General features: G+C 62.9%; 52 protein-coding genes, 2 tRNA genes and 1 pseudogene (2 of these 55 running past the window's edge). 34 read left to right on the top strand and 21 right to left on the bottom strand.

Features of this window, described 5'->3' with window-relative positions; genetic code table 11:
- Positions 1–181, top strand: partial view of a LysR family transcriptional regulator gene (locus tag FS845_RS13895; RefSeq protein ID WP_144636119.1) — the final stretch only. The gene continues 773 nt to the left of window position 1, outside the view; only the last 181 of its 954 coding nucleotides appear in the window; the start codon falls outside the window, past its left edge; it ends in the stop codon at positions 179–181.
- Here the strand turns inward: FS845_RS13895 and FS845_RS13890 are convergent.
- Both FS845_RS13890 and FS845_RS13885 read right to left on the bottom strand, forming a co-directional pair.
- Positions 129–938, bottom strand: coding sequence for an aspartate/glutamate racemase family protein (locus FS845_RS13890; protein ID WP_144636116.1), 810 nt, complete (start codon positions 936–938; stop codon positions 129–131). The genes FS845_RS13895 and FS845_RS13890 overlap by 53 nt on opposite strands.
- Positions 939–967: 29 nt before the next feature.
- Positions 968–1939: a tripartite tricarboxylate transporter substrate binding protein gene (locus FS845_RS13885; protein ID WP_260986283.1), complete on the bottom strand. Its 972-nt coding sequence runs from the start codon at positions 1937–1939 to the stop codon at positions 968–970.
- 238 nt (positions 1940–2177) lie between these two features.
- Here FS845_RS13885 and FS845_RS13880 point away from each other — a divergent pair, with 238 nt between their 5' ends.
- The 4 genes from FS845_RS13880 to FS845_RS13865 all read left to right on the top strand — a co-directional run bounded on the left by FS845_RS13880 (position 2178) and on the right by FS845_RS13865 (position 5252).
- The gene (locus FS845_RS13880; RefSeq protein ID WP_186332280.1) at positions 2178–3179 is read left to right on the top strand and encodes a Bug family tripartite tricarboxylate transporter substrate binding protein; all 1002 of its coding nucleotides are present in this window, start codon (positions 2178–2180) and stop codon (positions 3177–3179) included.
- 49 nt (positions 3180–3228) lie between these two features.
- Positions 3229–3519, top strand: coding sequence for a hypothetical protein (locus tag FS845_RS13875; RefSeq protein WP_144636110.1), 291 nt, complete (start codon positions 3229–3231; stop codon positions 3517–3519).
- Between the two features lie 85 nt (positions 3520–3604).
- Positions 3605–4189, top strand: a complete 585-nt coding sequence (locus tag FS845_RS26545) for a DUF3253 domain-containing protein (RefSeq protein WP_186332279.1) — start codon at positions 3605–3607, stop codon at positions 4187–4189.
- Positions 4190–4226: 37 nt separating this feature from the next.
- Positions 4227–5252: a DnaJ C-terminal domain-containing protein gene (locus FS845_RS13865; protein WP_144636107.1), complete on the top strand. Its 1026-nt coding sequence runs from the start codon at positions 4227–4229 to the stop codon at positions 5250–5252.
- Between the two features lie 86 nt (positions 5253–5338).
- On the opposite strand, the gene FS845_RS13860 is transcribed toward FS845_RS13865, so the two are convergent.
- Positions 5339–6094 carry an aldolase gene (locus tag FS845_RS13860; RefSeq protein WP_144636741.1) on the bottom strand — a complete coding sequence of 252 codons (756 nt, stop codon included), beginning with the start codon at positions 6092–6094 and terminating at the stop codon, positions 5339–5341.
- Between the two features lie 189 nt (positions 6095–6283).
- Here FS845_RS13860 and FS845_RS13855 point away from each other — a divergent pair, with 189 nt between their 5' ends.
- Complete coding sequence (locus FS845_RS13855) at positions 6284–7282, top strand: helix-turn-helix domain-containing protein (RefSeq protein WP_144636104.1); 999 nt, start codon at positions 6284–6286, stop codon at positions 7280–7282.
- 18 nt (positions 7283–7300) lie between these two features.
- On the opposite strand, the gene FS845_RS13850 is transcribed toward FS845_RS13855, so the two are convergent.
- The 4 genes from FS845_RS13850 to FS845_RS26540 form a co-directional block, all read right to left on the bottom strand.
- Positions 7301–8602: an MFS transporter gene (locus FS845_RS13850; RefSeq protein ID WP_144636101.1), complete on the bottom strand. Its 1302-nt coding sequence runs from the start codon at positions 8600–8602 to the stop codon at positions 7301–7303.
- A gap of 49 nt (positions 8603–8651) precedes the next feature.
- Positions 8652–9278, bottom strand: coding sequence for a glutathione S-transferase family protein (locus FS845_RS13845; protein ID WP_144636098.1), 627 nt, complete (start codon positions 9276–9278; stop codon positions 8652–8654).
- 279 nt (positions 9279–9557) lie between these two features.
- Entirely contained in the window at positions 9558–9965 is a 408-nt protein-coding gene (locus FS845_RS13840) for a GFA family protein (protein WP_144636095.1), read from the bottom strand.
- A 636-nt stretch (positions 9966–10601) separates the two neighbouring features.
- Positions 10602–10691: transfer RNA gene (locus FS845_RS26540), tRNA-Ser, on the bottom strand.
- Positions 10692–10902: 211 nt separating this feature from the next.
- On the opposite strand from FS845_RS26540, the gene FS845_RS26950 reads away from it, so the two are divergent.
- Positions 10903–11226: a helix-turn-helix domain-containing protein gene (locus FS845_RS26950; RefSeq protein WP_144636092.1), complete on the top strand. Its 324-nt coding sequence runs from the start codon at positions 10903–10905 to the stop codon at positions 11224–11226.
- The gene (gene repC / locus FS845_RS13830; RefSeq protein ID WP_144636089.1) at positions 11226–12071 is read left to right on the top strand and encodes a replication protein C, IncQ-type; all 846 of its coding nucleotides are present in this window, start codon (positions 11226–11228) and stop codon (positions 12069–12071) included. The genes FS845_RS26950 and repC overlap by 1 nt, the downstream gene beginning before the upstream one ends.
- Before the next feature lie 464 nt (positions 12072–12535).
- Here the strand turns inward: repC and FS845_RS26945 are convergent, their stop codons facing one another.
- Both FS845_RS26945 and FS845_RS13820 read right to left on the bottom strand, forming a co-directional pair.
- Positions 12536–12838: a helix-turn-helix domain-containing protein gene (locus FS845_RS26945; RefSeq protein ID WP_409929302.1), complete on the bottom strand. Its 303-nt coding sequence runs from the start codon at positions 12836–12838 to the stop codon at positions 12536–12538.
- A 90-nt stretch (positions 12839–12928) separates the two neighbouring features.
- Positions 12929–13261: a helix-turn-helix domain-containing protein gene (locus tag FS845_RS13820; protein ID WP_144636083.1), complete on the bottom strand. Its 333-nt coding sequence runs from the start codon at positions 13259–13261 to the stop codon at positions 12929–12931.
- Positions 13262–13414: 153 nt separating this feature from the next.
- On the opposite strand from FS845_RS13820, the gene FS845_RS13815 reads away from it, so the two are divergent.
- The 7 genes from FS845_RS13815 (at position 13415) to FS845_RS13785 (ending at position 24645) form a co-directional block, all read left to right on the top strand.
- Positions 13415–14029 carry a hypothetical protein gene (locus tag FS845_RS13815; protein ID WP_144636079.1) on the top strand — a complete coding sequence of 205 codons (615 nt, stop codon included), beginning with the start codon at positions 13415–13417 and terminating at the stop codon, positions 14027–14029.
- 180 nt (positions 14030–14209) lie between these two features.
- Positions 14210–14572: a hypothetical protein gene (locus FS845_RS13810; RefSeq protein ID WP_144636076.1), complete on the top strand. Its 363-nt coding sequence runs from the start codon at positions 14210–14212 to the stop codon at positions 14570–14572.
- Positions 14569–15066, top strand: coding sequence for a hypothetical protein (locus FS845_RS13805; protein WP_144636073.1), 498 nt, complete (start codon positions 14569–14571; stop codon positions 15064–15066). The genes FS845_RS13810 and FS845_RS13805 overlap by 4 nt, the downstream gene beginning before the upstream one ends.
- Positions 15067–15232: 166 nt before the next feature.
- Complete coding sequence (locus tag FS845_RS13800; protein ID WP_144636070.1) at positions 15233–15493, top strand: helix-turn-helix domain-containing protein; 261 nt, start codon at positions 15233–15235, stop codon at positions 15491–15493.
- Positions 15494–16011: 518 nt separating this feature from the next.
- Positions 16012–18378: an AAA family ATPase gene (locus FS845_RS13795; RefSeq protein WP_144636067.1), complete on the top strand. Its 2367-nt coding sequence runs from the start codon at positions 16012–16014 to the stop codon at positions 18376–18378.
- Positions 18375–20291 (top strand): ATP-dependent helicase, encoded by a 1917-nt coding sequence (locus FS845_RS13790; protein ID WP_144636064.1) that lies wholly within the window; start codon positions 18375–18377, stop codon positions 20289–20291. Before FS845_RS13795 ends, FS845_RS13790 begins: the two co-directional genes overlap by 4 nt.
- A gap of 412 nt (positions 20292–20703) precedes the next feature.
- Complete coding sequence (locus FS845_RS13785; RefSeq protein WP_144636061.1) at positions 20704–24645, top strand: DUF4365 domain-containing protein; 3942 nt, start codon at positions 20704–20706, stop codon at positions 24643–24645.
- A 112-nt stretch (positions 24646–24757) separates the two neighbouring features.
- Here the strand turns inward: FS845_RS13785 and FS845_RS13780 are convergent, their stop codons facing one another.
- Positions 24758–25720 (bottom strand): toll/interleukin-1 receptor domain-containing protein, encoded by a 963-nt coding sequence (locus FS845_RS13780; protein ID WP_144636058.1) that lies wholly within the window; start codon positions 25718–25720, stop codon positions 24758–24760.
- A 1839-nt stretch (positions 25721–27559) separates the two neighbouring features.
- Here FS845_RS13780 and FS845_RS13775 point away from each other — a divergent pair.
- On the top strand, positions 27560–28069 hold the full coding sequence (locus tag FS845_RS13775) for a hypothetical protein (protein ID WP_144636055.1): 510 nt from the start codon (positions 27560–27562) through the stop codon (positions 28067–28069).
- Between the two features lie 53 nt (positions 28070–28122).
- On the opposite strand, the pseudogene istB reads toward FS845_RS13775, so the two are convergent.
- Positions 28123–28907: pseudogene (gene istB / locus FS845_RS13770) on the bottom strand (IS21-like element helper ATPase IstB).
- Complete coding sequence (gene istA / locus FS845_RS13765) at positions 28904–29926, bottom strand: IS21 family transposase (protein WP_144636052.1); 1023 nt, start codon at positions 29924–29926, stop codon at positions 28904–28906. Before istA ends, istB begins: the two are co-directional and overlap by 4 nt.
- A 102-nt stretch (positions 29927–30028) precedes the next feature.
- On the opposite strand from istA, the gene FS845_RS13755 reads away from it, so the two are divergent.
- Together FS845_RS13755 and FS845_RS13750 are read left to right on the top strand one after the other, a co-directional pair.
- Positions 30029–30250: an integrase core domain-containing protein gene (locus FS845_RS13755; RefSeq protein WP_260986281.1), complete on the top strand. Its 222-nt coding sequence runs from the start codon at positions 30029–30031 to the stop codon at positions 30248–30250.
- A 198-nt stretch (positions 30251–30448) separates the two neighbouring features.
- The gene (locus FS845_RS13750) at positions 30449–31090 is read left to right on the top strand and encodes a hypothetical protein (RefSeq protein WP_144636049.1); all 642 of its coding nucleotides are present in this window, start codon (positions 30449–30451) and stop codon (positions 31088–31090) included.
- Between the two features lie 213 nt (positions 31091–31303).
- Here the strand turns inward: FS845_RS13750 and FS845_RS13745 are convergent, their stop codons facing one another.
- The 4 genes from FS845_RS13745 to FS845_RS13730 form a co-directional block, all read right to left on the bottom strand.
- A complete protein-coding gene (locus tag FS845_RS13745; protein WP_222129992.1) occupies positions 31304–31876 on the bottom strand; it encodes a hypothetical protein in 573 nt (190 codons plus the stop codon).
- Positions 31877–33108: 1232 nt separating this feature from the next.
- Positions 33109–34092, bottom strand: coding sequence for a replication initiation protein (locus FS845_RS13740; protein ID WP_144636043.1), 984 nt, complete (start codon positions 34090–34092; stop codon positions 33109–33111).
- 123 nt (positions 34093–34215) lie between these two features.
- The gene (locus FS845_RS13735; RefSeq protein WP_144636040.1) at positions 34216–35400 is read right to left on the bottom strand and encodes a tyrosine-type recombinase/integrase; all 1185 of its coding nucleotides are present in this window, start codon (positions 35398–35400) and stop codon (positions 34216–34218) included.
- Between the two features lie 260 nt (positions 35401–35660).
- Positions 35661–35736: transfer RNA gene (locus FS845_RS13730), tRNA-Lys, on the bottom strand.
- A gap of 317 nt (positions 35737–36053) precedes the next feature.
- Here FS845_RS13730 and FS845_RS13725 point away from each other — a divergent pair.
- Both FS845_RS13725 and FS845_RS13720 read left to right on the top strand, forming a co-directional pair.
- The gene (locus tag FS845_RS13725) at positions 36054–37547 is read left to right on the top strand and encodes an aldehyde dehydrogenase family protein (protein ID WP_144636037.1); all 1494 of its coding nucleotides are present in this window, start codon (positions 36054–36056) and stop codon (positions 37545–37547) included.
- A gap of 5 nt (positions 37548–37552) precedes the next feature.
- Positions 37553–39325, top strand: a complete 1773-nt coding sequence (locus FS845_RS13720; RefSeq protein ID WP_144636034.1) for a thiamine pyrophosphate-binding protein — start codon at positions 37553–37555, stop codon at positions 39323–39325.
- 77 nt (positions 39326–39402) lie between these two features.
- On the opposite strand, the gene FS845_RS13715 is transcribed toward FS845_RS13720, so the two are convergent.
- Positions 39403–40710, bottom strand: coding sequence for a citrate/2-methylcitrate synthase (locus FS845_RS13715; protein ID WP_144636031.1), 1308 nt, complete (start codon positions 40708–40710; stop codon positions 39403–39405).
- A gap of 180 nt (positions 40711–40890) precedes the next feature.
- Here FS845_RS13715 and FS845_RS13710 point away from each other — a divergent pair, with 180 nt between their 5' ends.
- Genes FS845_RS13710 through dapA form a run of 5 tightly spaced genes read left to right on the top strand, consistent with a single transcriptional unit; the run spans position 40891 to position 45589 of the window.
- Positions 40891–41883, top strand: a complete 993-nt coding sequence (locus FS845_RS13710; RefSeq protein WP_186332278.1) for a Bug family tripartite tricarboxylate transporter substrate binding protein — start codon at positions 40891–40893, stop codon at positions 41881–41883.
- A gap of 7 nt (positions 41884–41890) precedes the next feature.
- Entirely contained in the window at positions 41891–42493 is a 603-nt protein-coding gene (locus FS845_RS13705) for a hypothetical protein (RefSeq protein ID WP_144636025.1), read from the top strand.
- Positions 42490–43497 carry an ornithine cyclodeaminase family protein gene (locus tag FS845_RS13700; RefSeq protein WP_144636022.1) on the top strand — a complete coding sequence of 336 codons (1008 nt, stop codon included), beginning with the start codon at positions 42490–42492 and terminating at the stop codon, positions 43495–43497. The genes FS845_RS13705 and FS845_RS13700 overlap by 4 nt, the downstream gene beginning before the upstream one ends.
- 50 nt (positions 43498–43547) lie before the next feature.
- The gene (locus tag FS845_RS13695; RefSeq protein ID WP_144636019.1) at positions 43548–44666 is read left to right on the top strand and encodes a cupin domain-containing protein; all 1119 of its coding nucleotides are present in this window, start codon (positions 43548–43550) and stop codon (positions 44664–44666) included.
- Positions 44667–44683: 17 nt separating this feature from the next.
- On the top strand, positions 44684–45589 hold the full coding sequence (gene dapA, locus FS845_RS13690; protein ID WP_144636016.1) for a 4-hydroxy-tetrahydrodipicolinate synthase: 906 nt from the start codon (positions 44684–44686) through the stop codon (positions 45587–45589).
- A gap of 63 nt (positions 45590–45652) precedes the next feature.
- On the opposite strand, the gene FS845_RS13685 is transcribed toward dapA, so the two are convergent.
- On the bottom strand, positions 45653–47983 hold the full coding sequence (locus FS845_RS13685) for an AsmA family protein (RefSeq protein ID WP_144636013.1): 2331 nt from the start codon (positions 47981–47983) through the stop codon (positions 45653–45655).
- 156 nt (positions 47984–48139) lie between these two features.
- Positions 48140–48751, bottom strand: coding sequence for a DNA-3-methyladenine glycosylase I (locus FS845_RS13680; RefSeq protein ID WP_144636010.1), 612 nt, complete (start codon positions 48749–48751; stop codon positions 48140–48142).
- A 164-nt stretch (positions 48752–48915) separates the two neighbouring features.
- Between FS845_RS13680 and FS845_RS13675 the strand changes: the two genes are divergently transcribed.
- A complete protein-coding gene (locus FS845_RS13675; protein ID WP_144636007.1) occupies positions 48916–49365 on the top strand; it encodes a YkgJ family cysteine cluster protein in 450 nt (149 codons plus the stop codon).
- A 71-nt stretch (positions 49366–49436) separates the two neighbouring features.
- Positions 49437–49871 (top strand): RidA family protein, encoded by a 435-nt coding sequence (locus FS845_RS13670; protein ID WP_144636004.1) that lies wholly within the window; start codon positions 49437–49439, stop codon positions 49869–49871.
- A 13-nt stretch (positions 49872–49884) separates the two neighbouring features.
- Here FS845_RS13670 and FS845_RS13665 read toward each other — a convergent pair whose 3' ends face one another.
- Complete coding sequence (locus FS845_RS13665) at positions 49885–50676, bottom strand: FecR family protein (protein WP_186332277.1); 792 nt, start codon at positions 50674–50676, stop codon at positions 49885–49887.
- 123 nt (positions 50677–50799) lie between these two features.
- On the opposite strand from FS845_RS13665, the gene FS845_RS13660 reads away from it, so the two are divergent.
- Together FS845_RS13660 and FS845_RS13655 are read left to right on the top strand one after the other, a co-directional pair.
- Positions 50800–51108 carry a hypothetical protein gene (locus FS845_RS13660; RefSeq protein ID WP_144635998.1) on the top strand — a complete coding sequence of 103 codons (309 nt, stop codon included), beginning with the start codon at positions 50800–50802 and terminating at the stop codon, positions 51106–51108.
- A gap of 110 nt (positions 51109–51218) precedes the next feature.
- The gene (locus tag FS845_RS13655; protein ID WP_144635995.1) at positions 51219–51950 is read left to right on the top strand and encodes a class I SAM-dependent methyltransferase; all 732 of its coding nucleotides are present in this window, start codon (positions 51219–51221) and stop codon (positions 51948–51950) included.
- Between the two features lie 90 nt (positions 51951–52040).
- On the opposite strand, the gene FS845_RS13650 is transcribed toward FS845_RS13655, so the two are convergent.
- Positions 52041–52946, bottom strand: coding sequence for an AraC family transcriptional regulator (locus tag FS845_RS13650; RefSeq protein ID WP_144635992.1), 906 nt, complete (start codon positions 52944–52946; stop codon positions 52041–52043).
- A 129-nt stretch (positions 52947–53075) separates the two neighbouring features.
- Here FS845_RS13650 and FS845_RS13645 point away from each other — a divergent pair, with 129 nt between their 5' ends.
- The 5 genes from FS845_RS13645 to FS845_RS13625 form a co-directional block, all read left to right on the top strand.
- Positions 53076–53414 carry a carboxymuconolactone decarboxylase family protein gene (locus FS845_RS13645; RefSeq protein WP_144635989.1) on the top strand — a complete coding sequence of 113 codons (339 nt, stop codon included), beginning with the start codon at positions 53076–53078 and terminating at the stop codon, positions 53412–53414.
- A 267-nt stretch (positions 53415–53681) separates the two neighbouring features.
- Positions 53682–54509 (top strand): NAD-dependent epimerase/dehydratase family protein, encoded by an 828-nt coding sequence (locus FS845_RS13640; RefSeq protein WP_144635986.1) that lies wholly within the window; start codon positions 53682–53684, stop codon positions 54507–54509.
- A 69-nt stretch (positions 54510–54578) separates the two neighbouring features.
- Complete coding sequence (locus tag FS845_RS13635) at positions 54579–55346, top strand: amino acid ABC transporter permease (RefSeq protein WP_144635983.1); 768 nt, start codon at positions 54579–54581, stop codon at positions 55344–55346.
- Entirely contained in the window at positions 55343–55996 is a 654-nt protein-coding gene (locus FS845_RS13630; protein ID WP_144635980.1) for an amino acid ABC transporter permease, read from the top strand. Before FS845_RS13635 ends, FS845_RS13630 begins: the two co-directional genes overlap by 4 nt.
- Positions 55980–56090, top strand: the start of a protein-coding gene (locus FS845_RS13625; RefSeq protein ID WP_144635977.1) for an amino acid ABC transporter ATP-binding protein. 618 nt of this gene lie beyond the right edge of the window; the window shows 111 of its 729 coding nt (coding positions 1–111); the start codon lies at positions 55980–55982; the stop codon falls past the right edge of the window. The genes FS845_RS13630 and FS845_RS13625 overlap by 17 nt, the downstream gene beginning before the upstream one ends.

Raw genomic sequence — 56090 nt, 5'->3', positions numbered from 1 at the left:
TCCCGACTGGCAGACCAGCAAGCGAACCTTCCACGCCGTGACCGTGAAGTCGCGGTTCGCGGCGCCCAAGGTGCGCGCCTTCATCGACTTCCTGCTGGAGATCTTCGACGCGCGGCGCCGTCCCAGCGTCACGACGATGGTTGCAATCGGTCCAGACCGTAGAAAGAAAAAACCTCGCTGATGCGATCGGGCTCGGCGGGCCGGTGATAGTAGCCCTTGCGGCAGGTCTTGATGCCGCACACCGTGCGCAGGTCGTGCATGGTCTCGGCCTGCTTCACCCACGCCGCCAGCGAATCCAGGATCGGCACGCCGTCCACCTCGGCGACGCCGCTCTGCGCCAGCAGCACGTTCAGGGGCGCCTCGCCGGGAATGATGACGTCGGCGCCCTGCGCGATCAGCTTGCGCGCCGCGGCCTTGAACCGCTCGATCAGCTCGGACGGGTCGCTGAAACCCTTGAGCACGTCGTTGAACGTGAAGCCCACCGGCATCGCGCCCGCAAAGCGCGATTCGAGCCCGTGGTTGCGGGCGTTCTCGGCGATCAGCTCGTTCATGTCGTCGATGAACAGCAGCACACCGAACTTGCGGCCCAGCATGCACGCCGTCAGCATCGCCGACTCGCCGTATCCCACCACCGGAATGTCCACCAGGCTGCGAATCTCGCGCAGGCCGGGTTCGGGCAGCGTGCTCAGCGCGTACACGTCGTAGCCCTCTTCCTGCGCCCGCACCGCGGTGGTCATGAACTGCAGCGCGTGGACGTACTGGAACGCCACGTGGCGGATGTCGTTGCCGGGGTAGTTGCTGCGATAGGTGCCGACCTGCATGCCATGCATGTCGATCCGCGTGTCGGGCCGCGCCACCTTGGCGAAGTGCCGCTTCAGCGCCTCGCTGTAGGGGCCGAGGTCACTGAGTACGGTAAAGCTCTGATGCCAGATTTTCATGTCGCGTCACTGTAGGAACGGGTTGAGGGTCAATCCACGCGGACGTGGGCGTCTTGCACGACCTTGGCCCACTTCTGCACTTCCGACCGGAAGAAGGCGTCGAACTCCTTGGGGCTGGTGCCCATGGGTTCGCAGCCGACGGCCTCGAGTGCCGCGCGCACTTCGGGCGACTGCGTCGCCTGGGCGGCCGTCTCGCTCAGCTTCTGGACGACCGCGGGCGGCGTGCCGGCGGGCACGAAGATGCCGAACCACGCCGTGGCGTCGAAGCCCGGCACGCCGGACTCGGCCACGGTGGGCAGGTCGGGCGCGGCGTGCGAGCGCGTCTTGGTGGTGACCGCCAGCGCGCGCAGCTTGCCGCTCTTGGCCAGCGGCAGGGTGGTCACGATGTTGTCGAAGGTCAGCGGCACCTGCCCGCCGATGACGTCCGCGATGGCCGGCGCGGCGCCCCGATAGGGCACGTGCTGCATCTTGATGCCGGCCTGGCTGTTGAACAGCTCGGCGAACAGGTGCGCGCCCGAGCCGTTGCCCGCGCTGGCGAAATAGATGGGCTTGTCGGACGGTTTCTTCGCGGCGGCGATGAGATCGGCCACCGACTGGTACGGCGTGTCGGGATTGGCCACCAGCAGGAAGGGCGTGGAGGCGACCTGCGCGACGGGGGCCAGGTCCTTCAAGGGGTCATAGCTGAGCTTCTGGTACAGGCTGGGATTGACCGCCAGCGAGATCGTGCCGAACAGCACGGTGTAGCCATCGGACGGGGCCTTTGCCACGTAGTCGGACCCGATGTTGCTGGCGGCCCCGGCCTTGTTCTCGATGACGACGGGCTGCCCGAGCAGGGCCGCCATCTTGCCGCCGATGGCGCGCGCGGCCACGTCGGACGCTCCGCCCGCGGGAAAGCCCACGACCAGCCGGATCGGCTTCTCGGGATAGGCGGCGTGCGCCGCGCCGGCCACGCACAGCGCGGCGAGCAAGCTGCCGGCCGCCATGGTCTTGAGGTTCTTCACGGTTGTCTCCTGTTCTGTTTTCTCGTGGATATTTCGGTCTCTGCTGCGGGCATTCTGCCCCCCACGCGAGCATCGGAGAATCCGAAGAAGCCGAAGACGCGATTCATAAATCTTGAACACTCGGCGCCGGCTTCCATTTCGGGATTCTTGAACGGCGCATTCGACGCCGATGCCTTCTGCGTGGCGAGCCCACGCGCAAGAATCTCCGCACGACGACACGAACGGTCCGGAGACGAAGATGAAGAAGCCATGCCTGCGCAGCGTCCTATCCGCCGCGGTCCTGTCCGCCGCGGCCCTCTTCCTGTGCGGGTTCGCCATGCCGCGCACGGCCCAGGCCGCGGCGGACTATCCCGCCAAGCCCATCCGGCTGGTGGTGCCCTGGGCCCCTGGCGGCAGCACCGACATCCTGGCCCGCACCACGGCCGAGCGCCTGACCAAGGCGCTGAAGCAGCCGGTGATCGTCGACAACCGGCCCGGCGCCAGCGGCAACATCGGCGCCGACCTCGTGGCGCGGGCCGCGCCCGACGGCTACACGCTGCTGTTCACCAGCACCAACCTCACGCTGAACCCGGCGGTCATCCCCCAGACGCCCTACGACCCCATCAAGAACTTCACGGGCATCTCCATGGTGGCGTTCGCGCCCATGATGCTGGTGACCAAGGCCGGGTTCGCCGGCGACAGCCTGCAAGGGCTCGTCGACTACGGCCGCGCGCATCCCGGCAAGCTCAATTTCTCCAGCAGCGGCGCGGGCGGCGCGCCGCACCTGGCGGGCGAGATGTTCAAGCAGGCGGCCGGGCTGGACATCGTCCACGTGCCCTACACGGGCGCGGCGCCCGCGCTGACGGACGTGCTGTCAGGCCAGGTGCAGATGACCTTCACCACCTACATCTCCGCGCAGGGCCAGCTGTCGGCGGGCCAGTTGAAGGCGCTGGGCGTGGCCAGCAAGGACAGGCTGCCCGTGCTGCCCCAGGTGCCCACCTTCGCGGAACAAGGCGTGGACATCGAGATCGGCACCATGTTCGGCCTGCTGGCCCCGGCCGGCACGCCGCGCGCCGTGGTGGACACGCTGTATGGGGTGATAAGGCAGGCGGCCGCCGACACCGCCTTCCAGGAGAAGATCCTGCAGCAGGGCGGCACGGTCGTGGCCGATGATCCCGACCACTACAACGCCTACCTACGCGAGGACGTGGCCAAGTGGGCGGCGCTGATCAAGCGCATCGGGGGGGTATCGACGAACTGACCTTACACTGGTGGCTGACGCATATCTCCCGCAGGACGAGGAACCGCACATGGACATCAACAGCGCAGCCAAATCGGAAGCGGCACTGGTCGCCGTAGCGATCACCCTGGCCATCGCCGCCACGCCCAGCAAGGGCGACCGCAGCCCGGAAAACATCAATGTGCTGTTCGACGCCTTCAGTCAGAAGCTGCGCGACGAGGCCGGCAAGACCGTCGCCAGCGGCGACACGGTGGCGCAGAACAAGCAGACCCTGGCCAAGGAAACCGCCACTGCGCTGGAAAACGTGCGCGACCTGACTCTCAGCATGCTCGGCCTGATCCGGCAGCCCGGCAAGGCCTGAGCGCCACAGCGGCCGCAAGCGGCCCGGGCAGGCCGCTTGCTGGTGCACTGAAAGCGCCTGCCGCAACCGTTGCCATCCCAATCCCATGCCGTGTACGGACCAACACCTCGCTGCCGCCATTACCCGCCTGCTGAATGAACGCGCGGCCGATTCGACGATCTGCCCCTCGGAAGTCGCCCGGGCGCTGTCGTCGGACGCCTGGCGGCCGTTGATGCCGCGGGTGCGCGAGGTGGCGGTCGGGATGGCGCGGCAAGGCGCGCTGGACATCCGCCAGAAGGGCCGCACGGTGGACCCCGACGGCACGCTGCGCGGACCCATCCGGCTGGGACACAAGACCAGCGAAACCGCCGACACCGCCGGACACCCCACGACCCCGGACGGCCGCTACTTCGTCGTGCGCGGACGGCTGTGGAGAAAGACCAATCCGCATCTGCCGAAAGACGTGCGCGACGACCTCGTCGCGCAGTTGATGGATGCCCGGCGCGCGCTGCGCGGCCAGCTCACCGACGCGCAGCGCAAGGCGGCCCGTGCACGAGTCGATCGGGTAAAACGGGCATTGGGGGAACGGGGCCCCGTGTGGTGGGACGACGGCGCACCGGATTACAACCGCAAGCTGGCCAAGAACACGCCCTATCGCGAATGGTTCAGCCGAACCGCTGAACAGGCCTAGCCGGACGAGCCGGGCCGCCGGGCGTGATGGACGAACGATGACCTGTGATCGCAGCTGCTACAAGGAGACGCTCGGGTTGCCCGCATCGGCCACCCCGCAGGAGGTGCGCAAGGCGTACAAGAAGCTGCGCAGCCAGGCGCATCCCGACAAGAACGGCGGTTCCGCTCAGGCGAAGGAAAGATTCCAGCGCATCCAGGCCGCGTACGAGGTCCTCACCGGCGCAAGACAGCCCGGCCCGGCCAGCTGCACCTGCGGCCGCGCGGCGGCCCAGCCCCGGCAGGATCCGCCATCGCCGTTTCGCGCCAAGCCACCGGAAGACCCAACGGCCGCGCCGGACGCCCAGCCGGACAAGCACGTGCGCATCCACCTGACGCTGGCGGAGATGTTCAAGGGCGGCGTGGTCCCCATGACCGACAACATCTGGGGCCGGTGCGAGAGTTGCGCCGGCAGGGGATACCGCACGTCGAGCCATGCCTCGCACTGCAGGGCATGCGACGGCAGCGGCACGCGCGGCCATGGCCGCGATGCCCATCGCTGCACGGATTGCAACGGCACGGGCAAGACCAACACCACCGAGTGCCCGGGTTGCCGCGGGCTGGGCATGCGCTACACGGCCACCCGGGTCGACGTACCCGTCCCGCCCAGAACCGCCCCAGGCAACGACATCACGATGAAAGGCGCCGGCCACAGGACGAAGGATGCCGCGCGGCCCGGCAACCTGGTCGTCAACGTCATCCACGACCTGACGCCCGACAGCCGCGGCGCCACCCTGCACGGCCTGGACGTGGAGGTGCCCGTCCAGCTGGATTGCCTGGCGGCGGCGCTGGGCGGCACCACGAAGATCGACGTATTGGGCGCCAGCATCGAGGTCAACATCCCATCCCGCGTGTCACCCGGCACCTGGATCACGGTGCGCCAGGAAGGCCTGCGCGCCGCGAACGGGCGCACGGGCGACCTGCACATCTATATCTCGGGCTTCGACGTGATCCATCCGCTGGACGAGAAGACGCGGGCAGCGTTGCGGGCGGTGCTGGCGGAAGAAGGTCAGCGGAAATCAGGCTGACCGCATCGCCATCGAGAACGCATGCGACCACAGGCGCAGGCACCCCAAGACTGGCTTCAAGCATGACCTGGAACGGCCTGCCCGCCTCAACGCCCCTCGCGCTCGATCCGACGCGCGAACATCGCAAAACTCGCCCGCACGATACTCGGCTTGAGCAGGAAATCATGCGACTCGGCCGCCAGCGCATCATCCACCGGCCGAACCTCGCCATACGCCGACGCCGCCAGCAGCTGGTTACGCGCCGCGCGCTCGATCAGCACCGACAGATAAAGCGTCTCCTCCACCGACGACGTCGCGGCCAGGAATCCATGATTCGCCAGCAACACGCTGCGCTTGCTGCCCAACGCGGCCGAGATGATCTCGCCTTCCTGGTCGGCGATGGGCAGGCCCGGCCATTGCGCCAGGTGCGCGCAATCGTTGTGGAATGGCGTAGCGTCCATGTGCGACACCACCAGCGGCCGGCCGGTCATCGACAAGGTCGACACGTAGGGCGGGTGCGTGTGGATGATGCAGCGCACGTCGGGCCGCGCGCGGTACACCCAGAAGTGGAAGCGCACGGCCGGATTGGGCGTGCCCTCGCCCTCCAGCACGTCCATGTTGTCGTTGATGCGGATCAGCTTTTCCGGGCGAACCTCGTCGAAGGCCTGGGCCAGCGCCGTCGTGAAATAGGTGCCGTCCTCGTTGCGCACGGTGATCTGGCCGGCCAGCGTCTCGGAGTGCCCCTCACTGGCCAGGATGCGACAGCTCAGCGCGATCTTTTCCGGTTCGGTCCAGTTGCCGAAATCGAGCTTGTTGGCGGAACGCTGGAAAAACGCGTCGGATTGCAGCTGCTTGTCGTCCACACTCGTCTCCTGATGAAGGACTGGTCTGGCATTACAACGCGCGGCGCGGCCAGCACGATTGACCGCAGGCGCACTGGCCTTGTCCAAGAGTGACACGACCTAAGGGTAAACGGCAGGTGTACGCGGCCATGCGGCCGATACAATGATTTCGCGGGCACTGGGCCCGCGCCGCACGTTCCGTATTACGCAATGCAAGCCCTGTCCTCGCCTGCGGCCGCCGAGCCCGACCTCAATTTCGCCCCGCGCTTCCGGCCCTTCTACGAGGCCGAGCTGTCGGGCTACAAGGCACAGCTGGACAAGCTGGTGCTGCCCGGCGACTTCCGCGCGCTGACCATGCATCCGCGCCTGCATCTGCAGGCCTGCCGCCTGCGCGCCGGCGGCCTGGCGGTGAACCTGGAGTCCACGCCCATCGCCGTGCAGCATCGCGCGGAGCATGCCGCCGATGCCATGCGCGCCGAGTTCCTGGCCAGTTTCATCATCGAAGGCCGGGGCGTGATCACGCAGAACGGCGCCAGCCTGCCGGTGGAAACGGGCGACATCATGTTCCGCACGACGGCGCTGCCATCCGAGGTGCGCATGCTGACCGATTCGCGGCTGGTGGTGATCAAGGGATCGCTGCTGAACCTGCTAGGCATGCATCTGCAGGACAACTCGCAGTTCACCGCGCAGCGGGCCGCGGCCACGCTGCCCATGGTGCGCACCGCGCATCGCTGCCTGGAGCACGTGCTGTTCGACGATGCCGAAACCAGCCCCAGCTCGGGCATGTTCGCCGAGCAGGCGCTGATCTCGCTGTTGGCCGCCATCTACACCAGCCAGGCGCTGGAACAGATTCCCAATGCGCAACGCGGCCCCATCGAAAGCTGGCAGGCGCTGACCAGCTATCTGGATGCCCACATCGCCGATACCGACCTGTCGGTGGCCGGCGTGGCGCGTGCGCTGCGCGCCTCCAGCCGTTGGGTGCACCGCCTGTTCCAGATGCAGGGCACGCAGTACAACCAGTACGTGCGCGAGCGCCGGCTGCAACTGGCGCGCGCCGCGCTGGACGATCCGCGCAAGGCGCACGTGGCCGTCAAGGACATCGCGCTGTCGTGCGGCTTCCAGGATGCCAGCCACTTCAGCCGCCGCTTCCAGCAGCGCTTCGGCTGTCCGCCCAACCGCTACCGCGAGTCGGCGCGCCCCGCCACATAGCGGGCCGCATCGGCAAAATCAACCGCGACTGGTCGGCTTCATCAGGAAGGCCGAGGTGCCCGCGACCACGCCCAACAGGGCCAGGTAAGCGCCCACCGGCACGATGCTGCCGAAGCGCGCCACCAGCATGGCCGACACGATGGGCGCCAGCCCGCCGCCGATGGCCGCCGAGAACTGCACGCCGATCGACAGGCCCGAATAGCGCAACTCGGCCGGGAACTGGGCGGCATACAGGCTGGATTGCGGCGCGATCATCATGGCGTAGTTCAGCGCCATGGCGATGAACACGGCGATGCTGTAGGCCACCAGCGAGCCGCTGCCCACCGCCATGAAGATGGGCACGGCCATCACCGCCAGCAGCATGCCGCCCCAGCCGCAGACGCGGCGCGCGCCGTAGCGGTCGCCCAACAGCCCGAACAGCGGAATCGTGAAGGTCAGCACCGCGGCGCCGTACAGCAAAGCATGCAGCGCGTCGCTGCGCGAGAAGCCCAAGTTCGACACCGCATAAGACACCGAGAACACCAGGAAGGTATAGATCAGCGTCACTTCGGCAAGCTTGCAGCCTATGCACAGCAGCAGGGCCTTGCCATGCTTGCGCAGCAGCTCCGCCACCGGCAGCTTGACCTGGCTGCGCTGCGATTTCACCCGCGCGAAATCGGGGGATTCGTCGATGCCGCGGCGGATCAGGAAGCCCACCACGATCAGCACCGCGCTGCCCACGAACGGCAGGCGCCAGCCCCAGGACAGGAAGTCTTCCTCGGGCAGCCGCGTCACCAGCGCGAAGGCGCCCACCGACAGCAGGATGCCCAGCGGCGCGCCCACCAGCGGCAGGCTGCCGAACAGCGCTTTCCAGCGCGGCGGCGCGTGCTCCACCGCCATCAGCATGGCCCCGCCCATCTCGCCGCCGAACGACAGGCCCTGTCCCACGCGCAGCAGCACCAGCAGGATCGGCGCCCAGACGCCGATCTGCGCATACGTGGGCAGCAGGCCGATGAGCACCGTACAGATGCCCATCATCAGCAGACTCAGCGTCAGCATGGACTTGCGGCCGATGCGGTCGCCGAAATGGCCGAACAGGATGCCCCCAATGGGGCGCGCCAGCATCCCGCTGGCGAATGCCGCGAACGCGGCCAGCGTGCCCGTCAGCGGATCGAACTGCGGGAAGAACAGCTTGTTGAACACCAGCGCGGCCGCCGTGCCGTAGGCCAGGAAGTCGAAGGCCTCCACCGCCGTGCCGACCACGGTGGCCACGGAGACCCGCAACAGGTTGGGTTTGTGGGCAGGCGCCGCCACGGCGCCCGCATTGGGGATCGCGTCCATGTTTTCCTCGATGTGATGTTGTTGTTGGTATGGGTGGCGCGCGGGCGGCTCAGCCGGGGTGGCCCGGCGGGATGTAGCCGGGCAATTGCTCGATGCGCCCGCGCCAGGCGGACAGCGCCGGATAGGCGCGCATATCGATCCCGGCCTCTTCGGCCAGCGACAGGTAGCCATAGCAGGCCAGGTCGGCAACGCTGCGTACGCCGGCCAGCCACTCGTGCGCGGCAAGCCGCTTTTCCAGCTGGTTCAGCAGGCGGTCGGTGCGCCGTTGCAGCCCCGCCAGATCCAGCATGTCTTCGCTCACGCCCAGATGGTGCGCGGCCTCGGCGTGGCTGACCACGCGCGTCAGGCGCAGGGGCTGCAGGCTGTTGGCGATCTCGTTGGACGACACCGACAGCCACGCGTGCATCTGGCCGCTGTGCGGCAGCGGCGCCAGCCATTGCGGCGCGTGCTTCTGGGCCAGGTACAGCAGGATCGCCTGGCTGTCCCACAGCGCCAGGCCATCGTCCTCGATGGCGGGCACCTGCCGCCACGCGCTGATGCGCTCGTACGCCTCAGTCTGGTTCTTGCGCGCCAGCACGTCGACGAACTCGCGCCGACAGGGCACGCCGATCAGCGACAGGAACAGGCGCACCTTGTAGCAGTTGCCGGAACGGGGATGGTCGTGGAGCGTGATCATGGCAGGCCGGACGCGGTGGGGGTGCCGGTATTGTTAGCGGCGCGGGGACCGCTCGCCTTGCCAGGGCGCGCACTGGGATTGACCGCAAGCGACAGGCGGGAGGGTGTGGACGTGCGCATGTGGCGGCGTCGCGGGTTTACCCCGAGCGGAGGAGCGCGCCTTGTGCCCAGGGCCGCACCGTCCCGCTTCAAACCAGGAGCGCCTGGAACGCCGCCCACGGCCGCGGGCCTCGTGCCAGGCCGGCACGACCCTGCTTCAATCAGCAAGCTGGAATGCAGGCTACGGCTGCTCTTCGGTCTCGCCCACGCCGTCCAGCGGCGGCATCCAGCCGACCCGGCGCCGCGTCCAGATCTGCGCCTGCGGACCGCCCACCTCGTCGCGCTGCGCCAGCGTGCCGACCCGCAGCGAATACCGCTTCGGCGTACCGGATTCGGTGGCGTAGAGCTGCGTGCCGCATTCCGCGCAGAACCCGGTGACGCGCTGCGTGCCGCTGTTGGCGGTCTTCACGTAGTGGCGCGGCTCGCCTTGCAGCAGCCGGAACGTCTCGGCGGGCGCGGAGATGTTCGTGCGAAACGCCGAGCCCGACATGACCTGGCAGTCGAGGCAATGGCAGATCCGCATCGAGCCCGGCTGCACCTGCGCCTCGTAGCGGATTGCGCCGCAGTGGCATTGGCCCTGGACTTTCATTGGTGTCCTCCTGGTTTGTCACGACGTGGCCTGTCGATCAACCATACACCATTGGCCGGAACCGGTACGGAGCGGTCCGCGGCAAAAGAGAACGCCCACTGCGTCTCGTTCGGATCGAAGGGAGACCAAGCTCTCGACTTCGATAGCATGGGCCATGACCGCCTGATCCTTGACCATCGAGAGGTGCCGCGTGCCTTCTGTTTCGACCACCGGGGCCGGGTGTGCCACACGATCGGAAAGGCAGAATTCGTTTTCAGGTGATGGCGGCCAAAGTGGCACGCGGAGAGCCGCTACGCGACCCCGCCCACCATCTTCGGCGCTAGCTGGGCTGCAGAAAAGGCGAGGCCCCGTGGAACGGGGCCTCATGAATCGCGGGTGCTCTTGAACCAGCACGGCTGGACCCTGTTGCCAGGGGGCGGCTGGACGCCTTTTCAGGCCCCGTTGCATCTATCTGATCGAAGCTTACTCAAATTTGGGTAAGACATATCAATCCGCCTGCCGCGGATCCTAGCCTGCGATTCCGACCGTTTCAGGCTGAAAACACAAGGCGATAGAAGGGATACGCGAAGAAAGGGCCACGCAAAGAAGAAGCCCCTACGGCAATAATCCGTAAGGGCTTGATCTACGTGCGAATTTTGGTGGGCTGTGAGTGGCTCGAACACTCGACCTACGGATTAAGAGTCCGTTTTAGGGTCCTTTGTTTGGAACCAGTTTTTCAGAAATCCCAGGCAAATCAGCCACTTAACCTACCGACGCTTACCGCTACTGACCGCACTTTACTGCGGTCAGTGCGGTCAAAGTGCGGTCAAACATGAGGAGTGCCGGCGCCGATTCTACGCCTACCGCAGCCTCCCGGGACTGCTGCACGCAAATCATGGTCCTCTGACTTACCTACACTCTATTACTGGCATGTGCCAGTGCCACAGAAGGAACGTCGATGGAACCCCTACTCTCCCCCGTGCAACTGGCAACCTTGCTAGGCATTTCCGTTCAGACCATCTACAACCGCAGAACGCGGGGGGACACATTGCCCCCATGCATGAAGGTCGGCGGGATGGTGCGCTATCACCCTGAGGATGTCCGAACCTGGCTTACATCACAGGCCGAAGCGGCGTCCCCCTGCGTATCCCGAGCGGATATGGCTCGACGAGATGACATCCCCCGGGTAGCGCGACGAGGTCGCCCCACGAAAGCCGAACAGTTGCGACGTAGCCGCCAACTCGGCCTCTCGACCGAAAAAGATGGAAAGCGGAGCACCTGATGCAAACTCCCAAGCATGCAAAGATGGCTCAGTCCATCATCCACGCACACGGACTGTTCCGAAGCCTCGCGCCGGGCGAGCGCAAGCAGACGGTCCTGGATGCCACTTTCGGAACCTCAGCTAGCCTAGTGCGCTTCACTGGCCCCGACCCCTTGGACTCAAGGGACCTACGCGTATTCCAGGGCGTCGTGGCTCTCTCGACCCAAGGACGGGTAGATGTGAAAAGCATGATGAGCGCTGCCATCGCGATAAGACCACAGCTTCGCCTCACGGGACAAGCCGCCACCTCCAAAGTTATCGCGACGACGTTCTCCCTCGGAACACTGGCGGAAACAGCAGGATTTGCGAAGGACTGCGGGTTCAACTATCGCCAGATGACGGAATCGCTGCTTCGACTGTCCAAAGTGGAAGTCGCAGTCGAACGACCTGGCTTTGAAGGCTCCTTCCATCTAATCGCTGAGCGTGGCATAGAGTCCCGAACCGGCCGTATTTCCATCGCCCTGAATCCCCTATCTACGGAAGCGATACTTCAGAAGGGGGGCTTTGTCAGCACACGTATGGACGAGGTCCATCGTCTGAAGTCTGGGGTCGCCCGTCTCCTGCACCACCGGCTACATTGGATAAATCAGGGGGTTGAAAACAGCGTCGGACTGCAGCGTCTTTGCTCATATGCCTATGGCGACGGGGCAGCATCGTCGGCCGCAGCCCAGCGCAAGCGGCAGCGGGCGGTTCAAGACGCCTTGAAGGAACTTCCGACAATCGGTTGGCAAGTCGATGAGCCCAGCCCCGGCATGTTCGACATCCGTAGGCCGCGCAAGCCCGTCAGCAACTCACTCCGACACTAGGGCGGACTGAAGAATTGGTTCGCCCAGGGCTGAAGAATTGGTTCGCAACCCTGTAGAAATGGTTCGCTAGAGGCGAACCTCTCCACAGGAAACACCGCTTGTTTGGGCGCACTTTCTACCGGTACCGCGCTCGGACCTTCAGCCCATCAAATTCTATATATATCTATGTGCTTTTTTAAACAAAGTAGAGCCCCGCTACCTTGCCCCTCTCCTTGTAAGGCAGCTCGGAAACACGAGAATGCATCTTGCTTGCCAGTACCGGAGGGCAACCGACGCGCTGCGACGACAGCCAACCTTGAAAGCTGCGCCTGCGGCGCCCGCATCCAGGGGAGCGGTGTTGACGTAGCGCATCCATAGAGCGCCTCAGCTAAACGCATAGTGATTGACTCAGCGAAGACGACAATACCCCACTCGGCTAACGCCGCTCGGCTCTACTAGGCAAAGCGCATGCCGACGCTGTATCCCTACTCCTTCTCCAGGACGTTGATGAAAGAGGTGAGCCTGCAGTGCACGTCAGGCTCTACTCTCTCCCATTTCATTAGGATTTGAGCGAGTTCATCGTCCGCACAGTAGAAGTAAGCCCTACGGACACCCATCGCATTCGCTAGCGAGATGACGACATCACTTTGCGGCTCAATTACACCGGACTCATAGCGGTCAATCGTAGCGCCAGCCAAGTTCCGGTCAATGCCGATTGCTATCCCAAGGTCTTCTTGAGAAAGACCCGCAGTAAGCCTGCATTCCCGTAGGCGCAGGCCAATGGTCATAGCTAGTTTGCCCATCATCCTACGATTGTCGTAGGTTTTCCATGAGGTGTCTACGGAGGGTTTCAGTCGATGCCCCCCCGCCACGGCCTCTCATCCTTCACTCGCTGAGGGCTCAAGCGACTTTAAGAATGCAGATAGCTTCCGTCTCTTCGTTGCCGACATCCTATGCCAGGCCAGAATGACATCCGCCAGTTCGTCATCTGCACAGTAGATGTACGCGGTGGGCACGTTGAGCGCTTGTGCCAGCAAATCGACGATTTGATGGGCAGGCTCGTGGACCCCTGTCTCGTAGCGACTGATGCGTGCGCTGGCAGCTTCTTCGTCGATTCCAACGGCGACACCCAACTGGTCCTGGGGCACCCCGGCAGCAAGTCGGGCGGCTCTTAGGCGTCGGCCAACCAATGTCAGAGGTTCTTTTTTCATTCTTCGAATATCGTAGTTTCCGGTTGAAAACTCCCTACGTAATTCGTAGAATTTAGGTGCCCTCCCTCGGTAGCAGCTGCCTCACCGCAACGCAATCCGTGCGCTTCACCTGAGCTTGGCACCCTCATCGTCGCTCTGTTCAAGACTGCCCACGTGAAAGAGATACCCTTTTCGTCTCGCCATCCGGACGCGCCGATTCGCGCGGTCGACAATCGCTACCACGCGATTACAAAGCAGGAGGTGCTGGTCGACCAGTATCCGCTGCTCTTCAGGGCCTTGCGGCACAAAGACCTGTACCCCTGCAACTTGGCGTTCATCGGCTTTCAATGCCCTGGGGGTTGGATGAACATCATCGAGGACACGGCCAGCTCGCTAGAAGAGGTGCTCTGGCAGTTATGGGGCCAGCCGGAAGGTCGCCTCGAAGACATCTTGGCGATGGACCGGCTCTTGTTGAAGCATCCTGGAGCACCGAGTAGCGCAAAACCTGTGGTCCCGTTTTGCACTGACGTTCGAGACTCCAATTGTTCACTCATCATCAGCATGGGCTCGGGGTACCTGCAAGACCAGCCGGTCGAAGACTGCATCGAGGGCCTCACCTATATGGCGCGGGAATACTCCACCAATCGATGCCCTGTCTGTGGATGTAAAGGGACAAGCAAAACCTTGAACTATGCGTACTGCGAGCGATGCTTCAACCCCAACGGTGTTGTCAAAAAGGGCGGTCGCACTGTTAGCCCGGCGGATGAATCGCCCAGGCGCCTAAAGTAGCGCAGCACTGCAAGCCAAACCCTTGCCGCATATCCATCCAGAGACTCCAATGCGTCAATCGCAATCTATCCCAGCAGACTTCCCTATTGAACAGGGTAGTGTTCCTGGCAACCAGCCGAAAGTGCTTGTACGTCTAGATGAGCATGGAGACTACGTTGCCGGCCCAGCGTTGACGACAACATGGCGCGCTACCTTGCCTGCCACGATATCGTTGAGCAGCTTGTCGCGTCCTGTCGGCACAAACAGGCCCAGCCCCCTACCCTGGATGCCAACTCGCTGCTATCAGCCGTTGAGTCACACCTCAAATCTGCAGATTGGGGCTTTTCCTACGACGAGACAGCCTGGGTGATGCGCCAGGTTGCACAAGAGCTCGGCATCCCTGATTGGCCATCGACTTGTCATGACAGCATGACACAGCGAGACATTGAAGCCTTGCTCAAGCTAGACCAAGAGCCGCTGCCGCGCGTGAAAAGCCGTGTGCAGGCAGCGCTCGATGGCTTGGCGGCTCGGGCACAGAATTCTCGAGCTGCCGAAACCAAATGAGCCGGCGCTTCCTGAAGGTCGTAGACCAGCTTTACAAGGCGGGACCGCTAGGCCTACGCACCGTCACCGCGCTATCCCGTGCGGATGCAGAGCGGCTCCCGCGGCTGCCTAACATCGCGGTCATCTCCATCACGACCCCCGGTAGTGAGCCAGCGAACCTTGATGGCTTTGGCCCTCTTCTGCGTCTGAGCTTTGCGGACGTCGACTTCCTGAATCCAGACTTGCCGATGAGGGCCCGAGCACGGTTGGCCTACAGCTTCACCAAGGCTGATGCGCAGGCCATATGGCACTTCATGGAGTTACTGCCGAACGAATACATCTCGGTGGTCGTTCATTGCGAAGGCGGATTCTCACGGTCCTGTGCCGTCGCCCTTGCGCTCCATGAGGAATATGGTTTCGCCGCGGACTTGAGCACGCTGAAAGATGCGAACCCATCAATTCTGCAACTAATGAGAACTACCCGACCAGGCAGGCTCAAGCAGGCTTGGCGCTAGATGGAGTGCACCTACTCATTAGGTGCATTCGCGGCTGTCCGCGCGCTTGACACCGGTGATGCCCCCATTTCCCACAAGCTTTGTTTTGTAAAAGAAAAATACAACTCATCAGTTGTATTTTGCTTTACGTATAAAGCATGTAGAACGACGTGCACATAAGGTTTATATGCCCGATTTCACAGTCCGGACGGCGGGACAGCTGCCAACATTGCTTCGAGCTTTCCGCAACCAGAAGGGGTTAACCCAGGGGGATACCGCCTTGCGTCTCGGCATCAGCCAACAGGCTTTCTCCAGTCTTGAGCGCAACGCCGACAAAGTCAGCGCCGACCGTATCCTGGAACTCCTCAGCCTCCTAGGCATCGAGCTGGTGCTACGCCAGCCCATCGAATCGCCGCCTCCCGGGCTATCGGCCGGGCCAAGTTGGTGAGCAAGCGGGGCCTCGAGCCCCGTGTCGGTGAGCGGGGCTGGCGTCGCGCAACCGCTGGCTTATAGGCTTCTAGCAGGACTACATCTAGGGTTTCGTGTCGCCCAGTATCTTGCGAAGAGCATGGTCAAGCCCAACGCCAAACACCGTTTCGGCCACGCTCTTTGCTGGCCGACACTGCGTGTTTCTGACTTCTTCACGAAATGCCAGCTTATGGGAACAGTTCATCGCAAAACGTGCAAATGCCGGGTGCGCCCCTGCGTCAGGGTGGCCTAAGCCAACGTTTGGCGCGGGCCCTATGACTGGGAGAACAGTCTGCGCCGCAGAAATAGTTCAACGTGTTGGCTAATCCCATTTCTGCGCGGTAAGCTCTTGTAACGGTTGGCACTCTATAAAGAGATGGCTTGATTCGCTCCGCATTGGTCTTTGATAGGCGGTCGCCGGCCTGAAATTTCAAAAAATAGTTGCGGCTCGCTTTCTAGCCTTGGGCGTTGAACAGCGAATTACCAGAGGGGATGTCCATGAGGCTCCAAGCCTATCGGCTGCAGAACTACCGCAGGTTGCGCGATGTCGTAATCGAGCTAGACGACAAGATTTCCATTTTTGTTGGCGCGAACAACAGTGGAAAGACTTCCGCAGTCCAGGGATTGTTCTCCCTATTGCGGGGGGATGCGAAGCGATTTGAACTCTTTGATTTCAGCGCCGCGCTTTGGCCTGGCATTGATGAAGCTGGGGAGCCTATTCCAGATGAGGGAGGGGAACAGAAATCGCTTCCAAGTATTTCGCTCGACATGTGGTTCCGCGTGGGTGAACAGGACTTGGTTGCAGCTATGCCGCTGCTTCCTAGTACCGACTGGGATGGGAAATGCGTCGGTGTTCGTGTGGCCTTTGAGCCAAAGAACCAAGACGAACTTTTTCATCGTTTTAGAAACCTGCGCGGGAAGGGCAACGAGGCGGCCAAGGCGTTAGCTGAAAAAGCGGCGAAGGCAAAGGGTGCCGCCGGTGCGGTTGGGACAGACTTTAGTGACTACAAGCCATGGCCAGAAAGCTTGACCAAGTACCTGACCAAGGCATTGGCAACGGAATACACCTTTCGCTACTACGTCTTAGACGAGCGTGAGTTCGAGGGGTATCGAGAGAAAAACGTTGACTACTCTCCGTTGTCCATAGCCGGAGACAAGGACAGGGGAGGTGCAGCGGTCATCAAGTCCTTGCTGAAGGTCGACTTTTTGCGCGCTCAGCGCCACTTGGACGACCCGGACGAAGGAACCAGCTCCCGTTCGGAGAACCTATCCCGCAAGCTCAGCCGCTTCTACCAGCGCCACCTCGAGAAGCGTGGCGACGACCACCAAGCTCTGCAGGCTCTGGATGCCTCCGAGAAGGGTTTGAACTTCCATTTGCAGGAGGTCTTCAAAGACACCCTTGACCGGCTCAAGAAGCTCGGCTACCCCGGCGTTAACAACCCTGACATCGTTATTCGAGCCGCTTTGGAACCGAGCACTGTCCTCGGACAAGATGCCAAAGTCCACTATGTTGTTCCAGGGAACGTCCCGGCACATCTGCCCGATAGCTACAACGGACTTGGTTTCAAGAATCTCGTGTACATGGTCGTCGAGCTTCTCGACCTGCACGAACGGTGGAACCGTGATGAAGCAGAGCGAGCCCCGTTGCATCTCGTGTTCATCGAGGAGCCTGAGGCACATCTGCACGCGCAGATTCAGCAGGTTTTCATCCGCAACGTGCTCAAGCTGCTCGAGGAGGACAAGGAGGACCAAGACTCCTTCTTCCACACGCAGTTGGTGGTGACGACGCACTCTCCCCACATCCTCTATGAAAGAGGGTTCTCGCCAATCCGTTACTTCCGCCGTGTCAGTGCCGAGTTGGAACACCACACCGACGTCCGCAATCTCTCTCGCTTCAAGGCCGGCGACACCGAAAAGGAGGCACGCGAGTTCCTGCAGCGATACCTCAAACTCACGCACTGTGACCTGTTCTTTTCGGATGCCGCCGTGCTGGTGGAGGGAAATGTCGAGCGGCTGCTGATGCCCGCCATGATTGAGACGGCCGCGCCGCGGCTACGCTCATCTGCGCTCACCATTCTGGAGGTCGGTGGGGCGTTCGCACATCGTTTCCAGGAGCTCATCGAGTTCGTCGGACTCACCACGCTGGTCGTCACCGACCTGGACAGCGTAGAGGTCAAGGAGGACGCAACTGCTGACGTGGGCGCCGATGAGGATGAAGATGAGCTCCGGCCCTTCGAGGTCGAAGAGGTCGGTGAGGGCGATGGCGGTGAGAAGGCAACGTCCAAGAAGCGCGGAAGTACATGTCATGCGCACGTTCCGCACGCGGTGACGGCGAACCAGACGCTCATTAGCTGGCTCCCGAAGAAGCATTCCGTAGATGAGCTTTGGAAAGCCACCCCCGAGCAGAAAGTTTTTGCACTTGCCAGCGCGACCGACGCTCATGTCCGCGTTGCCTACCAGACACCAATACCGGTTACGGTCGAGGGTAATACGGTGGAGCGTTGCGGTCGAACCCTGGAAGAAGCGTTCGGCCTTGAGAATGCGGCTTGGTGCCAAGCTGCGGCCAATCGGCGGATTGGGCTCAAGTTGCGCAAAGCAGCCACCACGCCTGAGGAGCTTGCTCTGGGGCTACACAAGCGTGTGGTCAGCCGAAGCTTCGACAAGACTCGATTCGCATTGGAGGTTCTGGCAAGCGGACCGCTCAACCAGTGGAGGGTGCCAACCTACATCTCAGAAGGACTGGTCTGGCTAGAGGAGCGAGTCGCACACGAGCAAGAGGCGGAGGTCGCTGTCGCGGCTGGCGCTGCCGCCATCGAGCCGGTGAACGACGGTGCTTTCCTTGTAGAGGCCGGAGCCGCGCAATGAGCAGACGCACGAACAGTCCCGACACGGATGCAGATAAGGAAATCCATGCTTGTATCAAATCGGTCCCAGCGACGCCTTTCGTAGTTACGGCTGGAGCAGGTTCCGGGAAGACGACTTCGCTTATCAAAGCGATGGACCGCGTCATTGCAGAGCATGGCGCAACGATGCTGATGAAGAAGCAGAAAGTCGCCTGCATCACGTACACGGAAGTTGCTGCCAACGAAATCCGAGAGGATGTCAACGCGGACGCGCTTGTGCACGTCTCGACTATCCACAGTTTCTACTGGGCCATCGCGAGCAGCTTCCAAGCTGACATCAAAGTTTGGCTGCGTATGGACCTCCAACGCCGAATTAATGAACTGGTCGAGAAGGCGATGAACTTCGGTCCAAAGGTTCGTCAGAACACGCGCGACAACAATAAGCGTGACCAGGAACGCCTCGCAAGGCATTTGGAGGAGATAGAAAAGGTCAGGTCGTTCCGATATGGCATGGGTAGCGACTACCCGAAGGGCATACTGGGCCATGAGGACATCATTCAGCTTGCGGACCATCTTCTAAAGACTCGCCCCCTGTTCAGACGGCTTGTGGCGCTGAACTACCCCTTCGTCTTCATCGATGAGAGTCAGGACACTTTCGAAGAGGTCGTCGAGTCCTTCAAGATGGTGGAGGCACAAATGCGGGGTCGGTTCTGTATCGGATTCTTCGGCGACCCAATGCAGAAGATTTACCTCAGAGGTTCAGGCTCGATTGGGCTCGAAGACGGGTGGAAAAGCATCACAAAGCCAGAGAACTTTCGGTCTGCCCAGAGCATCTTGCACGTCGCAAATGCCATCAGGGCACAGGGCGATGGTCTGAAGCAGGAGCGAGGGCTGCACGAAGAACTTGACGGGACCGAGCGACCAGTGGAGGGCTCTGCTCGCATCTTCATCCTGCCCAAGACGATGAACCGCAACGAGGCCTTGGCCAAAGTGCGGGCATGGTGTGCAGCGGCCGATGCCGACGACGGCTGGGTACAGCCGGAGCTCGCGGTCAAGATACTGGTCATCGTCCACCGAATTGCGGCAAAGCGCCTCGGCTGGGACGGCATCTTCGCAGCGTTATCGGAAAGAGCGCCCGACAGCATCAAGCAGGGACTTCTGGATGGAACGGGCTGGCCGGTCCAGCCATTCCTGGGCTTTGTGCTTCCTCTGGTCGCTGCCATGCAGAACGGAAATGAGTTTGAGGCAATGAACATTCTCCGCGCGCGCTGCCCTCGCCTAGCAGCAAGCAACCTTGCTGGGAAGAATGGCGCACATCTGCTTCGCGAGCTTCGGGAGGCCAAACTGGAGTTGGTCCGAATGATGAACGACGAAAGCTGCTCGATTCGGGACGTGGCGATGCACTTGCGCGCCACTGGGCTGCTTGCCCTGGATGAGCGTCTTGAACGCGTACTTGGTCTCAAAGGCGCCCCGGCCGAAGCCGAAGGAAGCGAGGCGGACGGAGGGTTGCCTTCGGACCTGCCCGTCCTAAAGCTCCTGGACTGCCCGGCTCCGCAATTGACGTCCTATGGCCAATACCTCTCGGAAGGGTCTCCTTTCGCGACACAGCACGGCGTCAAGGGGGCGCAGTTCGACCGAGTGCTCGTGGTGATGGATGAAGAGGAGAACGACTACCGGCTCTATGACTATGAGAAGGTGCTGGGCGACGCACAGGCCAGTGCTGCTGACCGAGCTGCCTTTGCGAACGGTGAGGACAACACGTGGAGCCGGACTCTGCGGCTGCTCTATGTGTGCTGCACTCGCGCCAAGCGTGGTCTGGCATTGGTATTCTTTGTCGCAGACCCCAGGGCGACCGCGACTCACATCGTCGCAAGCGGCATATTCCCCGAGGCTTCGGTTATCACACAGGACGTACTCACAGGCAGCCAACACTAGCCCTCCATGACCGAAGCGTCAAAATTTAGACATAGACTTTTGATTTGCCGGCAGAGTTGCCCCACCTCGTGAACTCTATCCTGCTCGGTACCTACTCCAAAACGGCAGCACACGGTCCAAAAAGGAGCGTAAAGCAGCCAAAACTGTGGCAACCCAGACCCAATCAAATTAGGGCTGCGTCAGTTTTCGATGCAAATGCCGGGTCAGTTTTCTGTGAGCCCCGCTGGAGCGCCTAGTGGCCCAGGCGGAATGGGCAGCCGCGACTTTCCCTGGGCGGTGCTGGTTGGCACTAACGCTACTGCATCGGGCTCAGGACGATATCCATCGAGCTCATGTCATCGAAGCAGCCCACCTTCTAACACTGCGTGCAAGCAAGACCCCGAACCAAACATCTACGTCCATAAGCTCAATCGTGAATCATCCCAAAGAATCCGAAGCGCAAAAAATTGGTCATATGGCTGCCCTTACCTTGTCGGCAGTCCACCCGCCTTCTTGGCGCACGAAGTCTCTTGAGGGGACCGACGATGTGGGCCTAGATTATCAGGTCCAAGTTGTAGACGATTCGCAGTACAAAGCGATATTTCGCTTGCAATTGAAGGGAACAACAACCCCAAATTTGAGCGCCGAAGGCGACAAATTTTCTATATCCATAAAAACTTCCACGCTGAATTACTACGCAGATTGTACGGAGCCAATATTATTCGTACTGTGCGACCTCTCGGCGAATACAGACCCCCGGAAATGCCCAGCATATTACACGTGGATTCATGATGAGTTAGCTCGACTATTTGACAGACCACAATCAGAACAGCAGCAGACTATAACCATTCACGTTCCTAAGCACAACGAGCTCACCGAGCTCCTAGACGTTCTTCCTGTCTTGAGAGAACAACAGCAGATTCACGAATTGGGGAAAAGTCTAAACTCAACAGTGAAGAAAAACATCCCGGGCGCCGACGCGGAAAGTAGAGGCCTCCTGCTACAAAAAATAGGCTCTGGATTCGAGTCGAGGGGTGCAGCATTTCTCCAAGCGGTAGCCGACACCGACTCCTATTGGCCGGAAGCAGCAGCAAACACAGTTCCTGGTCGACTGACTGCAGCTCGCAATGCTCTCAACCAAGGCCGAGCAACTGAAGCGTTGATGCAGCTCTCCCTCGTCGAGTCAGACTTAAGCAAATCCACGGCTAATGAACAGGGAGCATATTGGTATCTGCTGGGAAAATCCCGACAGTTGACCGGCAACGATAGCGAGGCCCTAAAAGCCTACACGCAAGCATGCAACATCGTTCCAACTGCATCTAAAAATCACTTGGCGCGAATCGAGTGCGACATGGCAATTCGGCTTCAAAATTCGCCCACCTCGCGATTTGACGACTTAGCTGACCAAGCGAACACTCTCAGCGGACCAGACGCCATCGGCTTAACCGCGCGACTATTTGCGCTGTCTGGACGCATCGATGACGCGCGAGGCATGCTATCAACAGACGCAAGCTCTAATTCTTCAGTAGACAGGTGTATTGTTGAATTTATTAATGGAGACGTCCACTCCACCCACGCATCGTGCGAGCACGAATTAGCGTCCCACCAACTCGATGACATCGCGAGATTACACATCACATTAATGTCTGCACAGTGCAAATTATACTTAGCACTGGGACTAAACCGCATTACCGTGGAGTGTATCCGTCTATCGCCCAGCGGCCCAGCCACATTGGACACAGACCTTCTCAGCAATGCTTGGCAGACTTTTGAAGCGGCCAGGGGAATACTGGCGAATCTAGGATGGCCCAGACAGATAGGCTGGGCATGCGAAGCGTGGATGATGGCGGCCCTGCTAACGGGAAAAACCTCACATATCCTCTCAGACTTCCAGAGCGCTGCGGAAAAGCACCCTGACATCATCCATTTACAGTTCTGCCTCGAAAAAATTGCAGCAAACTGCGGAAAGTATGACATCGCGCTAGCGGCCAATTCAAAGCAACCACTTACGGATGACGCCAAAGCTCGGCGAGCACTGCTATTCTATGAGGACAACAAAGCTCACGAGTGTCTGGAGCTTACGCTCGAATATGCAGCGAGTGGTGACCACACCCACGCCCTATTTCCTGCGATGCTGTGTATCTGCATCATTCATGCGGAGGAAATGCTTCGGTCGCAAGACGCCCAAACTCTAGAAGCTGTGCTGAATGGGCGAGCGGATTGGGAAAAATATCAGATACTCCTGAATTTCTCTAGAAAAGAAAAAATTGGAGACGACGAAGGCACAGACAGACTAGAAACCCTCATTGATTACTACGAAAAAAACAACAAACCGATTTTAATCGGCAGTCACATATTAATTTCTTTAGACCCAAACAAGCGAACAGAAGCCAAAACCTACATACGAATAGCAAAAGAAATTGAAAATGAAGAGCGATTAACCCCCGAACTTCAATCAAGGTTGGCATGCTGCTACGCCACGCTTGCCAGATGGGGAGAGATGCGAGACACGGCCGAGCGCGCGCTTTCACAGTACCCGGAACACTCGAAACTTAGAACAATTCTCGCATTCTCTCTAGACAAGCTTGGCCTAGCGTCCGAAGCCATAGGACTTCTCGAAGAAATATTATCGAAAGACACAACCGACGAGCTGGCGCTTGCAACTTATCTAAGGTTAAGCATACGATTCGGTGATAACGAAAAAGCCACCAAGATTGTCGAATCGCTAATTTCTAGGGAAAAAGACGACCGCAAAAAATTCTCCCTTGTCCTTCAACTATTCGACCTGGTTTTTTCCACTGAGCCCAACAACCCTAGGCTCCCAGCCATTGCCAGACGCCTTGGAAAACTGGCACAACAGGGCAATGAACGTGACGAAGCAATATTCATTTTATCCTCATTTAGCGCCTCCAGCGCTAATGAGCAAGAACCTGACCCAGAATACACAGCTGAGCTACAGTCGCGAATAAAATCTTTCTCCGAAAGGTTCCCAGATTCCAAATATTTCCGCGTCGGCACGGTCTCCGAAGGGACCGTCCTCGAGGACATAACGAATCTCTTAGAAAAGGTAAATCCAGGCTTCGAAGCACGCTTTAATAGGACTCGGTCTCTCGAACGCGAGCTCGAACGGGGAGAATTACCACTTCCGTACTGCTGGCGGCCTAGAGTAGCGCTCACGACAGTGAATGACCCTCTAGAGCTGTGGGCTATGTCGAAACTGTCGAGACGTGACCAAAGGCAATTTCACCTACCTATGGTTTTAACCGAATGGCACGCTGCCACACCACCGACAGAGACGCCGCTGCTAGACATCCCAGCACTCTTAGTGATTCATGACCTAAAACTATTCGAAGCGCTCTTCTCTATCTTTCCCCACATAGCAATTAGCCAAAGAACACTGGCAGTTATTCGAGAAACTGCTACAACTCCCTTTCTGAGCCGCGCCATTGATATAGCTAGGTCGTTGTTGCTAACTTTGCGCACATATTCAGCAAAAATTTATCAGCCAGAACCTGAGTTAGACGAAGGCCAGACAGCTAACGAGGGCCCACCAGCGCATGGTACAGACATACGAATTTTGGCGAATACGCTGAACTACACGCTTTACTCGGACGATGCCTGGTTTTCCGTTTGGGTTACCGACAATCAACCAAACAAACAACGCATATGCACTTTGGATTTACTTCACTGGTCGAAAGAGAGGGGAATAATTAGCGAACGCGAACACGCAGAGAGAGTAAGCCTTTTATGCCGTTGGCATGTTTCCCTGCATATTCCTATTCAAGCAATAATTGCCAGCCTTCCTCCGATTTTATCGCCACGCATGACAGTGGCGGAAGCGGCAAGTCTTATCCAAGAAGACATAATAGCTGAGCCAATACTAGAAGGGATATGGAACGTCAGACTTCCGTATGAGCAACTACATCAAAATATCGTAATGTTGCTTAAGAGTCTCTCGTCCAATCCAGAGCTCTTTTCGACTATTGCGCCAGCCCTCACGCTAGTGTGGTACTGGAAAGCAAGCCTGAGAACGGATATCCAAGTCCCGGCGAAATCCCGCCTCGCAACGGTATTTGCGCACCTTCTCCACCATGCGGCTGATGATGATGAAGACCTACCGCCCGTGATTAGGTCAGCGTACTTCTCGACCGTAGAGGCGTACTACGGAGCGGGCATGCAGGAGTCGGATGAAGAAAGTGCTATGGAAGCCTTAGCCTTGGCAGCAGTGATGTTTAGGAAGGCCCTGGAACCAAGTAATCGAGCCGCGCTAGACCAGAAATTGCGCCGAGCATGGACAATAGGCACATCATTTAATGATAGGTTTTGGAGGCACTTCGAAGAACACACCATTGCGCTCGACCGAGACTCTGCTTAGCGCAGCGGCGAACACTTTGAGCGCAGGACCGTAGCGCTATCCCCAAGCCAATCAGCTAGCCAGCAGGGTCAGCGCTGCTGGCGACGTGGATGTGCACATTTAAAGAATTTGGCTATTGAATCCACTCGATGAACTTCGCCCACATGAACTCGGCAGCACCAGACTGCGAAAGCTGGGCCTCCTCCCGGCTTCCGTATGAGCCCATCAGCGGCTTAAAGAACAACTGCTGGCTGTCATGCGAAACGGACAGTGCCTCGTTGAAGCCGCCGTCGTAAGCAGAGATTCCCTGACTGTAAGTAATCTGCCCAGCGCCGCGGCCAAAGCCTCCCAGAGCGATAGTGCACTCAGCCACGGCCTTGCCACCTTTGTAGACGCTCGCAGTGAATCTGCGAGCATCGATTTGCTCGAAACGGCCAACGAAGTCTGGGTGACGCTCCTGGAGAGCACCCAGGGAGCCCTCAAAGAAACGTCCCATGAACTTGAAGGACTCCACAGTAAAGGTGTCTTTGTCCAGGTCGCTGAACTCCTTGCGAACCCGTAGATTGCTCGACCGAGGGAACTGCTCAGTTGAAGCTGCAGAAGACAGCCCGAGCGCCGGCGCTGCGGCTCTCGGCATAGCGGGAGGCGAGGCAGCCCCACTGGCGGGCGTCACCGCCTTGCGTATGGCCTTCGCCACATCCGTCAACGCTTCATCCTGACTCGGCCAAGACTCCACAGCCCGGCCATCCTTAGGCACCGCGAGCAGCTTTCCAAACGGTGCATTGTGCCAATCGCACGACCGAAGAATGACGGGAATCACCCGAGCCTCACCATTCCTGTGACGCTCCATGGCACGCTCCATCTCTACTGAGTAGCAGTAGTTCGAAGCAATGAAGTCCGCGCTGACCAACAGCAGCACAACGTCGGCCCTCTCCAACTCAGCCGAAATGGAATTATCGAGGTCCGACCCGGCCACGATGCGCCGGTCGTGCCAGGCTTCGACAAGCCCCTCTCGCTTCAACAGCGACAGATGAACCTCGAGGCGGTCTCTTAGCGCCTCATCAACGTGGCAATACGAGAAGAACAGCGTAGCCATAGTGTTCCGCTTTAACTGTGGAAGCTGCGGCGACCAAGCACGATGAGTGCCGGAAGATTGCTCCCCGAGCGCCTGTTCGATGTTGGGTCGTGGCAAGCCTAAGCCACTATTCTGGCACGATAGATAAAAGCGTGAAGGAATCGGTGCGCCGACGAAGTGGCCCTCCAAGTTGGAAATCGGCAACCAGCGAACCGAGCCCCCACCCTTCGTGGAAAATACGCTCGGTCAGCACCGCCAACAATCGCAAGGCCGGCCTAACACCGCCTAGACGCTCATGCTCCTTGAGCGCGGCCCTCACCGTATCCAGCACGAGGCCGGGTAAGCGACGATTCCACGCAGCCATAACTACGCTGTTCAAACGTACAAACGCGTTGGGCGGACACGCTCAACGCCTCATAGATGTCGTAGAAATAGAACTAACTCGCATCCAATGCAGGCTATGACTGCGGGTCGCCATGACGACGGTAGTTCTTATGCGATGTCGCACGCCCCGCGTGCGACATCTAGCCAGCCAAGCCGGGCAAGCGGCAATGGCACTTAAGGAACATTAGGCCAACAGCCTGGATAGCTTGCAGCTGCTTGGGCCCTAAGCATTGCTCGAGGCTTCCCTTCGAACCTAAGACACGAAACTGCACTGACGTAGCACTAGCCAAACTCTGAACAAAGGCTTTAGTGACTGGGTAGTAAACACTTTCCTTAACCAAGCCGCCATGGACAGCCTCGCGAGATGGTGACCGTATCGGAGCCAGTTGACTGTTTTGCCCGTCGATAAGAATGTCCAACGGTGCAGCCGGATTCAAAAATAGCCAGCCATAGCCTTCATAGGTCACAGCCATGGTGTGCAAGTCACCAGTCCCCAGGAAGCTCAAATTAGCAAAACCGTTCACACGCTGACGTCCTGGGCAGGTATCGGTTTCCAACGGACCAAAGGCATACTGGACCTCCGACGTGTATGGGTCCTTGGATTGAACTAACTTCGGCCCGGTCGCATTACAGCCAGCCAAGACACACGCCGCAATCATCACAAAGCCAGCCCGCATTCCGCCCTCCACTTTTTGAATCAATATGCTACACCACACATCCAAATGATAGGGGAGCTCGTCGTTCTCTGACACACATGTGTGCCGGTAGCTCTGAAGTGACTCGCACAGACTCACATGTCAATTCAGCCCCGCGTTTCGGTGATGAGCTGCGCTAGCAGGGCTGGTTCTGCTGCACAAACAAGTTCAGTTTTCGCTCAACCATTGAACAAGGCAACCGAGCCTCGTGCTCCAGTCAGACCGATTCTGAATGCCGTCGCCGTCGAACCATCCAACCCAAACTGCGTTTTCTCAAGTGAAGCGCCAGCCCAGAGAATAAGCGCTGCCTCCTAGAACTCGCTGTAGACACGGCATATGTCTGCGCTCATGTAGCCGCGCAGGTCAAAAAACCTCTCGCTCATGATTGAAGTCATTGAAATTCACGGGCAGGCATTACACGGGACTTCTTCGCCAGGAGCAATAGCACGTCACGCCAGCCGTACGCTCTCGTGATTCGCACGCTGGTGACTCGGCGGGCTGATTTAGCGGTCGCGGCTGAAGGAATGGGACCTCGTCAGCAGTGGCCGCTAGACCTGACACGCCTACCCGTAATAGCCGAATCTGCAACCAAATATCTACGCTTTTCGTAGATTTAAAGTAAAGTGACGCCGCCAAAATACAGCATCGCAACCGCAATCCATTACGGCTAGCCACCGGACCAAACCGCCAGGGGTGGCGTGGATGCTCCACGCCTGCGCTGCATGCGCACGCTCGTATCCCCCTTGCACTCTACAGTTCAAGCCCTAGGAGTAAGTTCCTGATGTACTCGCTGGTTCACACTGCCTCCACCATTCAATCCGTATGCGCCATGCGCGCAAAGACATCGAACGGGAGAAGTGCTGTACGAATCCTTGCCGCACTGGCAACCCTGGCTGTCGTGTCTGGCTGCGCAGTAGCTCCGCCTGTGAAGAATCCACAGGGCCAACCGGTTAACTTCAGCGGACCGATTCTCGGTCCCAGCGAGCGCGACAATGGCATCTATGTGCTGCTGGAGAAAAGCATCGCCGACGGCAAGTTCCGCGTGGTGAGCACCTCGAAGAAGCGCCAGCCAATCGCGAATGAGCGTCAGGAGCGCGTGGTGTTCAACCAGGCCATCACGCAGTTCGCACCGGATTTCTCGGCTGACGGCTTCGAGACGTACTCCGATGACGGCAACTATGGACAGCGGACGGTCATCGTTGATTGCCGTCGCCATGGGGCAGCCAAGGTCACAGACTACAGCCCATGCTCGAGCGAGTTCTCGTACGTGTCAACGCCGACTGAAAACTGACCCCTTTGTCGGCGCTCGCGCCGAAGTAAATTTGACCCTCTGGGATTGAAGGGTTATTGGGCAGCAGTCCTAGCCCGAGACGGGTTGTTGCCGGCCTTGCGCTTGTCCTTGAGCCGGTAGCTCTCACCACTGATCTGTACGATGTGAGCGTGATGCAAAAGGCGGTCGAGCATGGCTGCCGTGAGCGTTTGGTCATCGGCGAAGGCGCTGGCCCATTGAGGGAAAGACAGGTTGCTGGTCAAAACGATGCTGCCTCGCTCGTAGCGCTTGGCGACCACCTGGAAGAACAGATTTGCTTCGTCGCGCCCGAAGGGCAGGTAGCCGATTTCGTCGATGACGAGCAGACGTGGGCCGAGCACGGCACGATTGAAGTACTGCTTGAGCTGTCCTTGGCGATGTGCCGCGCTCAACTGCAGGATGAGGTCGGCGGCACTGATGAAGCGGGTCTTCACCCCGGCCATGGTGGCGCGATATGCCAGGGCAATGGCCACGTGGCTCTTGCCCACGCCGGAGGGTCCGAGCAAGACGATGTTCTCGGCACGGTCGATGAATGCCAGGTTGGCCAGTTCCTGAATCTGCGCACGGGGTGCGCCGCTGGCGAAGGCAAAGTCGTACTGCTCTAGCGTTTTGACTGCCGGCAAGGTTGCCATCTTCAGTAAGGTCGAGCGGCTGCGCGCCAGTTTGCCTGGTGCTCGCCGCTCAGGATCTTCTCCAGGAAGTCGGCGAAGCTCGCCTGCCCGTCGGCGCTTTGCTGGGCGAGATGGGGCCAGTCGGCCGCGATGCGGTCGAGCTTGAGCTGGGTGCAGAGTTCGGCGATGCGTGCGTGCTGCAGGTTCATGCGGCATGCTCCAGCAAGGCGCCGTACACCGACAGCGGATGCTGCAGGCTCTCGTGCGGAATCACCGTACCTGCAATCTTTACGGCAATGACCGGGGGCGTAGTGATCGCGCTGGGCAGGCTCATCAAACTGTGCCGTTCGTGAGCAAGGCGCACTTCGGGCTTCTCACCCGTCGTGCCGTGAACCCGTTGCTGCGCCACCTCTGCCAACCAGCGGCCGATATGGGCATTAGCCGTATCGACATCGAGCAGCAGCCCAGCCGCCTTCAGCGTTGCCGCCAACGGCGTGACAAAGCTGCTCTTCAGATAGCCGTTGAACCGTTCAACCTTGCCCTTGGTTCTGGCTCGATAGGGTCGGCAAAGCCTGGGACGAAAGCCAAACTCATCGGCCAACGATGCGAGCGCTGGGTGCCACCGATGCTGGCCTTCGCCGTAAGCGTCTCGTTCGGTGACGACTGTACCGGCGTTGTCGAAAAGAACCTCTTCGGGCACGCCGCCGAAATAAACGAATGCTTCACGTAATCCGCGTAGCCAAGCCGGACTGTCCTCTCGCTCGGAAAACAGCACGAAGGTAGCGCGGCTGTAGCCCAGCGTGGCGACGAACGCCTTTAGCGGATGGCGGCCCCGCCGTATCGTCGTGAAGTCGGCCTGCATCTGCTTGCCGGGTGGTGTCTCGAACCGCACCACGGGTTCGGCGGGACGAACCTTCAACGGTGCCAGAAACGCCTTCAGCTGACTGATGCCGCCGGTGTAGCCGTGCTCACGGATCTCGCGCAGAAGAACCGTCGCCGGAATCCAGTGAGGATGGGCCGCATCGATCCGGTGCTGCAGGTATTGCGTGTACGGGTCCAGCTTGCGTGGCCGCGCAGCCCTCGGGCCGTAGACGGGGGGGGTTGCCTCGTCGCGCAAGTATCGCCGGACTGTGTTGCGCGAGACACCCAACTCACGTGCGATCGCCTTGATGCCGTGGCCCTGACGGGCCAGTACTCGAATCTCCAATGATTGCTCCTGGGTCAACATCCTGGCGGCCAAAAGCCGCCATCATCGCCCAGGGGGTCAGTTTTACCTCGGCGCCGGGGGTCAGTATTACTTCGGCGCTGACAACTGGTACGCGGCTATGGGTTGCGCCAGGAGTTCATCACGCCGCATTGCCCTCAGCAGAACGGTATGGTCGAGCGTGTGATCCGTACGCTCAAAGAGCAATGTGTGCATCGGCATCGCTTCGAGACGATCCAACATGCCAGCCGCGTGATCGGCGACTGGATACGCTTTTACAACAACCGACGCCCGCACCAGGCGCTCGGCATGAAGACCCCGGCTGAGACATTTGCATTAGCCGCTTAACCTGAGCAGGTTCTGCTGGGTCAATACAAAAGTTTGCCCACCGCCCAGCGTCCTGACTGTTGGCAGCAAGCTTGCAGTGATTCTTATCAGTGGGCGGCAACTACCAAGAAAGCGATGCACAGACGGGGAATGGTGAACTCCCGAGTGCCTACAGAGCCTATCCGACAAGTGCTTGAGCTCCCCAACCCGATGGATGCCGTGGCAGACATGATTTCAAGAATGAAAAGCTGCCGCCCTGGGACTGGCTGCATCGAAGAAGCGCTCTGGGCAAGAGACTTAGTTCTCATCAAGCTTATGGCCTCCAATCCACTACGAGCGAAGAACCTGAAGCTTCTGACTTACCACGCGGACAACTCTGGCAACCTGTATCGCAAGCCTGACGGCAGTTGGCATATCCGCATCGACAGGCATGCCTTCAAGAACGCAAACGGAGCCGCTCGCAGCCGGCCTTACGACATGCCAATTGCTCAGTCCGTATGGGCCGACCTCGAGCGATATCTGAAGGTCTTTCGACCCATGCTACCGAACGCGTCCGCAGTGAACTACGTGTTCCTCTCTCGTCGGCCGTCCGCTAAACCCGGTCCCTGGTCGACACTCAACACACGAGTTTTCAACTTGACCAAAGCCTATCTATGGGGCTCTGCAGGTATCGCCGCGCATGGTTTCAGGTACATCGTCGCCACGGCAATCTTGAAGCAAGCTCCTGGCGCATGGGATGCGGCGGCCGCCGTGCTTCACGATGAGGTCGAGACAGTCAAAGCTCACTATGCCCACCTGCGCAACTCGGATAGCGGGACTTACGTACACAGCCTCCTTGGCTCTGCCTTCGATCGAATGTAGCCAGGCAGCACCACAGGGCCCATTTGTTGTTTGCCTACTTGCAAGGCATCTTGTGGGCCTGTTCGCCTTCCCGCTCCGCTGCCACCTGATATGGTTCGTGCATCACTCAAGCCACTGGCCTCGCGAGACCAGCCGAAACGCAATCCTCAGCACCAACGCCCCCCGGTGCATATTGAGGGAACGCACGGTCTGTGCTACCCGTACATCAAGAAATTAGGACGAGGCGCTGGCCTGTCGTCCAACGAACAGATCTCGATATCCCAATATGTAGTACCGATTGGGGTTCTTTCTTTTCTCCTTGGATGCTTCGCGGTTGATATTGGCGAACAAGCGAGCGTTCAACAAGATGGCATTGGCTCGCGGAATTCGCTTCTCGGCGATACCCGTCTTCATGCAGATCGTTTCAAACGATGCTTGTGAGTATTCCTCTTGATTGGAGCGCACCGCAGCCAGATAGAGATAGAGCTTCAGTGCATCCAATTCGTACACCGTTCGCTTCAAGAAAAGACTGAAGGGATGTATGCGCAAGCCGGCAACGGTTTGGGGTCCGTACAGTGCTCGTGCAGGTAGCTTGCACCACGCACCGGGATAGCCGCTCAGGCGATACCGCTTTCGACGGCCCACGTCAGTAACTTCAACGAGGTCGTTTGCTCTAAGCGCGGAAAGGCCGGCAGCGACCAACTCCCTACTAAGAGATGTGGCAGTGCTCAGTGCGTTGTAGGTCATTTCGACCTCCAGCACGGGTTCCTGCGTGGTCTCCGAGTCGTACTCCGAAGCTTGAGTCACGAGCGCAATCCATAGCTGAAGAGCGGCGATGCCAGTCGATCTAGTGGCTGACCCGGACGTGCCCCAGGTGAATTCGCGTGCCATCTGTCCGTCAAGGATCCATTGAGTAGGCATCTTTGCCCAAGGCTTAACTCGCATTACATCACCTCGTCATCAGAACCAGCATGGCGATCAAGATTGCCAAGGACAAGAACAACGGAACAAGTTGTGGAGACAACTTGGCCAACTTAGTGAACTGAAAAACCAAGTATTCGAGGAAGTTCATCGCGAGCCTCATTGGACTAGTGGGGTGCAATGCAATTTAGCTTCCGGGATCACTTCTTTCTAGATATAGGTGACAGCTATACTTGGAAAAATTTTGATATTTAACCATAAAAAACAACATCTTACATGGGATTTTTTTAGTTCTTAGGATATCAATAATAGTTCGCGAACAGCCACGTTGCATGACTTTCAGGACGTCTCAGAACGTAATTTGTACGTATAAAATACGTGCACGATGATGCGAACGACTGGAGAGACTGTCTTGAAAGACAAAGCAATAAAGACCTATCAGATCCGGATCGACTCGGACCTGCTCGTGGCGTTTCAGAAGGCGGCTCGCGCTGAGGATAGGTCGCCCGCATCGCTGTTACGCACGTTCATGCGCGACTATGTAAGCCAAAAAACCGCGCGCCCCCCATGGGTGCGGGGTAAGTCATTCAGCCCTCCCATGGATGAGTCACTTCGTAGTTTAGGTGGCGGGGTACCTGACGGCGAGGAGGATGAGATCCCGTTCTAGGCCACACTCAGCTCAGCATCAGCCAACCGTTGTGGAGCAGGCGTCGCCCGGTGTTAGAGGCAAGCTGTTGTTGCTGTTAAGCGTCCTCAAGAGCCCGATGTGTCACCACTGTATTGCGGGAGCTGCGACAAACAGCCCTGAGTGCACAATGACCGTCGTTCTTGTCGTGGGCGATGGCGGATGGAAATAGACAGGGTGGCGGCTAAGCAAAACGTTGAGCTTTTCTAGGCGAGTTGGCTCGTTCATGGCAGCACCTGTCGGGGCGACGCGCTTGCAAGCTCGACAGGGGCCTAGCCATCATGATTTCTCCATGATAGATACCGCCTGAACTGACTGGCGTTGCAGGCGACAACATAGGTGGTACGGCCGCGATGAACGTGCCATCCTAGGCGAGCTTCAGTACACGACACCTGTAAGTATCTGGGCATAGACCAAAGCTAAGGATAGGCAGCTATACCCTATTAATTGCCTTCGCCGCGTGAGGCAGCACGCAACTCCCTTTCGCCCTCAGCCATCGAGAAATCGTAGACTGATTCACACCCAACCCCGCTGCAATTTCTCGAGTAGAAGCACCACCCGCAGCCCTCGCCGTGGCCTCTTCTCGGAGTACACGGCTGGCTTCGCGGCGAGCAACGCCGGACGCAACCCCGCGGGCACTTTGAATTGCGCGGAACGCCGCTGGTGTGAACTTTTTCCAGACCCATTTCGCCACGCTGCGAGCAATACTTCTGACTTCGCTGAAAGACAGTGGTCCCGGAGACCCAAGGAACGTGTCGTTAACGGCCATCGCCTCCGAGAGCACGGCCTCCTTGAAGGGTTCATAGCCTGCAGGGCGCCAAAACTTTCTGACGTCCTGGTACGCATAGACCCTCAACTTTTCGAAGAGGAAACAGTTGCGCCCCAAGCTGGCATGGTCAATATCGATCCTGCCTTTTCGCACCTCCCGTGCGCTAGGTAGCTCAACATACTCTGCCAACTCGCTGAGCTCATACACAGCGTCGTTCGCTGGTTGCCAGAGGCGCCAATTCGGATGAAGCGGATTCTTGGCCAACGGGCCACGAAACGCTCGATCGGCCCCAGCAACGCGATTAAACGCGAACTCGATAGCTGCTAGAAAGCGCAGAGGCGCCGCTCGCGCAGCGTCAGTGACGCAGACCGGGGATGCCAAGGCGTAGCCGTACTGCGCGTGGCCGTTTTCGGGGTTGACCGCAACATAGGTGGGAGGGGGAAGATTGCAATCCTCCCAAACGTGTGCGGCTTGCTCCATATCGATATCCAACTGCAGCCAGGAGTGCTGTGCTGGAGAATTGATTTGCAGGTAGGGTAGCCATAGCGCGGTCTTGAGAGGCCGCACACGGGCACCATCCTTGTACTGCCCGCACCACGGGCGACGCGGAGCAGTTGATTCAATACGAGCCAGCAAAGCTGACGACATGGCACGTCCTATGACGTGCCGCAGCGCTCTTTACGCTGTCCTCAATTCACAAATATTTCCTCACCGCTGCGGCGATGATGTAAATGGGTAGCAGCGCCCAGACTGGGCGCTACCGACGCACGTTTAGGCTGCTGAACGCTGAACGCGATGAGCGCTTCCGAACGCCACCCTAATCACGTTTCCACCCTCGGACGAAACGCGCTCGTGCTGCGAAGCAGTGGCTTTATCTACTGACACGGAGATAGGCGTACTCGCTTCGAAAACCGGTACTGGCGAGGATGCTTCCAGCGCAGCCCTAGCCGCCTCGACCCTACGCACCTTCTCAGCGATCTCACGCGCGGATGGGTTGTAGTAGCGCATCGCCATCTGGAGAGTCTTCCAACCCATAATTTTCGCCAGCTCCTGCGGCATCATGTGCGGCGCAAATCTGCTGGCCGCCTCGTGACGCAGGTCATGAAAACGCAGGTCAACGATACCTGCTGCCACGCAGGCCGCTTTGAAGTCGCCATCCAACTTCCCCGTCTCCCAATAGCCCTGAACGACACGCTCGCCCATATGCGGCAATTGCTTCAGGTAACCCGTTGCCTCATAGCTCAACCCCACTGACCTTTTATTGCCGTTGACCGCCTTAGTAAGATGCAGCACACCATGGACGAAGTCGACTTGCGTCCACTGAAGGGTCAGCAGTTCGCAGGCGCGCAGGCCCGTTGCCAAGGCGAGACGGATACACGCACCGAGCCAGAGAGGTTTCCGGATCGTCTCATCGTGGGCGACTGCAAGGAGCCGCTCTTCTTCATTCCCTACCAACCTACGTTCCCGGCCATCTCGAGGCGACGGCCTCTTGACGTCTTTCATAACGTGCACCAGAGGCCAGCTCCACTCTTTGATTGCCGTCGAGTACAGGTGCGACAACAGCGCCAGTTCCAATCGGACGGTGTTAGGGCTATCGACCGCATCGAGGCGTGCGTCGCGGTACTGAACGAAGTCCGCAGCCTGCAGGCTAGTCATCAGCCGCTTTGCCAGCGGATGCTTCCTCAGCAGCCGAATTCGGTTGCGCTCATTTCGCTGGCCTCCAAGCGCCTTCTTGGGCACCACCTGGTCCATGTACCGGGCGAGAGCATCATCTAGCGTGACTTGCGCCATAGGCCGCAGATCACGGAACTGCCCTATGTCCATCTTGTGCTCTTGCTCGCGCGCCCAGGCTTCAGCCTGCGCTTTGCTGTCGAAAGTTTTCGTCTGGCGGGGATAGCCCTTGCGCCGAATCTCGACTTGATACTGGTACTCGCCACGCTTTTGAATTGTTGCCATCGCAACGCCTCCGCAAATTTCAAGATTTGGGTATATGGCGCTCCCCTATGGTTGGGCTGCGTCGCGAAGGCGTTTTTGCGGAATAGTCTCGGGAAATAGTGGGCGAACTATTTTTTGTAACCGCGGACACTAGGACCGTAGGTTCGGACATCGTCGCCACCGACTAGGTCGCAGTGCGGTAAAAGTGCGGTCAAACTTCCCGAAATGCAAAAAGCCCACCGCATGCGGTGGGCTAAGTGCTTGATACTGCTGAAGAATTCTGGTGGGCTGTGAGTGGCTCGAACACTCGACCTACGGATTAAGAGTCCGCTGCTCTACCAACTGAGCTAACAGCCCGTAACTGCTGCAGCGCTTGTTTGCGTGCGATCAGTCAAGAGGAAAGATTATACATGCTTTTTCGAGCCTGTCCAATCGTCCGTCATCCATTTGCCATCAGCCGCCACTGCGCGGCGCCTATGCAACACCCTCTACGGCACATTTCTCGCCGCCCGCCCACGGCAGCCACGCACTTCCCACGCCAGTACATTGATTTCAAATCAAGATTGACCCACATATATCCATCGATCTAGCCTACCCGCTCTCCGTCACTCGGCGCGTCCGCGCAAGCACCAGCCAACCCCGCCGAGACGCCAGCTTCCAAGAGAGCGAGATCGATGATCACTTCCGACCTAGGCCCCGACCTGTCCACGCGGGTGTCCGACGCGCTGCCCAAACAACGCGGCCTGTACTACGGCGGCGCATGGCACGAGCCTCGCTCGGCCAACTGGGCGACCAGCACCAGCCCCGGCTCGCAGGCCGACCTCGGCCGCTACGCCGTCGCCGACGCCGACGACGTGGATGCCGCGGTAGCCGCGGCCAGCCAGGCGTTTCCATCCTGGCGCGACACGCCGCCGCTGGCGCGCGCCGCGCTGCTGCGCCAGGCCGCCGCCGTCATCCGCGACCACGACCTGGAGCTCGCGTTGATCGACGCCGCCGATTGCGGCAACCCGGTACGGCAGATGCAGGACGACGCGGTGATCGCGGCCACGCAGCTCGAGTACTTCGCCGGCCTGGTGCTGGAGTTGAAGGGCGAGACCATCCCCACGATGAACGGCTCGCTGGACTACACGCTGCGCGAGCCGCTGGGCGTGGTGGCGCGCATCATCCCGTTCAACCATCCCTTCATGTTCGCGGCCGGCAAGATCGCCGCGCCGCTGGCCGCGGGCAACACGGTGATCGTGAAGCCACCGGAACAGGCGCCGCTGTCGACGCTGCGGCTGTTCGAGCTGATCGCCGACATCTTCCCGCCCGGCGTGCTGAATTGCCTGAGCGGCGATCGCGACACGGGCGCCGCGCTGTCCGCGCATCGCGACGTGGCGGCCGTGGCGCTGATCGGCAGCGTCAACGCCGGCAAGGCGGTGATGCGCACGGCGGCCGATGACCTGAAGAAAGTGCTGCTGGAACTGGGCGGCAAGAACGCGATGATCGTCTACCCCGACGCGAACCTGGAGAAGGTCGCGCTGGGTGCGGTGCGCGGCATGAATTTCACATGGTGCGGCCAGTCGTGCGGCTCGACCAGCCGGCTGTTCCTGCACGAATCCATCCACGACGAGGTGCTGGCGCGCATCGTGAAGCTGACCGGCGAGATGCATCGCCCCGGCCTGCCCACCGACATGCGCACCACCATGGGCGCGCTGGTGTCGCGCGACCAGTTGGACAAGTCCCTGTCGTACGTGGCGTCGGCGGTGCAGGAAGGCGCGCAGGTGGCGCACGGCGGGCGCCGCAGCGAGGATCCTACGCTGGCGCAGGGCTATTTCATGGAGCCCACCATCCTGTCCGGCGTGACACCCGCCATGCGCGTGGCGCGCGAGGAGATCTTCGGCCCGGTGCTGTCGGTGCTGAAGTGGTCGGACGAAGACGCGCTGTACGACGCGGTGAACGGCGTGGAATACGGACTGACCGCCGCCATCTGGACCACGGATCTGCGGACGGCGCATCGCGCTGCCGCGCGCGTGCAGGCCGGCTACGTGTGGATCAATGGTTCGTCGGCGCACTTCATCGGCGCGCCCTTCGGCGGCTACAAGCACTCGGGCATCGGCCGCGAGGAGTGCAAGGAAGAACTGCTGGAATTCACGCAGCAGAAGAACGTCAACATCACCCTGGATTGAGCCCGATGTCCAACACCAATCACGACACGCCCGCGCCCGAATGGGGCAGCGATTACCTGGCCGGCCTGATGCGCCACATCGGCCTGGAATACGTCGCGCTGAACCCGGGCGCGAGCTTTCGCGGCCTGCACGACAGCCTGGTCAACCACCTGGGCGACCAGCGCCCCCAGATGCTGACGGTGCTGCACGAAGAGCACGCGGTGGCCATTGCGCACGGCTATGCGAAGGTGACGGGCCGTCCCATGGGCGCGATCCTGCATGCCAACGTGGGGCTGATGCATGGCTCGATGGCCATCTTCGACGCGTACTGCGATCGCGTACCGGTGATGGTGTTCGGCGCCACGGGCCCGGTGGACTCGGCGCGCCGCCGGCCGTGGATCGACTGGCTGCACACCTCGAAAGACCAGGGCGCGCTGGTGCGCACCTTCGTCAAGTGGGACGCGGAGCCCTCGTCGCTGGAAGGCGCCCGCGACGCCGTGCTGCGCGCGCGGCAGATCGCCACCACGCTGCCGCAGGGCCCGGTCTATGTGTGCTTCGACAGCGCCCTGCAGGAAGCGCCCTGCGCCGATGCCCCGCCTCTGCCGCCGCTGGCCCGCTACGCGCCGCCGCGGCCGCCGGGCATCTCCGACCAGGTGGCGCGCGAGGCCGCGCGCACGCTGTACGAAGCCAGGCGCCTGGTCATCCTGGCGGGACGCGTGTCGCGCGACGAAGACGACTGGCAACGCCGCGTGGCGCTGGCCGAGCACTGCGGCGCCACGGTGCTGACGGACTTCAAGGTGGGCGCGGCCTTCCCCACGCGCCATCCGCTGCACGGCTCCACGCCCGCGTTCTTCATGGACGACGAGGGCCTGCGGGCGCTGCGCGAGGCCGACGTGGTGCTCAGCCTGGACTGGGTGGATCTGGCGGGCACGTTGCGCTCGGCCTGGGGTCCGAAGGACGCGTCCGCGCACGTGATGCAGGTATCGCTGGACCAGGTGCTGCACAACGGCTTCGGCGGCGAGCAGCAAGGGCTGGCGGGTGCGGACACGTACCTGATGTGCGATCCGGACGCGTTCGTGGCGCAGGCGCTGGACGCGCTGCGCGACCTCGGCGACCCGCGCATGGCGCCGCAGGCCCTGCCCGCCGAGCCCGACGCGCCCCACGACGAGGCGAACGACAATGCGGAAGGCATGTCGCTGGCCACCTTCGCCGGCACCATCAGCCGGCACCTGCGCCGCAACGCGCCGGCGTGCCTGATCCGCGCCAACCTGGGTTGGCCGGGCGACGGGCATCCCCTGGCCCATCCGCTGGACTACCTGGGCTATGACGGCGGCGGCGGCATCGGGTCCGGGCCGGGCATGGCCGTGGGCGCGGCCCTGGGCCTGCGCGGCACGCCGCGCCTGCCCGTGGCGGTGCTGGGCGACGGCGACTTCCTGATGGGCGCGACGGCCCTGTGGACGGCGGTCAGCTACGGCATCCCGCTGCTGGTGATCGTGGCCAACAACCGCTCGTTCTTCAACGACGAGGTGCACCAGGAGAAGGTGGCGCAGATGCGCACACGGCCCGTGGAGAACAAGTGGATCGGGCAGCGCATCGAGGGGCCGGAGATCGACCTGGCCGGCCTGGCGCGCGCGCAGGGCGCGCTGGGTTGGGGGCCTGTGGACAACGCGAAGGCCCTGTCCGCCGCGTTGGACGAAGCGATCGCGGCCGTGCAGGCGGGCAAGGTCGCGGTGATCGATGCGCGGGTCAAGCGCGAGTACGCCAAGACGCTGGCCAAGGCATTGGGTCGCGGGCACTGAGGCAGTGCCGCGAGGGCAGCGCACGCGAAAAGCGCGCGATGCCCCGGTCCATCAGTACAGCCTGCCTGGGCAGGCCATCATGACGGCCCGATGTACCGTGCCCGCGGCCGCACCAGGAACCCGGCCAGCCGCTGCTCCAGCGCGTGCGCCACCCACCCGGCGGCGCGGCCTACCGACATCAATGCCCCGGACGCCCCCGCGGGCGCATCCAGCACCGCCGTCAACACGGCCAGCGCCAGCGGCAGGTTGGGCTTCAGGCCCAGCTCGCTGCTGGCCCGGTCCACGCCCTGCAGCGCCAGCTCGCCGCGCGGGCCGCCCGGCCCGACTTCCCGCACCAGCCCCAGCAGCAGCGTGGCGCGCGGGTCGCCGTCCGGATACAGCGGGTGCCCGTATCCCGGCACCGGGCTCTTGCGCGCCAGCAGGCTTTTCAGATGATCGAGATACGCGTCGCGCGAGCGGGCCTGCGCCAGCGCCGCCTCGGCCTGTTCGCAGCCCAGTCCCGTCAGCATGCCCTCGAACGCGCCCAGCGCGGTGGTCACGCACGAGAACAGGTCGGCCCCGGCCGACGCCGCGATGCGCGCGGCGAAGGTCGCCGGCGCCAGTTCGTTGTCGGCGCTGAGGATCAGCGCGGCATCCAGCAGGCGCAGGATTTCCGGCGCGTCGTTCACGCGCAGGTTGCTGGCCAGGATGTGCGCGACGGACTGCGGCGCGTCGCCCAGCACGTAGGCGGGCGTGGCGGTGAGCAGGCCCGTGGCGGCCGACATCGCCTGGATCAACTGGCGCGCGGCCAGCACGGGCGCGCCCAGCGTCAGTTCGGGATTGCGCCCCAGGCTGGCCGCATAGGCCTCGACGGCCACCGACAGCAGCCGCCGCGAATGATTGCGCGCGGCCACCTGCACGATGCCGTCGGCCAGCGCCTGGAAGCCGGCGCCCGGCCGCGCGGGCTGCCACGTGACGGAGGTGTCGGGCAGCATGCCGTTCCACAGCAGTTCGGTGCAGTCCTCGAACGACCGGTGGTGGTGCACCAGCTCGGCCGCGGACTTGCCGCGATAGCGCGGACCATCGGGGCCGATGGCGGTGATGGCGGTCTGCATGACCGCGTTGCCCCCCCAACGAATCATGCGTTCGGCGCCCGCGCCGGACATGGACCGTCCGCGGCCGCGCGCGGCCAGCGAGTCCAGGTCTTCCACGTAGTACAGGTTGCCCTTGCCGCCCACGGCCGGCACGACCCGCACCCAGCCGCGGCTGACGTACGCATACAGCGTCTGCATCTTGATGCCCAGCCGCTCGGTGGCCGTGCGCGCGTCCACCAGCGTGCCGCCAGCCTGGCCGTCGTCGTCGTCGTCGTCCGGCCGTGCCGCCGTTTTCCTGCGTCGATTTTCCATAGGGCGATTCCTGCCGGCAGCGCGGGCGCCGGCGATTGTAGAAATCCGGTCCGCCCGCGGCACGGACCAGTTGATTGATTGTAAATCAATCTATACATAGGTTGATTGCAATTCTACGATAACGACGAACTGCACAACACCATGTGTCACACAAAAACCAACAGCCCCGGAGAGACAACCATGTCGCAACGCCCCACCCGCCTGCTGAGGACCGTTCGCCGCTGGAGCGCGCGGCTCGGCCTGGCCTTCATGCTGACCGGCGCCTGCCAGGCCGGCTATCCCGAACACCCCGTGACGATGATCTCCGCCTTCCCGCCCGGCGGCAGCACCGACGTGATCGGCCGCATGCTGTCGCCGAAGCTGGGCGAGATCTTCAAGCAGACCTTCCTGGTGGAGAACCGCGCGGGCGCCTCGGGCAACATCGCCAGCGACTACGTGGTGCGGTCCGCGCCCAATGGCGAGACGATCCTGATCGGCAACAACACCATGACGGTGAACGCGGCCCTGGGCGTGGCGCAGAACTTCGACCTGCAGAAGGACCTGACGCCCATCATGGCGATCGCCGAGACGCCGGTGGCGCTGGCGGTCAGCACCAAGCTGCCCGTGAACACGGTGCAGGAGCTGATCGCCTACGGCAAGGCGCATCCCGGAACGCTGAGCTTCTCGTCCTGCGGCACGGGCACGGCGCAGCATTTCGCGGGCGTGGAGTTCGCGCACCGCGCCGGCATCGACATGGTGCACGTGCCCTACAAGGGCTGCGCGCCCGCGCTGACCGACGGCATCGGCGGGCAGGTGCCGGTGATCTTCAACGCCATCTCGAACATCAGCCCGCAGCTGAAGACCGGCAAGATCCGCCTGCTGGCCGTGGCCACGCGCGACCGCGTGCCCTTCCATCCGGACGTGCCCGCGCTGAGCGAACTGCCCGGCTTCAAGGACTACGACTTCGCCGTGTGGCTGGGCTTCTTCGTCACCGCGAAGACGCCGCAGCCGCTGGTGGACCAGCTGCGCAAGGAATTCATGGCGCTGGCCCAGGACCCGGCCACGAAGAAGGCCTTGTCCGACCGCCTGTTCGTGCCCATGGCGATGGACGGCCCGCAATTGCGCGACCACATCGCCGCCGAACTGGTGAAGTGGAAGAAGATGGCCGACCAGTACCGCATCACCATCGATTGAGGCAATCATGAGCCAGACCATCCCCCGCCTGCGGATCGAGGACATGCGCCCCGACCTGGCCGAATACCTGGGCCCGCGCGTGCGCCGCCTGGGCTACCTCGGCGAGCTGTTCCAGGTCACCGCGCACGCGCCCGCCGTGCTGCTGGACTTCATGCGCTTCACGGAATCGCTGAAGGAAGCGCTGCCGGACCGCCTGGCCGAGGTCGCCGTGCTGACCACCGCCACGCTGATGGAGAACGCCTACGAACGCCACCAGCACGAGCGCCTGTGCGTGCGCCTGGGCTTCGGCCGCGACTGGATACGGGAGGTCGAGCGCCTGGAGCCCGACGCGGCGGCGCTGTCCGACGTGGAACGCGCGGTGCAGCGCTACGTGATGGCGGCCGTGCGCACGCGCGGACTGCAGGCCCAGGACGACTTCGCCAGCCTGGCCACGCTGCTGCCGGCGGACCAGGCCGTGTCCATCGCGATGCTGGTCGGCCGCTACGTCACGCATGCGCTGGTGGTCAACACCTTCAGCCTGCAACCGCCGGTGCCCTCGATCTGGGAGGACGGCTTCGGCACCGATACGGCCAACGCCGCTGCAACCCCCAAGCAAGAGAATCGAACATGACCCAAGCAGAACCCTTATGGATCACCGAGGCCCAGGTCACGTCGCTGCTGACGCTGTCCGAGGCCATCCCCGCCCTGGGCGCCGGCCTGCGCCTGCAGGCGCAAGGCGCCGCGGCCAGCATGCCCAAGACCATGCTGCAGTTCGGCCACAACAACCTGCACGCGCTGGGCGCCAAGCTCGACGCCTACGTCGGCACCAAGACCTGGGCCCACACCGAAGGCGGCACCTGCCCGCTGCTGCTGCTGTGGAATGCCGACGACGGCCAGCTGGCCGCCGTCATCGAGGCCTTCGCGCTGGGCAACATGCGCACCGGAGGCACCACGGGCGTGGCCACCGACTGGCTGGCCCGGCCCGATGCCCGCGTGCTGGCCATGGCCGGCACGGGCAAGCAGGCCCTGTCGCAGCTGGCCGCGGTGCTGGCCGTGCGCGACATCGACGACGTGCGCATCTACAGCCCCACGGCCCAGTCCCGCGAGGCCTTCGTCGCCCGCATCGCCGAGGCCTTCCCGGATCGCGGACTGCGCGCCACGGCGCACGCCAGCATGGCCTCGGCCTGCGACGGCGCCGACGTGGTCACGCTGGCCACGCGGGCGCGCGAGCCCTTCGTGGACGCGGCCATGCTCAAGCGCGGGGCGCACCTGAACGCCATCGGCGCCATCGCGCCGGACCGCGAGGAGTTCAGGCAGGACGTGTTCGAACGCGCGGACGTCGTCGCGGTGGACGACCTGTCCAGCGTGCAGCGCCTGTCGCGCGAGTTCCGCACCCGCTATGGCGACCAATGGGACGGCGTGCAGACGCTGTCGCAGCGCATCGACGACGGCGCGCGCCGTCCCGCGGATGCCGACCTGACGCTGTTCAAGGCGATGGGCATGGGCCTGTCCGACCTGGCGCTGGGCGTGGAGATCCTGCGGCGCGCGCAAGACCAGGGCGTCGGCCGCGCGCTGCCCGCGCCGGTCAAGAGCAAGCCTCGCTTCTTCGCGGCGCCGGTGGCCGCGCAAGCCTGATCCCCACGCATCCGAAGACCTGAATCCCAAGACCGAACGGAGACCGAACCATGAACGAATACACCCGCGACTTCCAGCGGCTCAACGGCCGCTTCATCGACTGCGGCGGCCAACCGCCCGTGTCGACGAACACGCAATGGGCCCCCATCGTGGTCACCAAGGAAGAGATCGACGCCGAGGTCGAGCGCCTGGCCTCGTCGCCGCTGCCCGCCTCGGGCCGGCGCGAATCGCTGATCGCGCATCCGAATGCGCGCGAGTTCGCGCCCGGCATGGCGCCCGGCATCCAGGTGCGCCTGTCGGTGCTCAAGCCCGGCGAACGCAGCGCGCCGTTCCGCCACAACGCGACCGAGGTGAACTTCTGCATCCGCGGCCAGGGCGTCACCGACGTGAACGGACAGCAGGTGGCGTTCCGCCAGTACGACGTGTGGAACCATCCCAGCTACACGCCTTACAGCCACTACAACGATGGCACGGACCTGCAGGTGCGCCTGACGTACTCGAACGTGCCGCTGCTGCAGTTCATGGACATCTACGTCGCCGACGGCGAGCCGCCCGCGGACGCGCGGTCCGGCACCGGCCAGCGTGAAGAGTCCGATGACCCGCGCCGCCGCAATCCGTTCGGCATCTTCCCCATCACCGACGATGGCGGCCTGCTGATGCCCTACGAGACCCTGATCAACCCCACCGCGGTGGAGTCGCGCACGCTGCATTTCGCGTGGGACAAGGTCAAGCCGCAGCTGGACAAGCTGGAGGCGCTGGGCAAGGAATACGTGGGCCGCCGCCTGTACATGTACTACAACCCGGCCACGGGCCGCTTCAACGGCATCACCCCGAACTTCTTCGCGACCATGACGATCCGGCCGCCGAAGATCATCGACCGCCCGCACCGCCACGTGTCGGCCGCCATCAACTACTACTTCTCGGGCAGCGGCTACAGCAGCGTCGCGGGCAACCGCTATGAATGGAAGGCCGGCGACCTGATGCTGTCGGCGCCGGGCTGGGCGGTTCACAACCACGCCTCGTACGACGATTACGTGTACGAGCTGACGGTGCAGGACCAGCCGCTGAACATCTTCATGGAATCCCTGCTGTGGCAGGAAGACCTGCACCATCCCGCCGCCGTGCTGGGCAAGCAGGAAGGCTTCATCACCAACCGCAAGGCCGCGTAAGCGCGGGAGCAACGAGAATGATCACTCTGCAGAACGATGCCCTGCGTGGCTCGATCCCGCCCATCGTCACCCCTTTCAAGAACGGCAAGGTCGACTACGACAGGCTGGCCAGCCTGATCGACTTCCAGGCCCGCAACGGCACGCACGGCGTACTGATCAACGGCACTACGTCCGAGCCCTCGACGCTGACCCTGGAAGAGCGCAACCAGGCCGTGACGGTGGCGGTCGAAGCCGCACAGGGCCGGCTCCAGGTCGTCGCCGCCACGGGCTCGCAGTCGCACGCCGAGAGCGTGGTGCTGACCGAGCACGCGGCGCGCGCCGGCGTGGATGGCCTGCTGGTGGTGACGCCCTACTACATCCGGCCGCCGCAGCGCGGCGTGGCGGCGTACTTCATCGACCTGGGCCAGCGCGTGGACGTGCCGCTGATGATGTATCACATCCCCGGCCGCACGGCGTTCAAGACCGACCTGAACACGCTGGAGCAGATCGCCGAGGCCGTGCCGCATTTCGTGGGCATCAAGCACGCGCTGGACGACCATTCCTTCGTCACCGAGATGCTGCATCGCTTCGGCCCGGACTTCCGCGTGTTCGTCGGCCTGGAGGAGTTTACGTTCCCGATGATGTGCCTGGGCGCGCGCGGCACGATGAACGCTGTGGCCAACGTGGCGCCCGCCGAGGTCGCGCAGTTGTGCGACCTGGTGCGCGATGGCAAGCTGGAAGCCGCGCGGGCCCTGCACTTCAAGCTGTTCGACCTGATGAAGATGATCTTCTGGGACACCAACCCCATTCCGCTGAAGTACCTGATGACGCGGCTGGGCCTGCTGGAGAAGAACGAGCATCGCCTGCCCATGATGCCGGCCACGCCGGAGCTGGAGCGCCGCATCGACGCGATGATCGAGAAGCTGCAGTTGAAGGCGAACTGAGCCCGCTGCCGCAGCAATGACGGCGCCGGCCCGCGGGCCGGCGTCGTCATTTGCAGCGCCGTCTCAGCGACGGCGGGCGGGCACGTGGGCCGGCGCCTTCGTGGGCTTGCGGGCTTCCTGCAGCAAGGCGTTGCACTGGCTGTCCGGCTCGTCGGCGCTGGGCGCCACCAGCGCCAGCAGCCCGGCCGCCGGCGTCAGCAGCGCGCCCAGCGCCACCATGCCCGCGCCGCGGGCCAGCAGCGGACCGGTATGCACGCCCGGTTTGGGATCGGCGAACGTGCCGCGCACGTACAGCGGCGAGCGCAGCGAGAAGATGCGAAAGCCCTTGCTCTCGGGCGAGACGTCCAGGTCCATGGACTCGTTCTTGAAGTTCACCGAGCCCTCGATGGTGACGACCGCGTTGTCGGTGTCGATGACGAAGGCGCGGGTCTTCATCAGGCCGTCCTGCATGCCCAGGTCGGCCGCCGTGCAGTTGATGTGCACCTCGTCGTCGCCGAACAGCTTGGTGACCACGTAGTTGCCCACGTTCAGGCCGGCGATCTCCATCAGGCTGCGGCTGATGACACCGTCGTTGACCAGCATGCGCATCTCGCCGTCACCGGTGCCCAGCAATGCCGCGACCGAATTGCCGCGGCCGGCCAGCGCCACTTCGCCGTTCAACTGCCCCAGCGCGGTCTGCATGGACTCCACCGGGAACAGCTGCTTGAGCTTGAGACTGCGGGCCTTCAGCTTCACGCGTCCCTGCATCGGCGTCTGCGAGCCATCGAGTTGCACGGTGCCGCCGATGCTGCCGCCCGCCATGCCGAATCGGATGGGGTCCAGCAGCAAGCGGCCTCCGTCCATGGTGACGTGCGTATACAGGTCGGACAGCGGCAGCTTGCTGCCGTGGATGATGCGCTTGCCGGAGAAATGCACGTCGGCGTCCATGGCGTTCCAGCGCTCGGTGCGGAATTCCTGCGTGGGCAGGACCTTGCCCGAGGCGGGCTTGTCGGCCACCTTTTCGGTCTTGGCGTCCGCCTTGGCCTGGGCCGCCTTGCCGCCGGCATCGGGTTTCACGCCGATCAGCGGACCCAGGTCGTCCATGCGCAGCTGGTCCGAGCGCAGGCGGCCCACCAGCTTGGGCCGCGGCGCCTGCATGGCGAAGCGCAGCGTGCCGTGCAGGTCGCTCTGGCCGACCTTGCCGTTGAAGCGGCGGTACTCGAAGACCGGCCCTTCGGGATTCTGCAGGCTGGCGATCAGGCGCCCATCGGTGGAATACGGCGGCGTGTCGGGCAGCGTGATGCCGGTCAGCGGATACAGGTTCGCCATGGACGAACCCGACAGCGACATGCGCAGGTTCAGTGCGCCCAGGTGCAGCGGATCGGTCAGCGTGCCCACGGCCGAGGCGCGCGTGCGGCCCACCGACACGTCGGCCTGCACAGGAAAGGGTTCGTCGGCATTGCGCAGCGCCAGCAGGCCTCCCACCTTGCCCTCGCCCTTGACCGGCAGGTCGTTGTACTTGCCCTCGACTTGCCAGGCGAACATGTAGTCGCGCGGCGGACGGCGCGGCACCTCGCCGGCGCGCTCGGCCTGCTCCAACGACTTGGCATTGGCATCGTCCGGCGTGCCGTCGGCGGTCTCGTCGTCGTTCCCGTCGGCGTCCTTGTCCTTGGCGTCGCTGGCGTCCTTGCCCTTGGCGGCGGCTTCCTTGTCCTTGACCGGGACCTGCCCGGACTTGCCCTGGGCCGCCTTCCGGTCCTCGGCCTTTTCGGTCTTGTCCTTGCCGGACTCCTTGTCGCCCTTGCCGTCGTCGCCGTTGGGCCCCTTGCCCGCCAATTCCGCGAACGGAATCGGCTTGCCTAGCGGATCGACCTGGATCTGCAGATCGGCCTTCAGCTTGGCATCCGCATAGCCGATCACGCCCTTGTCGAAGGCGATCTGGTCGACGTCGATGGACCAGGGCGACGGCTCGCCGGTCTCGGGCATCGTGAACACCCAGTTGGCGCGGCCGTCCTCCAGCCGCTGCAGGTCGGCCGTCGCGCCGGTCAGCTGCACGTGGCGGATCGTCACCTGGTGCGCGATAAGCGGCACGGGCGACAGGCTGAACTCCACGCGCTGCAGATTGGCCATGACGGGCTTGCGCGCCCATTCGGTATTGCCGACGGTGAGATCGTTGGCGGTGACGCGCGGCCACGGCACCCAGCGGCGCCAGCCCGTTTCGTCGGGCTCCCGCCGCCACGCGACGGACAGGTCGCCATTGATGGCGAACGGGCGGCCGATGGCGTCCGACACGCGCGCATTGATTGTGGGCTTGAAGCGGTTCCAGTCCAGCGTCGCCACGATGATGACGAAGGCGGCCACGACAACGACCAGGCCCGCCAGGACGCCCAGGAGAACTTTCTTTCTGCGTGTCATGCCGCCCCGTCCTTTGGCCGGACGCTGATCATCCGACCCTGCTTTCCTGCCAGCGTACCCCCGCTGGCGGCCAGGCGGAACCCCATTGCGCGCAATGGATACAAAACGCAAGAACCGGCCACGCTCTCGTGTCCGGGCGTGGCAGGACGCGAGCAATCAGGCGGGCCGCGAGAAAGCCTGCCGCGCATGGGCGCACGCGCCATGGTGATGGCACTTCGGATGGTGGTCGTTGACCATGCCCACCGACTGCATGAATGCATACACGGTGGTCGGCCCGACGAACGACCAGCCGCGCTTCTTCAGGGCCTTGGACAGGGCGGTGGACTGCTCGGTGGCGGCCTGCACGGCGAACGGCGCGTCCTCGGGCCGGGCGGGCGCCTCGTAGCGCCAGAAGAACGCGGCCAGCGAGCCGGCCTCCTCGCGCAGCGCCTGCGCGCGCCTGGCGTTGTTGATGACGGACTCGATCTTGCCGCGGTGGCGCACGATGCCCGCATCCTGCACGAGGCTTTCCACCTTGGCGGCGTCGAAGCGGGCCACGCGGTCGATGTCGAAGCGGTCGAAGCCCGTCCGGAAGGCATCGCGCTTGTTCAGGATGGTGCGCCAGCTCAGGCCGGACTGGAAGCCTTCCAGGCACAGCTGCTCGAACAGCGCCTTGTCCTGGCCGACCGGCATGCCCCATTCGTCGTCGTGATAGGCCAGGTAGGCCGGCGAGCCATCGACCCAGCCGCAGCGCGGCAGCCCGTCGGCGAAATCGGTACGTACGTCCATCCCATTGCTCCAAGAAGACCGCGGGGATCGGCGCGCGTCCCCGTCGAAGTGCAGCGATCCTACCGCATTGCCGCCCGCGGCCTCCTGCCCTCGTGACCTTCCTGCTACTATCGATCGCCCCCGGCAGCAGCCGGGATTTTCCTGGCCGGTCCCGGCCCGCCCCCATGTCCAGCACGTTCATCCCGTCCGCCTCCGACGCGTCCGGCGCCACGCCGATTCCCGCCAATCCCTGCCTGGACTGCGGCGCCTGTTGCGCGCATTTCCGGGTGTCGTTCTACAGCGGCGAGCTGGCCGGCGAAACCGGCGGCACCGTGCCGGAAGAGATGGCCGTGCAGATCGCCCCCCTGCGCGCCTGCATGCGCGGCACCGAGCTGGGCAATGGCCGCTGCGTGGCGCTGCGCGGCGAGCTCGGCCAGCCCGGCATCCACTGCGACATCTATCCGCTGCGGCCCACGCCGTGCCGCGAGTTCGAGACCTGGCAGCCCGACGGCAGCGTCAATCCCGACTGCCAGCGCCTGCGGCTGGCGCTGGGCCTGCCCGCGCTGGCGCCGCGCCCGCCGGCCGAGAACGACCCCGACGGTCCCGCGCATCCGAACCAGCCCAAGGCCGCGTAGCCGCGCCGCAAGGCGCTTGACCTCAAGCGGACTTGAACTTGGATACTGGCGGCCCCTTTCAGGAGTCGCTCATGAAATCCCACAACCTGCCCGGCGGCGCGCCGCATCTGCGCTTCATCAACCCCAACGGCCTGTACGATCCCGCGCCCAATGGCTACAGCCACGTCGTGGCCGCGGCCTTGCCTTCGCGGCTGGTCTATGTCGCCGGCCAGGGCGGCGAGACCGCCACCGGCCAGCTCGATCCGGATTTCAGCGCCCAGGTGCGGCAGGCACTGGACAATCTGGTGGTGGCGCTAGGCGCAGCCGATGCCGCGCTGGCCGACGTGGCCAAGCTGACAATCCTGGTGGTGGACCACGACGAAGCCCGGCTGCACGCGCTGAGCAACGCGCTGCGCGCGCGCTGGGGCGCGCGGCCGACGCCGGCCTGCACGCTGATCCCCGTGGCGCGGCTGGCGCTGGACGGCATGCAGGTCGAGATCGAAGCCACCGCCCTGTGCCGCGCCTGACGCGGCGCCGCCCCTAGCGCGACTGCCAGTCGCCCACCGTGCGCGGATCGATCTTCTCGATCTCGTAGGTGCGCCGCGGCCGGTCGATGGCGATGGCCTGGCCGGCCTCGACCTCGAGCTCTTCGCGCGCGCCGGCCGCCACGGTGCGGATCTTGACCTTGCCCGCGGCGACGCGCACTTCCAGCACGTCGCGCGCGGAACTCACGTCGAACACCACGTCGGGCACCGGCACCCGGCCGCCGTCGACGATGATGTCCTCGTTGCCCACGTGCACGATGAAGGACGTGCGGGCCATGTAGGCCGCGCGGTACAGCGCCTGTCCGTGCGACATGCTGACCTCGCGGCGGCGCGAGAAATAGGCCGCGGCGGCCTCGGTGCCGCTGTTGAGCACCACAACGGAACCGCCGGGCAGTTGCCAGTCGCGTGCCTGGCCGCCCTCGACCTTCACGCGCTGGCTGAACTGCGGCGTGCTTTCGCGCAGCACGAAGCTGACGGTCAGGGCCACGGCCAGTCCCAGGCCGACGGCGGACGCCAGCCACCATTTCCAGCCCCAGCCGCCGGCCTTGCGCTGCACCGGCATGCCTTGCCCGCCCGGCACGCCGCCGGCCGCCGCGGCCGCCGGCGCACTGCCCAGGCCGCCCTGCGCGGCCAGCATGCGCTGGTAGGCCTGCGCGTGGCTGGGATCGGCCTGCAGCCAGGCGTCCATCTCCCGCTGGTCGGCATCGGTCCAGCCCGGGGATTTGCGGCGGGCCAGCCATGCGGTGGCGGTTCGGTACAAGGTGTTCGGATCGGAAGAGGACGGCATGGATCGTGAGGGTTCGGGAAAGGAACGGGGGCCTGCCCGAATGGTACGACGTCCGCGCGGCGGATCGGCCACGGCGGGCATGCCGCGTGCTGAATGGGCGTGTCCCCCTACAGGAGAACCGCCATGACCGATCCGCAACGACCGCCGTCCGGCAAGGACGACAAGGACCCGTCCTCCAACGCGCGCCGCAGCCAGACCGATATCGGCCTGGATACCCAGACGGGCCTGGCTCGCGCCAATGCCAAGGACGACGACCAGCCTCAGGGCCCCGGCCAGCCCGGCGAGCCCCGCCCGCCGCTGGACAGCCCCGAGGAAAAGGCCACGCAGTTCGATGGCAACCCGAACCAGAGCACGGACGAGTCGTCGGGCCTGTTCAAGCCGCACGACGACACGCCGGGCTTCCTGGAAAAGAAGTCCGGGCCCAGGAACTGAGGCGGCCCGCCTGCCCGACATATGCCGTTACCGCTTGCGGGATTACGTGATTGCGCAAGCGGCGCCTTTCTTCTTACAGTGGACTGAAACAGAACTTCCGAGCTGCTTTCATGCAAACTCCCCGCCCGGATCAGTCTTCTTCTGTAAAGGCCTCGATCCTCGACCGACTTCCCGCCCGGCTCGCGGGCCGTGCCAAGCGCCTGCTGTTCCGCCTATCCCCCGCGTTGGCCGAACGGTGCAACGTGGAATTCCGCCTGCACGCCCCCAACCGGCAGTTCCTCGAGAACGAAATCTTCGGATTCCTGGGGCGGCACCTGGCCGCCGGCCGCACCGGCGGCCGCTGCCTGTTCATTGGCCTGGACCGCTATAACTGGCACTATCACCGCGCACTGGGCCCGGGTTTCCATTCGATCGACATCAAGTCCGAGAACGCCGTGTATGGCCAGCCGGGCCGGCACGTGGTGGGGTGCGCCACGCAGCTGTCGCGGCATTACGCGGCCGACAGTTTCGACGTGATCGTGGCCAACGGGCTGATAGGCTATGGGCTGAACCGCGAGAGCGACTTCGACCGCATGATGCAGGCCTGCCATCGGGTGCTTGCCCCGGGCGGCGTGCTGGTGCTCGGCTACAACGACCGTCCGGACCGCCTGCCGTTCCGTGCCGAGCGCGTTGCCGGCTATCGGCTGCTGGAAGAGTTCACGCCGCCCATCGAAGGCGTGCACGGCGCGCACCACCGCATCGAGGACGGTTCGCGGCACAAATTCGTGTTCCTGCGCAAGCCCGGCACGGCACGCGCCGCCGCGCGCGCCGCGCGCTGGCGCACCGCGCACGCTCCGGGCTGAGTCCGACCCGCGGCAGGCAACGGCCGAGGCGGCGCAGGAATCTGGCGCCGACCCGGCGTTGCGGGGACCTTTCCCCCGAAGCCGCCGCGATCACGCCACGTCCTGCCTGCGGTACTGCCCCGGCGCCTGCCCGTAGGCCTGCTTGAATGCACGGCTGAACGCCGCCTGCGAGGCATAGCCGACCTCCAGCCCGATGGCATCCAGGCCCAATGCCGAATCGCGCAGCAGCACCCGCGCGCGCTGCATGCGCAACCGCGTCAGCACCGCGCCGGGACTGTCGCCGGCAAGCTGCCCGAACGCCCGCATGAAACTGGCGCGCGACATGGCGGCCTGCTCGGCCAGGTCCTCCACCGTCCAGGGATGCGACAGGTCGTCCAGCATCGCCTGCCACGCCCGGCCCAGGCGCCGGTCGGTCAACAGCGCCAGCGCCCCGGCCAGTTCCGCGCCGCGCGCCAGGTGTTCGCGCACCACCAGCGCGAACAGCGCGGTGGACAGGCCGTCGATGACGGAGCGCGCGCCCGGCAGGTCGCTGTCGGCCTCGCGCCGCAACAGCGCCACCAGGGCTCCCAGCGGGTCCGGTCCATCGTCCTGCGGGAAGTCGACGCGCACCGCATCCGGCAGCGCCGCCATCAACGCGGCGCCCGGCTCATGGTGGAACGAGCCGCACAACATGTCGGTGGGCGTGGCGCCCTTGCCGATGCGCACCAGCGGCAAGGCGCCCAGCGTGCCCTGGCTCGGGCGGCCGGGCCGGCCCTCGCCCTGGCGCAGCACGTGCGCATCGCCGCGCGGCAGCAGCAGGAACTGGCCCGCGGCCACGCGCATGTCGGGTGCGCCTGGCATTTCCAGCACGCATTCGCCCTGCAGCAGGATGTGGAACCCGGCACGGCCGGCGGCCAGCGGCGGATGATCCAGCCGCCACGCGCCGCCCAACTGGCAGCGCAGGTCCAGCGTGCCGCGGATGCCGGCCAGCGAAATCAAGCGATCGAGCGCGGTCATGGAAACTTGAGCGTCGTGATCAAAGAATCGAGCAGAACCGCCATACGCGGACGGCCCCGAAATCGGACACTGGCTGCACTGGATACGCAACGACGCGCATCCCGAACCCAGCCAACGTGGAGAATTATCATGCTGTTCAACTGGTCTGAATACGTACCCGCCGTGAAACGCGCCTTCGGCAACCTGGGCAAGACCCATCCCAAGATGCTCAAGGCCTATCAAACCCTGGGCGACGCCACCACCGAAGGCCCCCTGGACGCCAAGACGCGCGAACTGATCTCGCTGGCCGTGGGCGTGACCACGCATTGCGATGGCTGCATCGGCGTGCACGCCGAAGCCGCCCGCAAGGCCGGCGCCACCGAGGCCGAAGTCGCCCAGGCCCTGGCCACGGCCATCGCCATCAATTCGGGTACGGCCTACGTGTACTCGCTGCGCGCGCTGGAAGCGTTCGAGCAGACCGCGCAATGACGCGGGTGCCCGCTTTCGCCGGCCCGCCGCCGGCGAAAGCGCCTCCTGGTCGTGACGGTGTTCGGACAAGGCCGCCCTGTTCTCCGTCAGTAGCAGCCTGCATCACGGCACACCCGCATATCCGGGAATATACCGACTCGCACGGGGCAATCACGCGGGCATAGAATGCATCCGCTTGTATGATGACGTACAAGAAAACTGGCGCGCACCCGCATTCAGTACCCTGATCGCGGTAAAAATCAGCGTGCGGGCCTGGAGACAGATGCCATGAGCAGTACCCCTAGGTTCAACCGCCTGCTGCTGACCGGCGCCGCCGGCGGCGTGGGCCGCGCGGTCCGGCCACGCCTGGCCGCCTATGCCCGCCACGTGCGGCTGTCCGACCTGCCCGCCGCCCTGCAGGCTCAGGTCGGCCAGCTCCTTCCGCATGAAGAAGCCGTCCCCTGCGACATCTCCGACCGCGCGGCGTTCGACGCCCTGGCCGCGGATTGCGACGCCATCGTCCATCTGGGCGGCGTCTCGGTGGAGCGGCCGTTCGAGGAGATTCTCGAAGCCAACATCAAGGGCGTCTTCAACCTCTACGAAGCCGCGCGCCGCCAGGGCGTCAGGCGCATCGTGTTCGCCAGCTCCAATCACGTCACGGGCTTCTATCGCCAGGACGAAGTGATCGACACGCACGCGCTGCGCCGTCCCGACGGCTACTACGGCGTGTCGAAGTCGTTCGGCGAGGACATGGCGCAGCTGTACTTCGACCGCTACGGCATCGAGACCGTCAGCATCCGCATCGGCTCGCTGTTCCCCGAGCCGGCCGACCGCCGCATGATGGCCAGCTGGATCAGCCTGGACGACTTCGACGCCCTGCTGCACGGCTGCCTGTTCACCCCGGACGTCGGCCACACCGTGGTCTACGGCATGTCGGCCAACCGCAAGGTCTGGTGGGACAACCGCCATGCGGCCAGGCTGGGCTACGCGCCGCGTGACACCTCCGAGATCTACCGCGCCAAGGTCGAAGCCCGGCCCGCCCCCGCTCCTGACGATCCGGCCATGACGCTGCAAGGCGGCAAGTTCACCGTCACGGGCCCGTTCGACCCGCAATAAGCCGGCATCCCCGGCTGGCCGGGCCGTGGCGCATGCCGCCGCGGCCGCTTACGCAGAGCTCGCTCGTCCATGTCCTTTTCCCTGAACTTCGCTCCGCTGGCACCGTACTGGCCGGTGTTCCTGAACGGCGCGTGGCTGACGCTGAAGATGACCGCGCTGGCCGTGCTGCTTGGCGTGTCCGTGGGCACGCTGGTGGCCTTCGCCAAGCGCAGCCCGCGCCGCTGGCTGTCGCGCGCCTGCTCCGCCTACATCGAGGCCGTGCGCAACACGCCGTTCCTGGTGCAGATCTTCCTGTTCTATTTCGGCCTGGCCAGCCTGGGCGTGCACATGCCGACCTTCGCGGCGGCCGTGCTGGCCATGAGCATCAACATCGCCGCCTATGCGGCCGAGATCATCCGCGCCGGCCTGGAAGCGGTGCCGCGCGGCCAGATCGAGGCCGCCGAATGCCTGGGCCTGTCCAAGTGGCGCATCGCCTGGCACGTGATGCTGCAGCCCTCCATCGAGAAGGTCTATCCGGCGCTGACCACGCAGTTCCTGCTGATGATGCAGGCCTCCGCCATGGCCTCGCAGATCTCGGCCGAGGAGCTGACCGCGGTGGCCAACACCGTGCAGTCCGACACCTTCCGCTCGCTGGAAACCTATCTGGTGGTGGCCGCGCTGTACGTGCTGATGTCTTTGCTGATCAAGGCGCTGGCCTGGGTCGTGGGCGAATACGCCTTCAGGCGCCGGCGCGTGGTGCGACGCGCCGCCGCGCAATCGGCCAAGGCCGCACGGCGCAACGCGCTGGCGGGCCGGCCGCCGCTGGCCGGCACCTCCAACGGCGGGAGCCCGACATGACCGGCGACTTCACCTGGACCTACCTGTGGTATCTCGTGCAGTCGATCGGCTGGACGCTGGTGCTGTCCGCGCTGGCCTTCCTGCTGGGCGGCGCGGGCGGCTTCCTGCTGATGCTGGCACGCATCTCGCCGCGCCGCTGGCTGCGGCTGCCGGCGCAGGTGTTCATCGAGCTGATCCAGGGCATCCCGCTGCTGATCCTGCTGTTCATCGTGTACTTCGGCCTGTCGTTCTACGGCCTGGCGCTGCCCGCCCTGGTAGCCGCCGCGCTGGCGCTGATGATCTACACCAGCGCCTACCTGGCCGACATCTGGCGCGGCTGCGTCGAGGCCATGCCGCGCCCGCAATGGGAAGCCGCCGAGTGCCTGTCGTTCACGCGCTGGCAGACGCTGCGGCTGGTCATCATCCCGCAGGCCGTGCGCCTGTCGCTGCCGCCGACCATCGGCTTCCTGGTGCAGGTCATCAAGATGACCTCGCTGGCCTCGGTCATCGGTTTCGTCGAGCTGACCCGCGCGGGCCAGATCATCAACAACTCCATATTCCAGCCCTTCCTGATTTTCTCGCTGGTCGGGGTGTTCTATTTCCTGCTGTGCTACCCGCTGTCCCGCTGGAGCGCCGCCCTGGAGGACAGGCTCAATGTCGGCAATCGTTAAGGTCAACGCGATCCACAAGCGCTTCGGCGACAACCCCGTGCTGAAAGGGGTGTCGTTCGAGGTCGAGAAGGGCAGGATGGTGGCCATCATCGGC

The organism is Bordetella genomosp. 13 (assembly GCF_007679965.1).
GTDB lineage: Bacteria > Pseudomonadota > Gammaproteobacteria > Burkholderiales > Burkholderiaceae_B > Bordetella.
Note: the sequence above shows the minus strand (reverse complement) of the source record. Positions and strands in the feature narration are given on the sequence as shown.

Excerpts from the sequence above, each read along its gene's own strand:
- FS845_RS13790 (WP_144636064.1), top strand. The coding sequence starts at position 18,375 with ATGAGCAGACGCACGAACAGTCCCGACACGGATGCAGATAAGGAAATC.
- FS845_RS26545 (WP_186332279.1), top strand. The coding sequence starts at position 3,605 with ATGCCGTGTACGGACCAACACCTCGCTGCCGCCATTACCCGCCTGCTG.
- FS845_RS13640 (WP_144635986.1), top strand. The coding sequence starts at position 53,682 with ATGAGCAGTACCCCTAGGTTCAACCGCCTGCTGCTGACCGGCGCCGCC.
- FS845_RS13795 (WP_144636067.1), top strand. The coding sequence starts at position 16,012 with ATGAGGCTCCAAGCCTATCGGCTGCAGAACTACCGCAGGTTGCGCGAT.
- FS845_RS26945 (WP_409929302.1), bottom strand. The coding sequence starts at position 12,838 with ATGACCATTGGCCTGCGCCTACGGGAATGCAGGCTTACTGCGGGTCTT.
- FS845_RS13630 (WP_144635980.1), top strand. The coding sequence starts at position 55,343 with ATGACCGGCGACTTCACCTGGACCTACCTGTGGTATCTCGTGCAGTCG.
- FS845_RS13740 (WP_144636043.1), bottom strand. The coding sequence starts at position 34,092 with ATGTCGTCAGCTTTGCTGGCTCGTATTGAATCAACTGCTCCGCGTCGC.
- FS845_RS13810 (WP_144636076.1), top strand. The coding sequence starts at position 14,210 with ATGGCGCGCTACCTTGCCTGCCACGATATCGTTGAGCAGCTTGTCGCG.
- repC (WP_144636089.1), top strand. The coding sequence starts at position 11,226 with ATGCAAACTCCCAAGCATGCAAAGATGGCTCAGTCCATCATCCACGCA.
- FS845_RS13820 (WP_144636083.1), bottom strand. The coding sequence starts at position 13,261 with ATGAAAAAAGAACCTCTGACATTGGTTGGCCGACGCCTAAGAGCCGCC.
- FS845_RS13675 (WP_144636007.1), top strand. The coding sequence starts at position 48,916 with ATGTCCAGCACGTTCATCCCGTCCGCCTCCGACGCGTCCGGCGCCACG.
- FS845_RS13855 (WP_144636104.1), top strand. The coding sequence starts at position 6,284 with ATGCAAGCCCTGTCCTCGCCTGCGGCCGCCGAGCCCGACCTCAATTTC.
- FS845_RS26950 (WP_144636092.1), top strand. The coding sequence starts at position 10,903 with ATGGAACCCCTACTCTCCCCCGTGCAACTGGCAACCTTGCTAGGCATT.
- FS845_RS13685 (WP_144636013.1), bottom strand. The coding sequence starts at position 47,983 with ATGACACGCAGAAAGAAAGTTCTCCTGGGCGTCCTGGCGGGCCTGGTC.
- FS845_RS13680 (WP_144636010.1), bottom strand. The coding sequence starts at position 48,751 with ATGGACGTACGTACCGATTTCGCCGACGGGCTGCCGCGCTGCGGCTGG.
- FS845_RS13865 (WP_144636107.1), top strand. The coding sequence starts at position 4,227 with ATGACCTGTGATCGCAGCTGCTACAAGGAGACGCTCGGGTTGCCCGCA.
- FS845_RS13645 (WP_144635989.1), top strand. The coding sequence starts at position 53,076 with ATGCTGTTCAACTGGTCTGAATACGTACCCGCCGTGAAACGCGCCTTC.
- FS845_RS13655 (WP_144635995.1), top strand. The coding sequence starts at position 51,219 with ATGCAAACTCCCCGCCCGGATCAGTCTTCTTCTGTAAAGGCCTCGATC.
- FS845_RS13735 (WP_144636040.1), bottom strand. The coding sequence starts at position 35,400 with ATGGCAACAATTCAAAAGCGTGGCGAGTACCAGTATCAAGTCGAGATT.
- FS845_RS13665 (WP_186332277.1), bottom strand. The coding sequence starts at position 50,676 with ATGCCGTCCTCTTCCGATCCGAACACCTTGTACCGAACCGCCACCGCA.
- FS845_RS13880 (WP_186332280.1), top strand. The coding sequence starts at position 2,178 with ATGAAGAAGCCATGCCTGCGCAGCGTCCTATCCGCCGCGGTCCTGTCC.
- dapA (WP_144636016.1), top strand. The coding sequence starts at position 44,684 with ATGATCACTCTGCAGAACGATGCCCTGCGTGGCTCGATCCCGCCCATC.
- FS845_RS13890 (WP_144636116.1), bottom strand. The coding sequence starts at position 938 with ATGAAAATCTGGCATCAGAGCTTTACCGTACTCAGTGACCTCGGCCCC.
- FS845_RS13840 (WP_144636095.1), bottom strand. The coding sequence starts at position 9,965 with ATGAAAGTCCAGGGCCAATGCCACTGCGGCGCAATCCGCTACGAGGCG.
- FS845_RS13660 (WP_144635998.1), top strand. The coding sequence starts at position 50,800 with ATGACCGATCCGCAACGACCGCCGTCCGGCAAGGACGACAAGGACCCG.
- FS845_RS13695 (WP_144636019.1), top strand. The coding sequence starts at position 43,548 with ATGAACGAATACACCCGCGACTTCCAGCGGCTCAACGGCCGCTTCATC.
- FS845_RS13710 (WP_186332278.1), top strand. The coding sequence starts at position 40,891 with ATGTCGCAACGCCCCACCCGCCTGCTGAGGACCGTTCGCCGCTGGAGC.
- FS845_RS13875 (WP_144636110.1), top strand. The coding sequence starts at position 3,229 with ATGGACATCAACAGCGCAGCCAAATCGGAAGCGGCACTGGTCGCCGTA.
- FS845_RS13720 (WP_144636034.1), top strand. The coding sequence starts at position 37,553 with ATGTCCAACACCAATCACGACACGCCCGCGCCCGAATGGGGCAGCGAT.
- FS845_RS13700 (WP_144636022.1), top strand. The coding sequence starts at position 42,490 with ATGACCCAAGCAGAACCCTTATGGATCACCGAGGCCCAGGTCACGTCG.
- FS845_RS13780 (WP_144636058.1), bottom strand. The coding sequence starts at position 25,720 with ATGGCTACGCTGTTCTTCTCGTATTGCCACGTTGATGAGGCGCTAAGA.
- FS845_RS13715 (WP_144636031.1), bottom strand. The coding sequence starts at position 40,710 with ATGGAAAATCGACGCAGGAAAACGGCGGCACGGCCGGACGACGACGAC.
- FS845_RS13650 (WP_144635992.1), bottom strand. The coding sequence starts at position 52,946 with ATGACCGCGCTCGATCGCTTGATTTCGCTGGCCGGCATCCGCGGCACG.
- FS845_RS13670 (WP_144636004.1), top strand. The coding sequence starts at position 49,437 with ATGAAATCCCACAACCTGCCCGGCGGCGCGCCGCATCTGCGCTTCATC.
- FS845_RS13705 (WP_144636025.1), top strand. The coding sequence starts at position 41,891 with ATGAGCCAGACCATCCCCCGCCTGCGGATCGAGGACATGCGCCCCGAC.
- FS845_RS13850 (WP_144636101.1), bottom strand. The coding sequence starts at position 8,602 with ATGGACGCGATCCCCAATGCGGGCGCCGTGGCGGCGCCTGCCCACAAA.
- FS845_RS13800 (WP_144636070.1), top strand. The coding sequence starts at position 15,233 with ATGCCCGATTTCACAGTCCGGACGGCGGGACAGCTGCCAACATTGCTT.
- FS845_RS13805 (WP_144636073.1), top strand. The coding sequence starts at position 14,569 with ATGAGCCGGCGCTTCCTGAAGGTCGTAGACCAGCTTTACAAGGCGGGA.
- FS845_RS13845 (WP_144636098.1), bottom strand. The coding sequence starts at position 9,278 with ATGATCACGCTCCACGACCATCCCCGTTCCGGCAACTGCTACAAGGTG.
- istA (WP_144636052.1), bottom strand. The coding sequence starts at position 29,926 with ATGTTGACCCAGGAGCAATCATTGGAGATTCGAGTACTGGCCCGTCAG.
- FS845_RS13775 (WP_144636055.1), top strand. The coding sequence starts at position 27,560 with ATGTACTCGCTGGTTCACACTGCCTCCACCATTCAATCCGTATGCGCC.
- FS845_RS13725 (WP_144636037.1), top strand. The coding sequence starts at position 36,054 with ATGATCACTTCCGACCTAGGCCCCGACCTGTCCACGCGGGTGTCCGAC.
- FS845_RS13635 (WP_144635983.1), top strand. The coding sequence starts at position 54,579 with ATGTCCTTTTCCCTGAACTTCGCTCCGCTGGCACCGTACTGGCCGGTG.